At 73.0% G+C, this 55,203-nt stretch carries 52 protein-coding genes, 1 tRNA gene and 1 riboswitch (1 of these 54 only partly in view); of the genes, 23 read left to right on the forward strand and 30 right to left on the reverse strand.

Going from position 1 to position 55,203, the window contains the following annotated elements; translation table 11 throughout:
* Positions 1-475 precede the first annotated feature (475 nt).
* From SYYSPA8_RS22720 to SYYSPA8_RS22730, 3 genes are all read right to left on the reverse strand, one after another.
* Positions 476-1,192, reverse strand: coding sequence for a nucleotidyltransferase family protein (locus SYYSPA8_RS22720; RefSeq protein ID WP_323449128.1), 717 nt, complete (start codon positions 1,190-1,192; stop codon positions 476-478).
* Between the two features lie 38 nt (positions 1,193-1,230).
* On the reverse strand, positions 1,231-1,647 hold the full coding sequence (locus SYYSPA8_RS22725) for a hypothetical protein (protein WP_323449129.1): 417 nt from the start codon (positions 1,645-1,647) through the stop codon (positions 1,231-1,233).
* A gap of 213 nt (positions 1,648-1,860) precedes the next feature.
* Entirely contained in the window at positions 1,861-2,997 is a 1,137-nt protein-coding gene (locus SYYSPA8_RS22730) for an ABC transporter ATP-binding protein (protein WP_323449130.1), read from the reverse strand.
* Positions 2,998-3,251: 254 nt separating this feature from the next.
* Here SYYSPA8_RS22730 and SYYSPA8_RS22735 point away from each other — a divergent pair.
* Positions 3,252-3,324: transfer RNA gene (locus SYYSPA8_RS22735), tRNA-Thr, on the forward strand.
* A gap of 97 nt (positions 3,325-3,421) precedes the next feature.
* The gene (locus SYYSPA8_RS22740) at positions 3,422-5,551 is read left to right on the forward strand and encodes a restriction endonuclease (RefSeq protein ID WP_323449131.1); all 2,130 of its coding nucleotides are present in this window, start codon (positions 3,422-3,424) and stop codon (positions 5,549-5,551) included.
* Between the two features lie 227 nt (positions 5,552-5,778).
* Here SYYSPA8_RS22740 and SYYSPA8_RS22745 read toward each other — a convergent pair whose 3' ends face one another.
* Positions 5,779-7,176, reverse strand: coding sequence for an NAD(P)/FAD-dependent oxidoreductase (locus SYYSPA8_RS22745; RefSeq protein WP_323449132.1), 1,398 nt, complete (start codon positions 7,174-7,176; stop codon positions 5,779-5,781).
* Between the two features lie 102 nt (positions 7,177-7,278).
* Here SYYSPA8_RS22745 and SYYSPA8_RS22750 point away from each other — a divergent pair, with 102 nt between their 5' ends.
* Together SYYSPA8_RS22750 and SYYSPA8_RS22755 are read left to right on the forward strand one after the other, a co-directional pair.
* Positions 7,279-8,184, forward strand: a complete 906-nt coding sequence (locus SYYSPA8_RS22750) for an aminoglycoside phosphotransferase family protein (protein WP_323449133.1) — start codon at positions 7,279-7,281, stop codon at positions 8,182-8,184.
* Between the two features lie 5 nt (positions 8,185-8,189).
* Positions 8,190-8,669 (forward strand): GNAT family N-acetyltransferase, encoded by a 480-nt coding sequence (locus SYYSPA8_RS22755; RefSeq protein ID WP_323449134.1) that lies wholly within the window; start codon positions 8,190-8,192, stop codon positions 8,667-8,669.
* Between the two features lie 141 nt (positions 8,670-8,810).
* Here SYYSPA8_RS22755 and SYYSPA8_RS22760 read toward each other — a convergent pair whose 3' ends face one another.
* The 8 genes from SYYSPA8_RS22760 to thrC form a co-directional block, all read right to left on the reverse strand.
* Positions 8,811-9,806 carry a zinc-binding dehydrogenase gene (locus SYYSPA8_RS22760; RefSeq protein ID WP_323449135.1) on the reverse strand — a complete coding sequence of 332 codons (996 nt, stop codon included), beginning with the start codon at positions 9,804-9,806 and terminating at the stop codon, positions 8,811-8,813.
* Positions 9,807-9,921: 115 nt separating this feature from the next.
* A complete protein-coding gene (locus SYYSPA8_RS22765) occupies positions 9,922-10,419 on the reverse strand; it encodes a hypothetical protein (RefSeq protein ID WP_323449136.1) in 498 nt (165 codons plus the stop codon).
* Between the two features lie 171 nt (positions 10,420-10,590).
* Positions 10,591-12,138, reverse strand: a complete 1,548-nt coding sequence (locus tag SYYSPA8_RS22770) for an alpha/beta hydrolase (RefSeq protein WP_323449407.1) — start codon at positions 12,136-12,138, stop codon at positions 10,591-10,593.
* 292 nt (positions 12,139-12,430) lie between these two features.
* Positions 12,431-13,990 carry an alpha/beta hydrolase gene (locus SYYSPA8_RS22775; RefSeq protein WP_323449137.1) on the reverse strand — a complete coding sequence of 520 codons (1,560 nt, stop codon included), beginning with the start codon at positions 13,988-13,990 and terminating at the stop codon, positions 12,431-12,433.
* A gap of 348 nt (positions 13,991-14,338) precedes the next feature.
* Positions 14,339-15,961: a chaperonin GroEL gene (groL, locus tag SYYSPA8_RS22780; RefSeq protein WP_323449138.1), complete on the reverse strand. Its 1,623-nt coding sequence runs from the start codon at positions 15,959-15,961 to the stop codon at positions 14,339-14,341.
* A 465-nt stretch (positions 15,962-16,426) separates the two neighbouring features.
* Positions 16,427-16,630 carry a cold-shock protein gene (locus SYYSPA8_RS22785; RefSeq protein WP_005315736.1) on the reverse strand — a complete coding sequence of 68 codons (204 nt, stop codon included), beginning with the start codon at positions 16,628-16,630 and terminating at the stop codon, positions 16,427-16,429.
* A 448-nt stretch (positions 16,631-17,078) separates the two neighbouring features.
* Entirely contained in the window at positions 17,079-17,354 is a 276-nt protein-coding gene (locus tag SYYSPA8_RS22790; protein ID WP_323449139.1) for a MoaD/ThiS family protein, read from the reverse strand.
* Positions 17,355-17,413: 59 nt separating this feature from the next.
* On the reverse strand, positions 17,414-18,721 hold the full coding sequence (gene thrC / locus SYYSPA8_RS22795) for a threonine synthase (RefSeq protein WP_323449140.1): 1,308 nt from the start codon (positions 18,719-18,721) through the stop codon (positions 17,414-17,416).
* 17 nt (positions 18,722-18,738) lie between these two features.
* Positions 18,739-18,886, reverse strand: a riboswitch (SAM riboswitch).
* 181 nt (positions 18,887-19,067) lie between these two features.
* Here thrC and SYYSPA8_RS22800 point away from each other — a divergent pair.
* The gene (locus SYYSPA8_RS22800) at positions 19,068-20,006 is read left to right on the forward strand and encodes a glucosyl-3-phosphoglycerate synthase (protein WP_323449141.1); all 939 of its coding nucleotides are present in this window, start codon (positions 19,068-19,070) and stop codon (positions 20,004-20,006) included.
* A 216-nt stretch (positions 20,007-20,222) separates the two neighbouring features.
* Positions 20,223-21,638, forward strand: a complete 1,416-nt coding sequence (locus SYYSPA8_RS22805) for an alpha,alpha-trehalose-phosphate synthase (UDP-forming) (protein WP_323449142.1) — start codon at positions 20,223-20,225, stop codon at positions 21,636-21,638.
* Between the two features lie 72 nt (positions 21,639-21,710).
* Here SYYSPA8_RS22805 and otsB read toward each other — a convergent pair whose 3' ends face one another.
* The 3 genes from otsB to SYYSPA8_RS22820 are packed head-to-tail and all read right to left on the reverse strand — an operon-like array spanning position 21,711 to position 24,197.
* Complete coding sequence (otsB, locus tag SYYSPA8_RS22810) at positions 21,711-22,571, reverse strand: trehalose-phosphatase (protein ID WP_323449143.1); 861 nt, start codon at positions 22,569-22,571, stop codon at positions 21,711-21,713.
* A 10-nt stretch (positions 22,572-22,581) separates the two neighbouring features.
* On the reverse strand, positions 22,582-22,872 hold the full coding sequence (locus SYYSPA8_RS22815; protein ID WP_323449144.1) for a DUF3263 domain-containing protein: 291 nt from the start codon (positions 22,870-22,872) through the stop codon (positions 22,582-22,584).
* Positions 22,873-22,922: 50 nt separating this feature from the next.
* Entirely contained in the window at positions 22,923-24,197 is a 1,275-nt protein-coding gene (locus SYYSPA8_RS22820; RefSeq protein WP_323449145.1) for an extracellular solute-binding protein, read from the reverse strand.
* Positions 24,198-24,468: 271 nt separating this feature from the next.
* Between SYYSPA8_RS22820 and SYYSPA8_RS22825 the strand changes: the two genes are divergently transcribed.
* The 5 genes from SYYSPA8_RS22825 to SYYSPA8_RS22845 all read left to right on the forward strand — a co-directional run bounded on the left by SYYSPA8_RS22825 (position 24,469) and on the right by SYYSPA8_RS22845 (position 30,452).
* Positions 24,469-25,362, forward strand: coding sequence for an SIS domain-containing protein (locus SYYSPA8_RS22825; RefSeq protein WP_323449146.1), 894 nt, complete (start codon positions 24,469-24,471; stop codon positions 25,360-25,362).
* 342 nt (positions 25,363-25,704) lie between these two features.
* Complete coding sequence (locus SYYSPA8_RS22830) at positions 25,705-26,643, forward strand: ROK family protein (protein ID WP_323449147.1); 939 nt, start codon at positions 25,705-25,707, stop codon at positions 26,641-26,643.
* Positions 26,643-27,815 (forward strand): N-acetylglucosamine-6-phosphate deacetylase, encoded by a 1,173-nt coding sequence (gene nagA, locus SYYSPA8_RS22835; protein ID WP_323449148.1) that lies wholly within the window; start codon positions 26,643-26,645, stop codon positions 27,813-27,815. Before SYYSPA8_RS22830 ends, nagA begins: the two co-directional genes overlap by 1 nt.
* Before the next feature lie 690 nt (positions 27,816-28,505).
* Entirely contained in the window at positions 28,506-29,432 is a 927-nt protein-coding gene (locus SYYSPA8_RS22840; RefSeq protein ID WP_323449149.1) for a 1-phosphofructokinase family hexose kinase, read from the forward strand.
* 168 nt (positions 29,433-29,600) lie between these two features.
* A complete protein-coding gene (locus tag SYYSPA8_RS22845; RefSeq protein ID WP_323449150.1) occupies positions 29,601-30,452 on the forward strand; it encodes a class II fructose-bisphosphate aldolase in 852 nt (283 codons plus the stop codon).
* A gap of 18 nt (positions 30,453-30,470) precedes the next feature.
* On the opposite strand, the gene SYYSPA8_RS22850 is transcribed toward SYYSPA8_RS22845, so the two are convergent.
* Both SYYSPA8_RS22850 and cdgB read right to left on the reverse strand, forming a co-directional pair.
* A complete protein-coding gene (locus SYYSPA8_RS22850) occupies positions 30,471-31,466 on the reverse strand; it encodes a carbohydrate-binding protein (RefSeq protein ID WP_323449151.1) in 996 nt (331 codons plus the stop codon).
* Between the two features lie 144 nt (positions 31,467-31,610).
* A complete protein-coding gene (cdgB, locus tag SYYSPA8_RS22855; protein ID WP_323449152.1) occupies positions 31,611-33,251 on the reverse strand; it encodes a diguanylate cyclase CdgB in 1,641 nt (546 codons plus the stop codon).
* Between the two features lie 324 nt (positions 33,252-33,575).
* Here cdgB and SYYSPA8_RS22860 point away from each other — a divergent pair, with 324 nt between their 5' ends.
* Positions 33,576-34,157, forward strand: coding sequence for a flavin reductase family protein (locus tag SYYSPA8_RS22860; protein WP_407706061.1), 582 nt, complete (start codon positions 33,576-33,578; stop codon positions 34,155-34,157).
* A gap of 79 nt (positions 34,158-34,236) precedes the next feature.
* Here the strand turns inward: SYYSPA8_RS22860 and SYYSPA8_RS22865 are convergent, their stop codons facing one another.
* From SYYSPA8_RS22865 to arfB, 4 genes are all read right to left on the reverse strand, one after another.
* On the reverse strand, positions 34,237-34,665 hold the full coding sequence (locus SYYSPA8_RS22865; RefSeq protein ID WP_323449154.1) for a hypothetical protein: 429 nt from the start codon (positions 34,663-34,665) through the stop codon (positions 34,237-34,239).
* Between the two features lie 134 nt (positions 34,666-34,799).
* Positions 34,800-35,054 carry a type II toxin-antitoxin system RelE family toxin gene (locus SYYSPA8_RS22870; protein ID WP_323449155.1) on the reverse strand — a complete coding sequence of 85 codons (255 nt, stop codon included), beginning with the start codon at positions 35,052-35,054 and terminating at the stop codon, positions 34,800-34,802.
* A complete protein-coding gene (locus tag SYYSPA8_RS22875) occupies positions 35,051-35,365 on the reverse strand; it encodes a type II toxin-antitoxin system prevent-host-death family antitoxin (protein ID WP_323449156.1) in 315 nt (104 codons plus the stop codon). Before SYYSPA8_RS22875 ends, SYYSPA8_RS22870 begins: the two co-directional genes overlap by 4 nt.
* Positions 35,366-35,536: 171 nt before the next feature.
* Positions 35,537-35,974: an alternative ribosome rescue aminoacyl-tRNA hydrolase ArfB gene (gene arfB, locus SYYSPA8_RS22880; RefSeq protein ID WP_323449157.1), complete on the reverse strand. Its 438-nt coding sequence runs from the start codon at positions 35,972-35,974 to the stop codon at positions 35,537-35,539.
* Positions 35,975-36,121: 147 nt separating this feature from the next.
* On the opposite strand from arfB, the gene SYYSPA8_RS22885 reads away from it, so the two are divergent.
* Positions 36,122-36,697, forward strand: coding sequence for a TerD family protein (locus SYYSPA8_RS22885; protein WP_323449158.1), 576 nt, complete (start codon positions 36,122-36,124; stop codon positions 36,695-36,697).
* 182 nt (positions 36,698-36,879) lie between these two features.
* On the opposite strand, the gene SYYSPA8_RS22890 is transcribed toward SYYSPA8_RS22885, so the two are convergent.
* Both SYYSPA8_RS22890 and SYYSPA8_RS22895 read right to left on the reverse strand, forming a co-directional pair.
* Positions 36,880-38,241, reverse strand: a complete 1,362-nt coding sequence (locus SYYSPA8_RS22890) for a M1 family metallopeptidase (protein WP_323449408.1) — start codon at positions 38,239-38,241, stop codon at positions 36,880-36,882.
* A 197-nt stretch (positions 38,242-38,438) separates the two neighbouring features.
* A complete protein-coding gene (locus SYYSPA8_RS22895; RefSeq protein WP_323449159.1) occupies positions 38,439-38,996 on the reverse strand; it encodes a GlcG/HbpS family heme-binding protein in 558 nt (185 codons plus the stop codon).
* 400 nt (positions 38,997-39,396) lie between these two features.
* Between SYYSPA8_RS22895 and SYYSPA8_RS22900 the strand changes: the two genes are divergently transcribed.
* From SYYSPA8_RS22900 to SYYSPA8_RS22915, 4 genes are all read left to right on the forward strand, one after another.
* Complete coding sequence (locus SYYSPA8_RS22900; protein WP_407706062.1) at positions 39,397-40,818, forward strand: sensor histidine kinase; 1,422 nt, start codon at positions 39,397-39,399, stop codon at positions 40,816-40,818.
* Positions 40,815-41,438: a response regulator transcription factor gene (locus tag SYYSPA8_RS22905; RefSeq protein ID WP_323449160.1), complete on the forward strand. Its 624-nt coding sequence runs from the start codon at positions 40,815-40,817 to the stop codon at positions 41,436-41,438. Before SYYSPA8_RS22900 ends, SYYSPA8_RS22905 begins: the two co-directional genes overlap by 4 nt.
* A 190-nt stretch (positions 41,439-41,628) precedes the next feature.
* Entirely contained in the window at positions 41,629-41,844 is a 216-nt protein-coding gene (locus SYYSPA8_RS22910) for a hypothetical protein (RefSeq protein ID WP_323449161.1), read from the forward strand.
* Positions 41,845-41,947: 103 nt separating this feature from the next.
* Entirely contained in the window at positions 41,948-42,358 is a 411-nt protein-coding gene (locus SYYSPA8_RS22915; protein WP_323449162.1) for a RidA family protein, read from the forward strand.
* Here the strand turns inward: SYYSPA8_RS22915 and SYYSPA8_RS22920 are convergent.
* On the reverse strand, positions 42,336-43,178 hold the full coding sequence (locus SYYSPA8_RS22920; RefSeq protein ID WP_407706063.1) for a VOC family protein: 843 nt from the start codon (positions 43,176-43,178) through the stop codon (positions 42,336-42,338). The two genes, SYYSPA8_RS22915 and SYYSPA8_RS22920, sit on opposite strands and share 23 nt — an antisense overlap.
* 258 nt (positions 43,179-43,436) lie before the next feature.
* Here SYYSPA8_RS22920 and SYYSPA8_RS22925 point away from each other — a divergent pair, with 258 nt between their 5' ends.
* The 3 genes from SYYSPA8_RS22925 (at position 43,437) to SYYSPA8_RS22935 (ending at position 47,391) form a co-directional block, all read left to right on the forward strand.
* A complete protein-coding gene (locus SYYSPA8_RS22925) occupies positions 43,437-44,720 on the forward strand; it encodes a Clp protease N-terminal domain-containing protein (protein ID WP_323449163.1) in 1,284 nt (427 codons plus the stop codon).
* A 127-nt stretch (positions 44,721-44,847) separates the two neighbouring features.
* Positions 44,848-45,531: a gamma subclass chorismate mutase AroQ gene (gene aroQ / locus SYYSPA8_RS22930; RefSeq protein WP_323449164.1), complete on the forward strand. Its 684-nt coding sequence runs from the start codon at positions 44,848-44,850 to the stop codon at positions 45,529-45,531.
* A gap of 348 nt (positions 45,532-45,879) precedes the next feature.
* Entirely contained in the window at positions 45,880-47,391 is a 1,512-nt protein-coding gene (locus tag SYYSPA8_RS22935) for an aldehyde dehydrogenase family protein (RefSeq protein ID WP_323449165.1), read from the forward strand.
* Here SYYSPA8_RS22935 and SYYSPA8_RS22940 read toward each other — a convergent pair.
* The 3 genes from SYYSPA8_RS22940 to SYYSPA8_RS22950 form a co-directional block, all read right to left on the reverse strand.
* Positions 47,344-49,065, reverse strand: a complete 1,722-nt coding sequence (locus SYYSPA8_RS22940; RefSeq protein ID WP_323449166.1) for a PTS transporter subunit EIIC — start codon at positions 49,063-49,065, stop codon at positions 47,344-47,346. The two genes, SYYSPA8_RS22935 and SYYSPA8_RS22940, sit on opposite strands and share 48 nt — an antisense overlap.
* Positions 49,066-49,093: 28 nt before the next feature.
* Positions 49,094-50,059, reverse strand: coding sequence for an N-acetylmuramic acid 6-phosphate etherase (gene murQ, locus SYYSPA8_RS22945; protein WP_323449167.1), 966 nt, complete (start codon positions 50,057-50,059; stop codon positions 49,094-49,096).
* A 100-nt stretch (positions 50,060-50,159) separates the two neighbouring features.
* Entirely contained in the window at positions 50,160-51,023 is an 864-nt protein-coding gene (locus SYYSPA8_RS22950) for a MurR/RpiR family transcriptional regulator (protein WP_323449411.1), read from the reverse strand.
* Positions 51,024-51,275: 252 nt separating this feature from the next.
* Between SYYSPA8_RS22950 and SYYSPA8_RS22955 the strand changes: the two genes are divergently transcribed.
* Positions 51,276-51,632 carry a hypothetical protein gene (locus SYYSPA8_RS22955; RefSeq protein WP_323449168.1) on the forward strand — a complete coding sequence of 119 codons (357 nt, stop codon included), beginning with the start codon at positions 51,276-51,278 and terminating at the stop codon, positions 51,630-51,632.
* A 37-nt stretch (positions 51,633-51,669) separates the two neighbouring features.
* Positions 51,670-51,936 carry a DUF4031 domain-containing protein gene (locus SYYSPA8_RS22960; RefSeq protein WP_323449169.1) on the forward strand — a complete coding sequence of 89 codons (267 nt, stop codon included), beginning with the start codon at positions 51,670-51,672 and terminating at the stop codon, positions 51,934-51,936.
* A 57-nt stretch (positions 51,937-51,993) separates the two neighbouring features.
* Here the strand turns inward: SYYSPA8_RS22960 and SYYSPA8_RS22965 are convergent, their stop codons facing one another.
* Both SYYSPA8_RS22965 and SYYSPA8_RS22970 read right to left on the reverse strand, forming a co-directional pair.
* Positions 51,994-53,220: a Cmx/CmrA family chloramphenicol efflux MFS transporter gene (locus SYYSPA8_RS22965; RefSeq protein ID WP_323449170.1), complete on the reverse strand. Its 1,227-nt coding sequence runs from the start codon at positions 53,218-53,220 to the stop codon at positions 51,994-51,996.
* 227 nt (positions 53,221-53,447) lie between these two features.
* Positions 53,448-54,164, reverse strand: a complete 717-nt coding sequence (locus SYYSPA8_RS22970) for an HD domain-containing protein (protein WP_323449171.1) — start codon at positions 54,162-54,164, stop codon at positions 53,448-53,450.
* A gap of 164 nt (positions 54,165-54,328) precedes the next feature.
* Between SYYSPA8_RS22970 and SYYSPA8_RS22975 the strand changes: the two genes are divergently transcribed.
* The gene (locus SYYSPA8_RS22975) at positions 54,329-54,649 is read left to right on the forward strand and encodes a DUF6479 family protein (RefSeq protein WP_323449172.1); all 321 of its coding nucleotides are present in this window, start codon (positions 54,329-54,331) and stop codon (positions 54,647-54,649) included.
* 97 nt (positions 54,650-54,746) lie between these two features.
* Here the strand turns inward: SYYSPA8_RS22975 and SYYSPA8_RS22980 are convergent, their stop codons facing one another.
* On the reverse strand, positions 54,747-55,203 hold the final stretch of the coding sequence (locus SYYSPA8_RS22980) for a heavy metal translocating P-type ATPase (protein WP_323449173.1). It continues 1,811 nt past the right edge of the window; only the last 457 of its 2,268 coding nucleotides appear in the window; its start codon lies off the right edge, out of view; it ends in the stop codon at positions 54,747-54,749.

Consider the following 55,203-nt stretch of genomic DNA (forward strand, 5'->3'; position numbering starts at 1 on the left):
GTGGCCGACCCGACCGGCTCTTGTTGCGTACGCTCGCCGCCCCCGAGGCGGTGAGCCCGGAGCCCCCGCGCCTCAAACGCCGGCGAGGCTGGATTTTTCCGGGTGATCGTCGGCGAGGTGGGTTTGTGCGGGTCGACCGCCGCGCGGGTGTGGTGCGGGTTGGTGGGGGCCTCCGGGCTCACCTCCTCGGGGTCGGCGGACCGAGGGCTTACGGTCCACGCAAGCCGGACTTCCCGCCGATCCCCTGCGGGGGCGACCCTGCACCCCCACCCACGCAGCCGACGAAGGCGACCGGTACCCCGAGCCGGGGGGAAGAAGGGGTGCGGGCCACCCCGTCGACACGGGCCAGGCAGCCGGACCCCCGGACGGGAGGCCGAGGCACCCGTACCGACACGGGCCGGCCACCGGAACCCCGGACGAGCGCACCGCACACGTACCGACGTGGGTCGGACAGCGCAAGGGCGCCGCGGCGGGGCTAGCGCTGGGAGAGTTCCTTTGCCGCCTCGGTCAGGTCCTTCGCCGTGTCGATGGCGCGCCAGTACGCCCCCTGCGGCAGCGGAAACCCGGCCAGCCGGCGGTCGCGGGCGAGCCCGGGGAACGTGGTGCGTTCGTGGTCGCCCTGTTCCGGGAGGAGGTCGGTGAAGGCGGGGGAGAAGACGTAGACGCCGGCGTTGATGAGGTACGGCGACGGCGGCGCCTCGATGAAGTCGGTGATGTGGCCGAACGCGTCGGTCTCGACGGCGCCCCACGGGATCCGGGGCCGGGCCAGCGCGAGGGTCGCGGTCGCGTCGCGCTCGGCGTGGAAGGCGGCCATCTCGCGCAGGGAGAAGCGGGTCCAGATGTCGCCGTTGGTGGCGTACCAGGGGAGGTCGGGGCGGGGCAGGCGGGCGGCCGCGTACTTGAGGCCGCCGCCCCGGCCCAGTGGCTCGGGTTCGACGACGGTGGTCACCCGCAGCGGCAGGTCGGCGCCCTCCAGCCACTCCTGGAGCACTTCGGCGAGGTGGCCGCAGGAGACGACCGCGTCGGTCACGCCCTCGGCGGCCAGCCAGGCCAGCTGGTGGCCGATGATCGGGGTCCCGGTCCCCGGGATCTCGACCATCGGCTTGGGGCGGTCGTCGGTGTACGGTCGCAGCCGCGAGCCCTGGCCGCCCGCCAGGACCACGGCCTGCGTCGGATACGTAGGCGTATGCATGCCGTGAACGATATGCGCAGCGGTACGGGACGGGCCCGTCAGCTCCCCCGCGACTCCTGGGCGACCCCGGCGGCGAACGACGTGTCGCAGACGGGCTTGGAGTACGCCTGGGCGCGGGTGGGGCCCAGGCGGTCGACGGCGGCGCGGCCCAGGGAGCGGGCGATCGAGCCGCAGTGGGGGGCGAGCGAGGGCCGGGCCTCGACCTCGCGCTGGAGGCGGGTGAGGGCCGTCCCGGGGCTCTTCTCCCGGAGTACGGTCAGCAGCTCGTCGCGGAGGACGTCCTGCGGCGTGCGCTGCTGCGCGGGCGAGGTCGCGTTCTGCGCGGAGCCGAGGAGTTGCGGCCCGCTGGGTCCGGCCCACGGGATGCTGGCGACCGCGAGGGTTCCGGAGAGCACCAGGACGACGGGCAGAACGAGGGCGAGACTACGGCCGATTCGGCGTGCTGAGTGGGTCACGCGGTGAGCGTAGCGGCCGGTAACGCGATGGCGACATTCAGTCACTCACCCGGGGGATCGTTCGAGGGAATCTTTCGAATGCCGGGTTGACGGCGAATCCCGAAATAGCGGGGCAGAGAGGGGATTTGGCGTCCCGGTGGGGCGGGGTGCCGGGGCGGGGAAAGCGGAACGGCCCCGCGGGAGCCGCGGGGCCGTTCCGTCGTCCTGGGGGCGTCAGCCGGTCAGACGCTCGCCGGTCGAGGTGGAGAAGACGTGGATCTCGTCCGGGCGCGGCACGACGTGCAGCTCGGTGCCCTTGTCCGGCACGGAGCGGCCGCCGACGCGGACGACCAGGTCCTTGTCCTCGCCGCTGACCTTGGAGGAGCCGTACACGAAGCCGTCGGAGCCCAGCTCCTCCACGACGTTGACCAGGACGGCGAGGCCGGCCGGGGCGTCGGAGGAGTCCTTGGTGAGGGCCTTGGCCGCCGCGCCGCCGTGCTCGACCACGTCGAAGTGCTCGGGGCGGATGCCGACGGTGACCGTCTTGTCGCCGCGGTCGGCGGCGGCGCTCAGCGCCTCGCGGGAGACCGGGACGACGCTGTTGCCGAACTTCACGCCGCCGTCGGTGATCGGGACCTCGATCAGGTTCATCGCGGGCGAGCCGATGAAGCCGGCGACGAAGAGGTTGGCCGGGCGGTCGTACATGTTGCGCGGCGAGTCGACCTGCTGGAGCAGACCGTCCTTGAGGACCGCGACGCGGTCGCCCATGGTGAGGGCCTCGGTCTGGTCGTGGGTGACGTAGACCGTGGTGATGCCCAGGCGGCGCTGGAGCGACGCGATCTGGGTACGGGTGGAGACGCGGAGCTTGGCGTCGAGGTTCGACAGCGGCTCGTCCATGAGGAAGACCTGCGGCTCACGCACGATGGCGCGGCCCATGGCCACCCGCTGGCGCTGGCCGCCGGAGAGCGCCTTCGGCTTGCGGTCCAGGTAGGGGGTGAGGTCGAGGATCTTCGCGGCCTCTTCGACCTTCTTGCGGATCTCCGCCTTGTTGACGCCGGCGATCTTGAGCGCGAAGCCCATGTTGTCGGCGACGGTCATGTGGGGGTAGAGCGCGTAGTTCTGGAACACCATGGCGATGTCCCGGTCCTTCGGCGGCAGGTGCGTGACGTCGCGGTCGCCGATGCGGATGGCGCCCCGGTTCACGTCCTCCAGGCCGGCGAGCATGCGCAGCGAGGTGGACTTGCCGCAGCCGGAGGGGCCGACGAGGACGAGGAACTCGCCGTCCGCGATCTCGATCTCCAGCTCGTCGACGGCGGGCTTCTCGGTGCCCGGGTAGATCCGGGTCGCCTTGTCGAACGTAACGGTAGCCATGGCGGGTACATCCCTTCACCGGCAGGAACGTGCCGGACGATCCGAGTAAAGGATTGGTGTAGTCCACTCGGGTGAACTGAGGGTGACGGTACCCGGCCTTTTCCCTTCTGTCAGTAACAGGAAGGGAACGAGATGCGCGGAATGCGGGAGAGGCCCGTCGCCGGGCTTCCTTACCCGATCTTCATGGCCTCCGTAACCCGCCGCTGTGTAGAGTGGTCATCTCCGCGCACGGGTCCGGGCGGGCCCCGCGCGATGCCGCCTTAGCTCAATTGGTAGAGCAGCGATCTTGTAAGTCGCAGGTCGTCGGTTCGATTCCGACAGGCGGCTCGGTCTCAGCAGTGTCCCGGCCCCTTCCGGTCCGGGACACTGGCGTTTTCGGGATGCGGTACGGGCCGGTGGGGCGGCCCGGTGGGGAGGGCGCGGGATGGGTCGGGGCTCGTCGAGCGGTTTGATCGGGGCATGGGCCGAGGCCCAGCGGCGCCAGCAGCGGGAGCGCGAGGCCCAGGCGCGCGCGCTCCAGCGGGAGCGGCGGGAGCGTGAGCGGCAGCAGCGGGCGTACGAGCGGGACATGGCCCGCCACCACCGTGAGCAGCAGGCCGCCTACAAGCGCAGCCGCGAGGCGGACGCGCAGGCCAGGACCGGGGAGATCGAGGCGCGGGTCGCCGAGCTGTCGGGGCTGCTGGCGGCCGGCTGCCGGGGCGGGGTCTTCGGCTCGGCGTCGCTGACCCGGATCGAGTACGTCGAACCGTTCGCGCCGGGGCCGCTGGAGCATCCCGTACCGATGCCGGATCCCGCGTACTACCGTCCCCAGGGCGGCGGTTGGACGGCGCGGGCCCGGGAGCGCGCCGAGTGGGAGGCGCAGGAGCGCTACCGGCACGATCTGGCGCTGGCGCGGCAGGCCGACGGGCAGCGGCTGGCGCAACTCGCCGAGTACCGGCGGCAGTACGACGCCTGGGCGGGGGAGCGGCGCGCCGAGGTCCAGCGGCACAACACGGGCGTGACGCGGCTCCTGGACGGGGTGCGCGGGGGTGAGCCCGACGCGGTCGTGGAGTACTTCTCGGCGGCGCTGTACGCGTCGTCCGAGTGGCCCGAGGCCATGCCCCGGCGGCTGTCGGCGGCCTTCGACCGGGCGGCGGCCCAGCTGGTGCTGAGCTGGGAACTGCCCGGTTTCGACGTGGTGCCGGCCGCGCGCTCGGTGCGGTATGTCGCCACGTCGGACCAGCTCAAGGAGGTCGCCCGGCCGGTGGCGCAGCGCCGGGCGCTCTACCGGGACGTGCTGGCGCAGTCCCTGCTGCTGGTGCTGCGGGATCTGTTCGCCGCCGACGAGTGGGGTGTGCTGGGCTCGGTGGCGCTCAGCGGTTTCGTGGACGACGTGGATCCGGCCACGGGCCGGCATGCCGAGGTCGTCCTCGGCGCGGTGACGGTGGCGCGCGAGGACTTCACCGGGCTGCGGCTGGAGCAGGTGGGTGCGGTGGAGTGTCTGGAGGGGCTGCGCGGCCGGCTGTCGGCGAAGCCGGACGCACGGGCGGCGGTGCGCCCGGACCGGCTGCCGGGGGATGTGGGCGCGGAGGTGTTCTCGCAGGGCGACGGCGATCATCCGGATCTGCTGGTGATGGACCCGGTGGAATTCGAGGGCCTGGTCGCGGAGTTGTTCCGGGCCCGGGGGATGCGGGCGGTGACGACGACGCGGTCCAACGACGGCGGGGTGGACGTCGAGGCGTTCGACCCGGACCCGATCAGCGGTGGCCGGATCATCGTCCAGGTGAAGCGGTACCGGCACACGGTCCCGCCGACGGCGGTGCGCGATCTGTACGGGACGGTGCAGGACGCGGGCGCCAACAAGGGCGTACTGGTGACGACGTCGGGCTTCGGCCCCGGCTCGTACACCTTCGCCCACGGCAAGCCGCTGACGCTGATCTCCGGTACGGATCTCGTGGAGCTGCTGGGGCGGCACGGGCTGCGGGGGCGGCTGGGTCCCGCGCCCGGCGGGCCGGACGCGCGGCCCGTGCCGGGGCCCGGGGAGCCGGAGGCGGCGGACCTCGCCCCGGCGCCCGAGGACGCCGGGGACGGCGGGGCCAATGTGCTGGGGATGGTCTGGGCGGGTCCGGTGGCGCTGGACGTGTGCGCGCTGGTCTGCCGGTACGACCGGGTGCTGAGCGAGGCCCACTTCGTCTTCTTCAACAACGAGTCCACGCCGGACGGTTCGGTGCGCGCGGTGCGGCCGTCGGCGGGGGACCGGGCGGCGATCCGGGTCGACTTCGACGCGCTGCCGGCGCGCGCGGACCGGCTGGTGCTGGTCGCCGCGGTGGACCCGGAGGTGGATCCGTCGGCGGACCTCGCCGGTTTCACGGGGGCGGGGATCGTGCTCCGGGACGCCGGGGGCGCCGAGCTGGACCGGCTGACGGTCTCGGACGGGCGGGCCGGGGAGACCGCGCTGGTGCTGGGCTCGTTCCGGCGCCGGGCGGGTGGCGACTGGGAGTTCGTGGTCGGCGGCAAGGGGTATCCGGGAGGGCTGCCGGTGCTCGTGGGGGAGTACGGCATCGAGGTGGAGTAGCCGGCCCCGTGCCCGGTGGACAGGTGCGCGGGCGGTACGGGTCGGCGCACCGCCGGCAGCTCCACCGTCCCCCGCACCGGGTGCCCCTGGGTGAGCACCGGGTACGCCCGGGGGCCTCCAGGACGAGCCGCCGGGCCCGTCGAACGTCGCTCTGACCCGGCTCCCGCGCCCCGCCCAGGAAGCCTCCGTTCAAGGAGTCCCCGCCCAAGGAGCCCCCGCCCAAGGACTCAGTGCCGGCCCGAGACCCGGTCCGCCAGCCGCGCCACCCGGTCCGTGCGCGCCGAGCGCCCCGCCGACTCCCGCCGGTCCGCGCCCCGGTACGCCGCGTACATCGCCTGCACCCCCAGCCAGCGCAGCGGCTCCGGCTCCCAGCGGCGCACCCGGTGGTTCACCCACGGCAGCGCGGTCAGCTCCGTCGCGCCCGCCTGCCCCGAGTCCCGCTGGACCAGATCGCACAGCGTGCGCCCGGCGAGATGGGCCGTCGCCACCCCGGAGCCCACATAGCCGCCGGCCCAGCCGAGCCCCGTGGACCGGTCCAGGGTGACCGTCGCGCACCAGTCCCGGGGCACCCCCAGCACCCCCGACCAGGCGTGGTCGATCCGTACCCCCGCCGTCGTCGGGAAGAGCCGGACCAGCATGTCCGTGAGCGCCCGGACGGTCGCCTCCTGGGTGCGGCCGTCGTTGTCCGTCCGCGAACCGAAGCGGTACGGGACGCCCCGCCCGCCGAGCGCGATCCGGCCGTCCGCCGTGCGCTGGGCGTAGACGTACGCGTGGGCCATGTCGCCCAGGGTCTCGCGGCCCTCCCAGCCGATGGTCTCCCACACGTCGTCGGGCAGCGGCTCGGTGGCGATCATCGAGGAGTTCATGGGGAGCCAGTCCCGCCGCCGGCCCTTGATCCCGGCGGTGAAGCCCTCGGTGCAGCGCAGGACGTACGGGGCGCGGACGGTGCCGTACGGGGTGACCGCCCGCCGGGGCCGGATCCCGGTCACTGGGGTCGACTCGTGGATCGTGACGCCCAGCCCGGCCACCGCCCCGGCCAGGCCCCGCACCAGCTTCGCCGGGTGCAGCCGGGCCCCGTGCGGCGTCCAGGTCGAGGAGACGGCCCCGGCGACCCGGATCCGTTCGGCGGTCTCCCGGGCCCCGTAGCGGACCCGGTCGCTCTCGCCGAACGCCCGCTCCTGCTCGTGGAAGGCCGCCAGCCGGGCCGCCTGCGCGGGGGAGCGGGCCACCTCCAGCACCCCGCCGTGGTGGATGTCCGCGTCGATGCCCTCCTCGGCGGCGACCCGGATCACGTCCGCGACCGTCCCGTTCATCGCCCGCTGGAGCCGCACGGCCGCCTCCCGGCCGTGCAGCCGGGCGTAGCGGTCCCGCCCCGCGATCCCGTTGTACAGCCAGCCGCCGTTGCGGCCGGAGGCCCCGTAACCGCAGAACGCGGCCTCCAGTACGACGATGTCGAGGGAGGGCGCGGCCTTCTTCAGGTAGTACGCCGTCCACAGGCCGGTGTAGCCGCCGCCGACGATGCAGACGTCCGCCGTGATGTCACCGGGCAGCGGTTCCCGGGGCACGGGCAGCCCGTCCCGCGCGTACCAGAACGCGATGCCGCCGTTGACGGTGTTCCTGACCATGGTGTCCCTGAGGGCTCGGGGGCTGGGTGGGGCCGACTGTACGCAAGGTTCGCCCCGGGGAGAACGGGTCAGCCGGAGCGGTCCGTTCCGTAGGCTCTGGACATGGTGGAGATCCCCGAACTGCTCGCGTTTCGCCAGCTCACGTACGGAGGAGAGGAGGGACGCGCCTTCATCGCCGCGCTCCCCGCACGGACCGCGCGCTTCCTGGCGGAGTGGGACCTGCGGCCCGCCGGCCCGGTCATGCACGGCTGGGCCGCGCTCGTCCTGCCGGTGGAGCGGGCCGACGGCACCCCCGCGATCCTCAAACTCCAGGCCCTCACCGACGAGACCGGGGGCGAACCGGACGCCCTGCGCGCCTGGGACGGCGACGGCGCCGTACGGCTGCTGCGCGCCGACCGGGAGACCGGCACCCTGCTGCTGGAACGGCTGGATCCCGGCCGCACCCTCCTGGACGTGGCGGATGTCCGGGACGCCGTACGGATCATCGCGGAGCTGCTGGCCCGGCTCACCGACCGGCCCGCGCCTCCGGGGATGCGGAACCTCGGCGACATCGCCGCCCGCATGCTGGACGAGGCCCCCCGGGCGCTCGCGCTCCTGACCGACGCCCGGGAGCGGCAGCTGATGCTCGACTGCGCGGCGGCGCTGCGGGAGGTCGCCGGCGAGCCCGGGGACCGGCTGCTGCACTGGGACCTGCACTACGAGAACGTGCTCGGGGCGGACCGCGAACCGTGGCTCGCCATCGACCCCAAACCGCTCGCCGGGGACCCCGGGTTCGAGCTGCTGCCCGCGCTCCGCAACCGCTTCGAACCGGCCGACGTGCTGTGGCGCCTGGACCTGATGACCGAGGTGCTGGGACTCGACCGGGAGCGGGCCGCGGCATGGTCGCTCGGCCGCGTACTCCAGAACACGCTGTGGCACATCCACGACGGCGAACGGCGCCTGGAGGAGGAGCAGGAGGCCATGGCACGGATATTGCTGGCGCGCCGGCCTGCCCTTCGGCGACGCTGAGTGCCATGATCCGCACCGCTGAGCCCCATGACGTCCCCGAGATCCACCGCATGATCCGCGAACTGGCGGAGTACGAGAAGGCCCCGCACGAGGTGCGCGCGAGCCAGGAGCAGCTGCGCGAGGCGCTCTTCGGCGAGCGGCCCGCCGCGTACGCGCACATCGCCGAGAGCGACGACGGCGAGGTGGCCGGATTCGCACTGTGGTTCCTCAACTTCAGCACCTGGCGCGGGACGCACGGGGTGTATCTGGAGGATCTGTATGTCCGTCCCGGGCTGCGCGGCGGCGGCCACGGCAAGGCGCTCCTGACCGAGCTGGCACGGATCTGCGTGGCGCGCGGGTACGAGCGGCTGGAGTGGTCCTGCCTCAAGTGGAACGAGCCGACGATCGCGTTCTACCGCTCGCTGGGCGCCCGCGAGCAGGACGAGTGGTCGGTGTTCCGGCTCACCGACGGGCCGCTGGCGGCGCTGGGGGCCCCGGCGGAGTGAGCAGGGGGGCAGGGAGCCGGGCGTCCCCGGCGCGCCCGGCTCCCTGCCCCCGGTCCCGGCACCCCGGTCCCGGCGCCCCGGTCCCGGCGCCCCGGTCCCGGCGCCCCGGGGCCGTTGCTCCCCGTGGCGCCGGGACACCCCTCACGGCACCAGGACGACCTTGCCGATGGTGCCGCGGTTCTCCAGCGCCCGATGGCTCGCGGCGGCCTGCGCGAGCGGGAAGCGCTGCACCGCCGGGCGCAGCGGCCCGCCGGCGGCCTCCCGCAGGGCCCGCTCCTCCAGGGCGCGCAGCCCGCCGCCGCGCTCCATCATCCGGGGGCCGAGGATCATCTCGGAGGTGACGCCGCGCGCGGCCTGCTCCTCCTCGGTGTACGTGAGGGGCTCGCCGTCGTGCAGCCGCTCCCCGGCCCAGCCGTAGACGACGTGGTGGCCGCCCTGGCCGAGCAGGTCGACGGCGGCGCGGGCGGTGTCTCCGCCGACCGCGTCGAAGACGGTGGTGGCGCCGCGCCCGCCGAGGAAGTCGCGGACCTGCGCCGCCCAGTCGTCCTGCCGGTAGTCGACGGCGAGGCCGGCGCCGTTCGCCCGGACGTGGGCGACCTTGGCCGGGCCGCCCGCGAGGCCGACGACCGTGGCCCCGGCGTGCTTCGCGTACTGGGTGATCAGGGTGCCGAGGCCGCCGGCGGCGGCGGTGACGATCACGATGCCGTCCGGTCCGGGCTCCGCGTAGCCGAGGATCCCCAGGGCGGTACGGCCGGTTCCGATCATGGCGACGGCCTCGTCCGCTCCGAGTCCGTCGGGCAGTTCGTGCAGCCGCTCCGCGGTGGTGACGGCGCGTTCGGCGTAGCCGCCGGGGGCCATTCCGAGGTGGGCGACGACCCGCTTGCCCAGCCAGGACGGGTCGGTGCCCGCGCCGACGGCGTCGACGGTTCCGGCGACCTCGCGGCCGGGGACGGTGGGCAGCGGTACGGGCTCCGGGTACGGGCCCGTACCGCCCTCGCGCAGGGCCGTGTCCAGGACGTGGACGCCGGCGGCGGCGACGGAGATCCGTACCTCGCCGGGGCCTGCCACCGGGTCCGGGACCTCCTCGTAGCGGAGGTTCTCGGCGGGCCCGTAGGCGTGGAGTCGGATGGCGTGCATGGCGGATCCCCCTGAGCGCGGTGGTCTCGGTGACGGACACCAGCCTCCGACCTCGATCAAGGTTGAGGTCAAGCCCTGCCGCTTGCCCAGGCCGGCGGCCGGGGCGGCAGGGGCGTCAGACCCGGGGGAAACGGGCCTGGAGATCCCAGATGACGGGATTGTCGGCCAGGCCCTCGTGCAGATCGGTCAGGTCCGCGATCAGATCGTGCAGGAAGTCCCGGGCCTCCCGGCGCAGCTTCCCGTGGTTGAAGGTGAGCGGCGGCTCGTCCTGGCGCATCCAGTCGGCCTCCACGTCGACCCAGCCGAACCGCCGCTCGAAGAGCATCCGGTCCGCCGACTCCGTGAAGTCCAGCTCCGCCCGCTGGGGCACGGAGGCGCGGCTGCCCCGGGGGTCGGCGTCGATCCGTTCGACGATGTCGCACAGCGCCCACGCGAAGTCGAGCACCGGCACCCATCCCCAGGCTGTGGAGATCTCCCGGTCGGCCTCGGTGTCGGCGAGGTAGACGTCGCCGCAGAAGAGGTCGTGCCGCAGGGTGTGGGTGTCCGCCTCGCGGTAGACGGTCTGCGGCGGGTCGGGGAAGCGGGGGGAGAGGGAGTAACCGATATCCAGCACTCCCCGATGCTCCCATGCCCCGGGGCCGCCGCCCGCCGCCCGCCGCCCGCCGACGGCCGGGGCACACCGTCCGCGTACGGCCGCGTACGGTCGCGGGCAGGCGAGGGCCCGGGGGCCGGTGGGGCCCCCGGGCCGTCGGTGAGCGGTCAGCGGGTGATCAGAAGTGGATGATCAGAAGCGGTGGGGCAGCTGCGGCAGCGGGTTCGGGAGCCTGTCGGCCGGGGCCGACTCCTTGCCCGAGCGCGGCACCGGGGCCGTGCAGGTGGTGTCCTTGGCCGGGAGCTTCCCCGTGAGCAGGTAGTTCGTGGTCAGCTTGTCGGCGCAGGTGCTGCCACCGAAGAGGTAGACGCCGTGGCCCTGGCCGTTCTTCACGGAGACCAGCTTGGAGCCCTTCAGCGCCTTGCGCATGCCGACACCGGCCGCGTACGGGGTGGCCGGGTCCCACTCGTTCTGGAGGATCAGCGACGGCACCCGGTTGTTGATGGTGATCGCGGGCTCGACGGACTTGTCCCAGAACGCGCAGGGCTTGATGTTGGACGTGAAGTCGCCGTACAGCGGGTAGCGGGCCTTGTCGCGGACCGCGTCCTTGCGGTACTGCTCCGTGTCACGCGACCAGGCGGCCGAGTTGTCGGCGCAGACGACGGACCAGAAGGACGCCTCCACGTTGTCCAGCGTCTGCATGGGCCGGAACGACGGCCGCTCCTGCTGCCGCGGGATCGTGACCGATGCCCGCCGGCCGGGCGTGGCCGCGGCCTTCTTCAGCTCGACGACCCTGTCGGCGGCCGCCGTGACGTCGAAGAAGGTCGCGCGCAGGTCGTTGCGGATGTCGTCGCCGTTGTAGGGCTCGCCGTCCACGATGATCGGCTTGCGGTCGGCCTGGGCGATCAGGTCCCACCACGCCTTGGTGACCTGGGCCTCGGTGCTGCCCAGCCCGTAGCGGGCGTCACGGGCGGCGGTCCAGGCGGCCCACCGCTTGAACGCGGGCTCGGTGCCCTCCGCCCAGATCTGGATCATGCCGCGCCAGGTCAGCTTCGGGTCGACGGCGCTGTCCAGCACGAACCGGCCGGTCTTGGCCGGGAAGAGCTGCGAGTAGACGGCCCCGAGGTGCGTCCCGTACGAGTAGCCCACGTAGTTGAGCTTCTTCTCGCCGAGGACGATCCGCAGGATGTCCATGTCGCGGGCGGTGTTGCGGGTGGTGATGTACCGCAGCTTCTCGCCCTGCTTCTTGCGGCACTTGTCCGCCACGCCCTTGGCCCAGGCGACGTCCTTGGCGAACGTCTTCGCCTTGTACGGGCGCGGCCACTGGGCGTCGCTCTCGTTCAGCCCGCAGGCGACGGGCGAGCTGGCGGCGACGCCCCGGGGGTCGAAGCCGATCAGGTCGTACCCGTCGAGCAGCTGCTTCGGCATCAGCTCCTTCATGAACACCGGCATGTCGAGACCCGCGCCGCCGGGGCCGCCCGGGTTGAAGAGCAGCACGCCCTGGCGCTTGCCCTTGACGCTGGTCTTCCACCGGGAGACCGCTATCTCCAGCTTCTTGCCGGCGGGCCGCTTGTAGTCCATCGGGACCTTCAGCATCGCGCACTGGAAGGCGGCGGGAAGATCCGGCGCACACCTCTTCCACGTCGGCTTCTGCTTCTCGTACGAGGCCAGCGGGCCCGGTTTGGGCTGGGGTGCCGCTGTGGGGGCCGCCGTGGCGATACCGGGCGCCAGCGACGCCATCAGGCCGACCGCCAGCAGAGGTACGAGTCGTCGTTGCACGTGGAGTCCTTCCGGACGGATGTTCGGTCAGGGACGACCCTTTCGTTTCGGTCGGGGCGGGGAATCCGCCGGACAGCCGGACTTCCGCTACGTCTCTGGGAGGAGTCGGGAGGGCCGAATCGTCCTTGGGACGTACCAACTCCGCTTTATCCAGCCCTTATCGGGGCCGCCGCACCCCCTTGCCGGTGGCCCCTGCGCCGTGCCCCCTGCGCTGTGAAGGGCACAGGGGGCCGGGCGTCATCCGCTCAGCGGATCAGAAGACCGGCTTCGGGGCCCGGTCGGCCGCCGGTCCGGACCGGCGGGAGGTCTGGTCGTCGACGGCGACACAGGTCACGTTCCGCTTCGGCAGCTCGCCGGTGGCCAGGTAGGTGTTCGCGACCTTCACGGCGCAGGGGTTCGGGGCCCAGTTGTAGATGCCGTGCCCCTCACCGCCCTTGACCGACACCAGCCGCGAGCCCTTGAGGGCCTTGTGCATGTCGAGACCGGTGGAGTACGGGGTCTGGGAGTCCCACTCGTTCTGGAGGATCAGCGACGGCACCCGGTTGTCGACCTCGGTGACGGGCTCCGCCGACTTCCCCCAGAAGGCACAGGGCTTGACGCTGGAGGTGAAGTCCCCGAAGAGCGGGTAGCGGGCCTTGTCCCGGATCGCGTCCGCGCGGTACCGGGCCGTGTCACGCGGCCAGGCCTTGTCGTCGTCCCCGCAGATCACGGACCAGGTGGTCTCGATGCTCCCGGGTGTCTCGGGACCGGTCTCCACGGGCCGCGGCGGACCGGCCGGCAGCCCCAGCGAGGCCCGGCGCAGCTGCGCGATGCGCTCCGCCGCCTCCTTGACGTCGAAGAAGTAGGGCCGCAGCATGCGGATCGCGTCGCCGTCCCACTTCTGGCCGTGCAGCGTGATCGGCTTCCGGTCGGCCGTGCGGACCAGCTCCCAGAAGGTGCGGCGGACCTCCGCCGGGGTGTCGCCGAGGTCGTGGACCGTGCCGCGCCGGGCGGTCCACTCGGACCAGCGGGTGAAGGCCGGCCCGGCCTCCTCCGACCACACCTGCATCATCTTCCGCCACCCGCGCTTCGGGTCGACGGCACTGTCCAGGACGAACCGGTCCGCCCGCCGGGGGAACATCTGGGTGTAGACCGCGCCGAGGTAGGTGCCGTACGAGACCCCCACATAGGAGATCTTCTTCTCGCCGAGCACGGCCCGGACGATGTCCATGTCCCGGGCGGTGTTACGGGTGGTGATGTGCGGAAGGCGGTCGCCCTCCCCGGCCCGGCACTTGTCGGCGATCGAGCGGGTGACGGCGATGTCCCGCTGCTCGGTCTCCGGCTTGTACGGGGAGAGGAAATGCGCCTTCTCCTGACCCGTGAGGCCGCAGTCCAGCGGGGAGCTGCGGCCGAGGCCCCGGGGGTCGAAGCCGATCAGGTCGTACCGCTCCAGCACGGACCGGGGCAGGTCCCGGGCGAACAGGAGGGGTTCGCCCAGGCCGGAGCCGCCGGGGCCGCCCGGGTTGAAGAGCAGCACCCCCCGGCGCTTGTCCGGGACGCTGGTCCGCAGCCGGGAGATCTCGACGTCGATCCGCGGTCCGCCGGGGCGCTTGTAGTCCAGCGGCACCTCGACCGTCGCGCACTGGAAGCGGGCGGGCGTCTCCTCGCCGCACCGCTTCCACTGCGGCTTCTGGCTCTCGTACCGCTTCAGCGGGGCCTCGGCGGTGGAAGCCGAGGCAGTGGTGGTGGCCGGGGCCGGCGCCGCCAGTGCCTGGGGGGCCAGCGGGGCCAGCACCCCCAGGGCGAGCAGGGGTATGAGTCCACGTGAACGCATCCGAACGGATCCTTTCGTGGGGCGGGGGAACACCTCACGAAGACCTTGCCGTGCGGACCGGGGCACTGGCGTCCCTCTGGTGGTGCGACCTTCCTACCTCCCTCGGCTGACGGGCCGGGGAGCGTTCACCGCCCCAGGGTGGAGCTGTTCCCGGGAACCCATGACCCGGGTACTGGCCCCCGGGTCCTCCCCGTAACTCCCCTGGGGTACAAGCCCGTTGGGGTCGATGGGGTACGCACTAGGACAGCGCGGGCCTGCGGGGGCAGCGGGCCCGTGCACGCCGAAGGGCGGCACCCCCCTGCCGGGGAGTGCCGCCCTTGTACGGCTGGTACCGCTGATCCCGGGGGATCAGAAGTCCATGTCACCGCCCGGCATACCGCCCGGAGCGGCCGCGGCGGCCTTCTCCGGCTTGTCGGCGATGACGGCCTCGGTGGTGAGGAAGAGCGCCGCGATGGAGGCGGCGTTCTGCAGCGCGGAACGGGTCACCTTCGCCGGGTCGAGGATGCCCTCGGCGATCATGTCCACGTACTCGCCGGTCGCGGCGTTCAGACCGTGACCCGGGGTCAGGTTGCGCACCTTCTCGACCACGACGCCGCCCTCAAGGCCGCCGTTGACGGCGATCTGCTTGAGCGGGGCCTCCAGGGCCAGACGGACGGCGTTGGCACCGGTGGCCTCGTCGCCCTCCAGCTCCAGCTTCTCGAAGACGGAGGAAGCCTGGAGCAGAGCCACGCCGCCACCGGCGACGATGCCCTCCTCGACGGCCGCCTTCGCGTTGCGCACGGCGTCCTCGATGCGGTGCTTGCGCTCCTTGAGCTCGACCTCGGTGGCGGCACCGGCCTTGATGACGGCCACGCCGCCGGCCAGCTTCGCCAGGCGCTCCTGGAGCTTCTCGCGGTCGTAGTCCGAGTCCGAGTTCTCGATCTCGGCACGGATCTGGTTGACGCGACCGGCGACCTGGTCGCTGTCACCGGCGCCGTCGACGATCGTGGTCTCGTCCTTGGTGATGACGACCTTGCGGGCGCGGCCCAGCAGGTCCAGGCCGGCGTTCTCCAGCTTGAGGCCGACCTCCTCGGAGATGACCGTGCCACCGGTGAGGATGGCGATGTCGTTCAGCATGGCCTTGCGGCGGTCGCCGAAGCCCGGGGCCTTGACGGCGACGGACTTGAAGGTGCCGCGGATCTTGTTCACGACCAGCGTGGACAGGGCCTCGCCCTCGACGTCCTCGGCGATGATCAGCAGCGGCTTGCCCGACTGCATGACCTTCTCCAGCAGCGGAAGGAGGTCCTTCACGTTGCCGACCTTGGAGTTCACGATCAGGATGTACGGGTCGTCCAGGGACGCCTCCATACGCTCCATGTCGGTGGCGAAGTACGCCGAGATGTACCCCTTGTCGAAGCGCATACCCTCGGTGAGCTCCAGCTCCAGACCGAAGGTCTGGGACTCCTCGACGGTGATGACGCCTTCCTTGCCGACCTTGTCCATGGCCTCGGCGATCAGCTCGCCGATCTGGGTGTCGGCGGCGGAGATGGAGGCGGTGGAGGCGATCTGCTCCTTGGTCTCCACGTCCTTCGCCTGCTCCAGCAGGGCGGCGGAGACGGCCTCGACGGCCTTCTCGATGCCGCGCTTCAGGGCCATGGGGTTGGCGCCGGCGGCCACGTTGCGCAGACCCTCGCGGACGAGCGCCTGGGCCAGGACCGTGGCGGTCGTCGTACCGTCACCGGCGACGTCGTCCGTCTTCTTGGCGACTTCCTTGACCAGCTCGGCGCCGATCTTCTCGTACGGGTCCTCCAGCTCGATCTCCTTGGCGATGGAAACACCATCGTTGGTGATCGTGGGCGCGCCCCACTTCTTCTCCAGGACGACGTTCCGTCCCTTGGGACCGAGGGTGACCTTGACGGCGTCGGCGAGCTGGTTCATACCGCGCTCAAGGCCGCGCCGCGCCTCCTCGTCGAACGCGATGATCTTTGCCATGTGAAGTGTCCTCCACGGACTGGTGGGAAGCTCTGGCCGGACCGCGCTGGCGCCCGCGACGGACGGCTCCCGCACCTTTGGTGGTACCTGTCCACCGTGGCCCGGAAACCTCACCGACTCGGTCCTTCTTTGTCACTCTCACTCGGAGAGTGCTAACGCCAATGATTAGCACTCGCCCAGGGAGAGTGCAAGCGCCTGGGAGGGAACCGGACCCTCACGGGGCATGGCGCGGGGGCCCGCGCACCGGCCCCGTGCCGGGGCCGCACCAGTCCCGTGCCGGGGGGCGCGGGCCGGCCCGAAGACCCCGGGAACGCATGTGGGGTCCGCACCCCGTTCCCGGGATGCGGACCCCACATGCGTGCGCGTCGTCGGCCGATCGCGTCGCTGTCCTGCGGCGGTGTGACGGGTGGCGCGGGCGCGGTCCGCCCGGTCCGGCCGGCCGGACCCGTCGGCCGTGAACCCGACTCAGACCGCCAGCTTCACCATGTCGGCCTGCGGGCCCTTCTGACCCTGCGAGATTTCGAACTCGACCCGCTGACCCTCTTCGAGAGTGCGGTACCCGTCCATCTGGATCGCGCTGTAGTGGACGAACACGTCCGCACCACCGTCGACCGCGATGAAGCCGTACCCCTTCTCCGCGTTGAACCATTTGACGGTGCCCTGAGCCATGCCTAACTCCCCTATTACTGGCCCTTGCGCAGGACCGCACTTCGCGGACCCGGGTCAGATCTCACCCACCGCGCCAACTCCGTCTAAGACGGGACGAAGGCCCCATAGGTGTGCGCCGGAACGCGTCGACCGCGGCTGAATGTATCTGCCCAACTGCCCTCTGCAACAGGTCAATCGGACGAGAAATCCGGGCACGACGGAAGGTGCAATTACCAAGAATTCACGAAATTCCAGGGCAAGTCGGGCCCGGCAAAGGAGACTTAAGAGACAAAGTCGATGCGCACATTGGCTGCTTCTCATCGCGTCCGGGCGCATTCTCATAGGGCGTCCGGAGCGGCGGGCCCGGGGGCATTCCCCAACTGTAGCGTGCTCAACCATGCAGAATTGCCCCCTCCGTTTGTCTTACGGAGGGGGCAATCGAAGTGACGTTGCGTAAAGGGGGCGGGGATCAGCCGCCGGCCACCGCCGGGATGATCGAAACGCCCGCGCCGTCCGGGGTCGCCGTCTGGAGACCCTGCTCAAAACGGACGTCGTCGTCGTTCACGTAGACGTTCACGAAGCGGCGCAGCCGCCCCTCGTCGTCCAGGACGCGCGCGGCGATCCCGGCGTGGTTCTTCTCCAGGTCGGCGATGACCTCGGAGAGGTTCGCGCCCTGGGCCGGGACCTCGGCCCTGCCGCCGGTGTAGGTGCGCAGGATGGTCGGGATGCGGACGGTGACGCTCATGGCTGGCTCCAGGATGCTGCGGGGAAGGAAGGGGAGACGGGAGGAGGGGCGGAGCGGGCTCAGCCGGCGAGACCGGCGGCGCGGAACGCCTCCAGGCTCGGGCGGATGGTCGCCGTGGGACGGCTGGTCGGGGCGACCGCGTCCAGCGTCTTGAGGCCGTCGCCGGTGTTGAGCACGACCGTGGTCAGCGACGGGTCCAGCACCCCGGCCTCGATCAGCTTCCGGGTCACGCCCACGGTCACACCGCCCGCCGTCTCGGCGAAGATCCCCTCGGTCCGGGCCAGCAGCTTGATCGCGTCCACGATCTGCTCGTCGGTCACGTCCTCCACCGCGCCGCCGGTGCGGCGGGCGATGTCGAGCACATAGGGGCCGTCGGCCGGGTTGCCGATCGCCAGCGACTTGGCGATGGTGTCCGGCTTCACCGGGCGCACCACGTCGTGCCCGGCCTTGAACGCGGCCGACACCGGGGAGCACCCCTCCGCCTGCGCGCCGAAGATCTTGTACGGCCGGTCCTCGACCAGACCGAGCCTGATCAGCTCCTGGAGCCCCTTGTCGATCTTCGTGAGCTGGGAGCCCGAGGCGATCGGGATGACGATCTGGTCGGGCAGCCGCCAGCCGAGCTGCTCGCAGATCTCGTACGCGAGGGTCTTTGAACCCTCGCCGTAGTACGGCCGCAGATTGACGTTGACGAAGCCCCAGCCCTCGCCGAGCGGGTCGCCGATCAGCTCCGAGCAGAAGCGGTTCACATCGTCGTAGGTGCCCTCGATGCCGACCAGTTCGCCGCCGTACACCGCGGCCATGACGACCTTGCCCTGCTCCAGGTCGTGCGGGATGAAGACGCAGGAGCGGAAGCCGGCGCGGGCCGCCGCGGCGCCGACCGCGCCCGCGAGGTTGCCGGTGGAGGAGCAGGAGAGGGTGGTGAAGCCGAAGGCGCGGGCGGCCTCGACGGCGATGGCGACGACCCGGTCCTTGAAGGAGTGGGTCGGGTTGCCGGAGTCGTCCTTGACGTAGAGACCGCCGGTGACGCCCAGCTCACGGGCGAGGTTGTCGGCCTTGACCAGCTGGGTGAGGCCCGGGTTCAGGCTGGGCTTGCCCGCGACGTCCGCGGGGACGGGCAGCAGCGGGGCGTACCGCCAGATGTTCTGCGGCCCGGCCTCGATCTGCCCGCGCAGCTCCTCGGGGGCGGTGTCGGGCAGGTCGTAGGCGACTTCCAGCGGTCCGAAGCACTCGGCACAGGCGAAGATCGGTCCGAGCGGGAAGCGCTGTCCGCATTCGCGACAGGACAGGGCGGCGGCGGGTCCCAGATCGGGAGCGGCGGCGGGGGTGTCGGTGTCGGCGGTGGTGCTTGCGACGGTCTGCACAGCCATGGAGGCGAGGCCCTTTCTCCTCATCTTTCCCATGGCGCGTTTCGCCATGAGACGGATTTGGCACCTTCCCGAGCCGGGAGCCTCGCTGCGCTGTACGCGACGAGACCGGCTGGAGGGTTGCCGGGGCTTCAACGGGCCGTTTCCCTCTGCCCCTCTGGATGAGCGGTATTCGATTGTTGAACGGTTGAACGGTTGAACGGTTGGACGCGTTCGGCGGAGCGAACGAAGGCGGGCCCGACGTGCGCCGGGCCTTCGCGTTGTTCAAGACTGTAACGGAAGGTCCGGAGGGTTGAGATAGTCGTCCGAACCGCGAGATGCGTCACAGGCAGTGGGGAGATGGGCGAACGTGCTCGATGAAGTGGAGCGCTGGCTGGCCGGGCGTTCCTGGTCGGCGGCCGATCGCCCGCTGTCGAGGATCATGGCCGCGAAGCGCTCGGCCACCGTCAGCGTGGTGCTGCCCGCGCTCAACGAGGAAGCGACGGTCGGCGCGATCGTCACCGTGATCAGACGCGAACTGATGGAACGCGTTCCGCTCGTGGACGAGCTGGTGGTGATCGATTCGGGCTCCACCGACCGCACCGCCGAGGTCGCGGAGGCGGCGGGTGCGCGGGTGGTCCACCGGGACGACGTCCTGCCCCGGATACCGGCGCTGCCCGGCAAGGGGGAGGTGCTCTGGCGGTCACTCATGGTGACCAGCGGGGACATCGTCTGCTTCGTCGACGCCGACCTGGAACGGTTCTCCGCCGACTTCGTCTCGGGGATCGTCGGGCCGCTGCTCACCGACCCGGGGGTGAGCCTGGTGAAGGCCGTCTACGACCGTCCGCTCGCCGGGGCCCCCGGCCAGGGCGGCCGCGTCACCGAGCTGGTGGCCCGCCCGCTGCTCAATCTGCACTGGCCCCTGCTGGCCGGCTTCGTCCAGCCGCTGGGCGGCGAGTACGCGGCCCGGCGCTCGCTCCTGGAGCGGCTGCCCTTCCCGGTCGGGTACGGGGTGGAGCTGGGGCTGCTGGTGGACGCCCTGCACACGGTGGGCCTGGACGCCCTCGCCCAGGTCGACGTGGGTTCGCGGATCCACCGCCACCAGGACGGACAGGCGCTCGGGCGGATGGCGGCGGCGATCTACCGCACCGCCCAGCTGCGGCTGAAGCCCGGCCATCTGGTGCGGCCCGCGCTCACCCAGTTCGAGCGGGGCGCGGACGGCTTTGTCCCCCGTACCCATGCCGTGGACACGGAGGAGCGGCCGCCGATGCGGGAGATCCGGGAGTACGCGGCGCGTCGCGCGGCCTGAACACCGACGGCTCGGTGAATATCCCTTTTATGGGACTTATCAGGGTGTACGGGGCTTATCTCTGGTTCCTCGGCGGTCTCGCGCTCAGCCTGGGCGCGGCCGCCGCCGTGGCCTACACGGCCGCCCGTGGCCGGCGGAGGAACCGCTGCGGCGGGCATCCGCCAACCGAGCCGTACGTACGTTTGAGGCGCCCCGGCACGGGCTAGGTTTCGCGACATGGCCCCCGATCCCGCCCACCGCGCCGCCCGAGGCACCGACGCGACCGTTCTCGTCGCCTCCAACCGCGGCCCCGTCAGCTACAGCCTCGGCGACGACGGCGGGCTGACCTCCCGGCGCGGCGGCGGCGGGCTGGTCTCCGGGCTCTCGGCCATCGGCTCCGGCGCCGACTCCCTCTGGGTCTGCTCCGCCCTCGGCGAGGGCGACCGCGAGGCCGTGCGGCGCGGCGTCGGCGAGCCCGGCGTGCTCATGCTCGACATCGACGAGGAGACCCACGCCGCCGCGTACAACGGCATCGCCAACTCGGTCCTCTGGTTCGTCCACCACCTCCTCTACCAGACCCCGCTGGAGCCCGTCTTCGACGCGGAATTCCGCCGCCAGTGGGAGGCGTACGAGCGCTACAACAGGGCCTTCGCCCGCGCGCTCGCCGACCGGGCCGCCCCGGGCGCCGCCGTGCTCGTGCAGGACTACCACCTGGCGCTGGTGCCGGGGCTCCTGCGGGACCTCCGTTCCGACCTGCGCATCGGGCACTTCTCCCACACCCCCTGGGCGCCCGTCGACTACTTCCGGCTGCTGCCCGACGACATCGCCGCCCAGCTGCTGCGCGGCCTCCTCGGCGCCGACCGCACCTGCTTCCTCACCCGCCGCTGGGCCGACGCCTTCGGCGAGTGCGCGGTCCGCGTGCTCGGGCCGGACGCGCTGGCCGGCACCCGGATCGGGGTCCACGGGCTCGGCGCCGACGCGGAGTTCCTGCGGGAGCGCTCCCACCGGCCCGACGTGACCGAACGCATGGCCGCCCTGCGCGAGCAGATCGGCCCCGGCCGGCGCGCGATCGTCCGCGTCGACCGCACCGAACTCTCCAAGAACATCGTGCGCGGCCTCCTCGCCTACCGCCATCTCCTGCGCACCCGGCCCGAGTGGCGCGAGCGCGTGGTCCATGTCGCCTTCGCCTACCCCTCCCGGCAGGACCTCGCCGTCTACCGCGACTACACGGCCGAGGTCGCCCGGGTCGCCGAGGCGGTCAACGAGGAGTTCGCCACCCCGGGCTGGACCCCCGTCGTCCTCCACGTCCAGGACGACTTCGCCCGCTCGCTCGCCGCCTACCGGCTCGCCGACGTCGCCCTCGTCAACCCCATCCGGGACGGCATGAACCTGGTCGCCAAGGAGATCCCGGTGGTCTCCGACGCGGGCTGCGCGCTGGTGCTCTCCCGGGAGGCGGGGGCCCACGAGGAGCTGGGCGAGTACGCGATCACGGTCAATCCGTACGACGTGACCGGCACCGCCGACGCCCTGCACACCGCGCTGACCCTGCCGGAGAAGGACCGGACCCGGCGCACGGAAGCGCTGGCGCGGGCGGCGACGGCGCTGCCGCCCGCGCGCTGGTTCCTGGACCAGCTGGAGGCACTGCGGGCCTGAGCCGGGCGGGCAGGGCGGCCCCGGAGCCCGGCCGCCCGGCCGCCTGGCGCTCGGGTCCGAGCGGTGGGCGCCCTACGGCCGTCCGGTGAGCCGGTCCGCGAGCGCGGCCAGGAAGCCGACCACGGCGGCCGGCCCCGGCAGCAGCAGGTCCGCCCGGTCGGCCAGCTCGGTCACCTCGGTGCTGCCACTGCACACCAGCAGCCCCGGCACCCCGTCGGAGCGCAGTTTCTCCACGGCGGCGAAGGCGGGCAGATCGCCCAGGTCGTCCCCCGCGTACAGCACGGCCTCCGCGTTGACCTCGCGCACGTACTCGCCGAGGGCGACGCCCTTGTCCATGCCCGGCGGGCGCAGCTCCAGGACCATCCGGCCCGGCTCCAGGACCAGCCCGTGCCGGGCGGCGAGATGGGCGAGCGGGTCGCGCAGGGCCTCGAAGGCGGCCGCGGGGTCGCTGGCCCGGCGGGTGTGGACGGCGACGGCCTGGCCCTTCTCCTCGATCCATGTCCCGCTCCAGGCGCCGATGGAGTCCAGGAATCCGGGGAGTTCGGCGCGGACGGCGGCGACCCCGGGGTGCGGGGCGGGCGTCTGCACGGTGCCGGTGACGGCGTCCCAGCGTTCGGATCCGTAGTGGCCGAGGACCACCAGATGCTCCAGACCCGCCACCCCGGCGAAGCCGCCGTAGCGGACGGCGACCCCGGCCGGGCGGCCGGTGACCACGGCGACCGACGCCACCTCGGGCGCGAGCCGGGCCAGCGCGGGCACGGCCGCCGGGTGGGCGCGGGCCCGCTCCGGGTCGGGCACGATCTCGGCGAGTGTGCCGTCGAAGTCGAGGGCGACGACGGATTGCCGGGGGCGGTCGAGGAGTGCGGCGAGTCCGTCCCGGCCCGCGGGCGTCGACGGCGTCGGCAAGGGATGCGCGTGCGGTGGGCTGCCCATGGCGTCGACCCTATCGGCGCGCGCGCCTCTCGTCCCTGACCCTGCGCAGCCGGTTCACGGTGACCGGATCGTGGGCCAGCGCCCGGGGGTCGTCGAGCAGCGCGTTGAGCAGCTGGTAGTAGCGGACGGGGGAGATCCCGAGCCGTTCGCGGACGGCCCGTTCCTTGGCGCCGGGGCCCGGCCAGGAACGCCGTTCCATCGCGAGGACGGCCCGGTCCCGGTCCTTGAGCCCGTCCGGCGCGGGGGCCGGCGGCTGCTCCGGCGCGGGGGCCGGGTCGGGGCGGGCGGTGTCGTCGGTCATACGTCCAACATAACGGCCCGGCCGCCGCCGGGCCCCGGAGCCGGTGAGGGCTACTCCTCCCGGTTCTCCGCTTCCTCCGCCTTCTGTGCCAGGTCGGCGAGTACGGATTCAGGGGACCGCCCCGGCTCCATCGTGCGGCCGATGTTCTTCTTGATCTCCTCGTTCAGCGGGCCCCAGGAGGTCTTGTTGAGCGGGGGCAGCAGCGAGGTCGGCAGCTCGACCAGGAAGTCCTTGAGCGCCTTGTGCTCGGGGTCCACCTCCATCGCCTCGGACGCGCTCACCGTCGGCGGCAGCAGATCGTTCTGCGAGGCGAACGCCATGACGTTCTTGTCGGTGAAGAGGAAGTTGAAGAACTTCCCGATCTCCTCGCGGTGGCCGTTCTCCTTGAACCCCATGATCCAGTCGGCCACGCCCGCCGTCGTCTTGGGCTTGCCGTCCTTGCCGGGGACCGGCACCTGGCCCAGGTCGATCCCGGCCTCCTCGGCCTTCCGCGCCAGCGAGGGATGGCCGTTGAGCATGCCCACCTCGCCCTTGTTGAACGCCTTGAACGCGTCCTCCCGGTTCAACTCGCCCGGAGCGCCGGGGCCGGTGAGGCCCGGCTCGACCAGATTGCTCTTCACCCACTTCAGGGCGGACTGATTTTCCTTGGAGTTCAGCGCGTACGAACCACCGGGATCCACAAAGCCGTTGCTGCCGCCGCCGAGCATCCACAGCATGGTCTCGATGTGGGCCTCCTCCGGCCCGAGCGGCAGCGCGTAAGGGTACTTGACCCCTGCATCCTTCAACTGTGCGGCTGTGTCGCGCAGTTCGTCCCAGGTGGTCGGGGCCTCCGTGATCCCGGCCTCCGCGAACAGCTCCTTGTTGTAGAAGAGCAGCCGGGTGGAGGCCGCGAACGGCAGCCCGTACTGCACCCGTCGCTGTTCTCCCGCGTCGACGAGCGGGCGCAGGAAGTTCGACTGGACGGGTATGGAGAGGAGTTGATCGGCGCTGTAGAGCTTGTCGTCGTCGGCGTAGTCGGCGTACGTGCCGATCTGCGCGATGTCAGGAGCCTTGCCGTCCTTGACCAGTTGGGCGACCTTCGCATGGATCTCGGTCCACGGGACGATCGTCGCCTCGACCTTGATGTCGTGCTTGGACTCGAACTCCTCGACCAGGTCGGCCCAGTAGGTCTTGGTGCTCTGGGCGCCGTCGACGTTGTACTCCGCCGCGATCAGCTTCAGCGTGACATCGCCGGACGAACCTCCCGACGCCCCGCACCCGGTGAGGGCGATCGTCGTTCCCAGAGCGGCAGCCGCCGCCGTCAGAGTGAGCAAGTGCCGCTGCAAAACGCTTCTCCCACTGTGCAGTTCACTGTTTCCGCGCGGTAAGCCGCCGTTGACGTCCACCGGGATGAGCAGCGATTTTCCACCATGGGGGCGTCAATGGTCCATGCCATGCGGTCTCACTTCTGCAACGTCTGACACGCAGCGTTCCTGCGGAACGACCCGCCGCCGGGCACCATTGCCCGGATGTGTCCCGGCCTGCTAAGCACGTCTCGGCACGAAGAGGTCAGGTGCCGGTCCGAATACACGTGTAGGCGCGAGGAGTGCATACGTCATGTCCCGTACGGCAGAAGAAATAGCCACCCAGCCCGCCTGCTGGCGGCGTGCCGCGCGGGCGGCGGCGGACTTCGGCGGATTCCCCCGGCCCGGGGAGCGGGTCGCGGTCACCGGGTGCGGGACGTCCTGGTTCATGGCGATCGCGTACGCGGCGCTGCGGGAGGCCGCCGGGCAGGGGGAGACGGACGCGTTCGCCTCCTCCGAGTTCCCGGCGGGCCGGGCGTACGACCGGGTGGTCGCGATCACCCGGTCCGGCACCACCACGGAGGTGCTGGAGCTGCTGGAGGGGTTGAAGGGAAAGGTCCCGACGACGGCGCTCACCGCCGACCCGGCGACCCCGGTGATGGCGGCGGCCGACGAGGTGGCGGTGCTGGACTGGGCGGACGAGGAGTCCGTGGTGCAGACCCGGTTCGCGACGACGGCGCTGGCGTTCCTGCGGGCGGGCCTGGGGGAGATCCCCGGGGTGAAGTCCGTCGACGCGGCGGCGGTCGACGCGGAGCTGGCGGTGACGGAGCCGCTGGCGGAGGCGGTCACCGGCGCGGAGCAGTGGACCTTCCTGGGCCGGGGGTGGACCTACGGCCTCGCGCTGGAGGCCGGGCTGAAGATGCGGGAGGCCGCCGGGGCGTGGACGGAGGCGTACCCGGCGATGGAGTACCGGCACGGCCCGATCTCGATCACCGGCCCGAACCGGGTGACCTGGGTCTTCGGTGAGCTGCCGGAGGGCCTGGCGGGGGATGTCGCCCGGGTCGGCGGCCATCTGGTCGCGCACGCGTCGGCCGATCCGCTCGCCGATCTGATCCGCGCCCAGCGGCTCGCGGTCGCCCTGGCGGAGGCCCGGGGCTTTGACCCGGACCGCCCGCGCAACCTGACCCGGAGCGTGATCCTCCCCTGACCCGCCGGCCGGGAAGTCCCCGACCGACCCCGGGTCCCCTGGACTCCTCGGTTCCGGTGCGCCGGGCATGGCGGGGCCCGGCACGGGTTTCCGGCCATCCGTTACGCGGTTTCCGGCCGCGCCGGGCCCCGCCACGCCCGGCGCACCCGCCCCGTACGCATCCGTACGAGCGGCCCCGCGCGGGCCCGCCCCGGCCCGGCCCGCGCCCGGCGTTCCGGCGGAATCCGCCGGTCAGGGCGGGTGTGAGGCTTCCGTAAGGAGGCCGTGGGGGTTTGTACGGTCGGGCAACAATCGCAGCTAGTGGACTAGACCTTTCGGGTGGTCTCGCGCCAGACTGTCCACGTGAGACACGTCATCGCCCTCGATGTGGGCGGCACCGGCATGAAGGCCGCCCTCATCGGGCCGGACGGAGCCCTTCTCCATGAGGCCCGCCGCGCCACCGGGCGCGACCGCGGGGCCGATGCCGTCGTGCAGTCCATCATCGACTTCGCCGCCGACCTTCGCGCGTACGGCCGGGAACACCTCGGTGAGTTCCCCCTCGCCGCCGGAGTGGCCATCCCCGGAATTGTCGACTCCGAGGAAGGCATCGCGATCTACTCGGCCAACCTCGGCTGGAATGACCTGCCGCTGCGGGCCCTGCTCGGCGAGCGGCTCGACGGCCTCCCCGTCGCCCTCGGCCAGGACGTCCGCGCCGGCGGGCTCGCCGAGGGCCGCATCGGCGCCGGCCGGGACGCGGACCGCTTCCTCTTCCTCCCGCTCGGCACCGGCATCGCGGGCGCCATCGGCATCGCCGGCACCATCGAGGCCGGAGCCCACGGCTACGCCGGCGAGATCGGCCATGTCGTCATCCGGCCCGACGGCCCCCTCTGCAGCTGCGGCCAGCGCGGCTGCCTGGAGACCATCGCCTCCGCCTCCGCCGTCTCCCGCGCCTGGGCCGAGGCCAGCGGCGACCCGGACGCCGACGCCGCCGACTGCGCCAAGGCCGTCGTCTCCGGCGACCCCAGGGCCGTCGCCGTCTGGGCCGACGCCGTCGACGGCCTCGCCGCCGGACTGGTCACCGCCCTCACTCTCCTGGACCCCCGCACGATGATCATCGGTGGCGGTCTGGCGGAGGCCGGGGAAACCTTGTTCACACCGCTCAGGGCCGCCGTCACGGAACGCGTCACGTTCCAGAAGGTGCCCTCGATCGTTCCGGCAGCCCTCGGGGACACCGCCGGATGCCTGGGCGCGGGGCTGCTCGCCTGGGACCTGATCTCCACCGACTCGGAGGTAACCGCCTAATGGCCGCTCGCGCCGCACTCGCCGACAGCGCCGCACGCGTCGACAGCACCGTCCTCACCGGAGCCCGGGTGGTCCTGCCGACCGGGACCGTCGAGAACGGCCGGCTGATCGTCGACGGTACGAAGATCGCCGGTGCGGCGCCCGAGGACGCGCCCACCCGCGACCTGACCGGTCACTGGATCGTCCCCGGCTTCGTGGACATCCACAACCACGGCGGCGGCGGAGGCTCCTTCACCGGAGGCGACCCCGAGGCCGTGCTCAAGGGCGTCCGCACCCACCTCGAACACGGCACGACCACCGTGGTCGCGTCCCTGGTCACCGCCGACATGGACCGTCTCGCCCGGCACGCGGGCACCCTCTCCGAACTGGTCGAACAGGGCGACCTCGCGGGCATCCACTTCGAGGGCCCCTTCATCTCCCCCTGTCGCAAGGGCGCCCACAGCGAGGAATTCCTGCGCGACCCCGACCCGGCCGAGGTCCGCAAGCTCCTCGATGCCGCCCGGGGCACCGCCCGCATGGTCACCCTCGCCACCGAGCTGCCCGGCGGCCTCGACTCCGTACGCCTGCTCGCCGAGCACGGAGTGATCGCCGCCATCGGCCACACCGACGCGACCTACGAGCAGACCGTGGCCGCCATCGACGCGGGCGCCACCGTCGCCACCCACCTCTTCAACGCGATGCCGCCACTGGGCCACCGCGCCCCCGGCCCGATCGCCGCCCTCCTGGAGGACGAGCGGGTCACCGTCGAGCTGATCAACGACGGTACGCATCTGCACCCCGCAGCCCTCGAACTCGCCTTCCACCGGGCCGGCGCCCACCGCGTCGCCTTCATCACCGACGCCATGGACGCGGCCGGCTTCGGCGACGGCCAGTACCAGCTCGGCCCCCTCGCCGTCGATGTCGTCGACGGCGTGGCCCGACTGGTCGACGGCGGCTCGATCGCCGGCTCGACCCTCACCCTGGACACCGCCTTCCGCCGGGCCGCCACCGTCGACCGCCTCCCGGTCGAGGACATCGTCCAGGCCATCTCCGCCAACCCCGCCCGGCTCCTCGGCATCGACGACCGCGTCGGCTCACTGGAGCCCGGCAAGGACGCGGACCTCGTCGTCCTGGACGAGGACTTCCGGCTCAAGGGCGTGATGCGGCGAGGCGTTTGGGTGATCGAGCCGTAAATTCTGCAGGCTCGGTTCGCCTCCGGGGCGCTGCTCGGGGGCGGGGCTCCGGTTCGGTGCGGGAGATCCGCGGGTCGGCCACGGGCGGGGGCACCACCACGGGGTGCGGGCGGTTGTCCGGCGCGGGCTCCGCGCGGCCTTTATTTGCAGGCTCGGTTCGCCTCCGGGGCGCTGGTGCGAGTGTCGACGGTCGATCGTGCTCTGGTCCTCGTTCCTCGGACCTTCCGCGCGTTCTCCCTTTCGACACCCGCGGCGCCCCTTCGGCTCACTCGCACGGGGCCCAAGGCGAAGGGGCGGAGGCGGCCGTCCGGTGCGGGTGCGCTCCTGCGGCTCACTCGCACAGGGCCCAAGGCAAAGAGGCGGAGGCGGCCGTCCGATCCGGGTGCGCCACTACGGGCCATGCGCGGCGGGGGGAACCGCCAGGTCGGAGGCGGCCGGCCGGTAGGGGGTAGCCCCTGCGGCTCGCTTGTGCCAGGGCCAACGCCACGAGCGGAGGCGGTCGTCCGATCCGGGAGTCGGCTCATTCCCGCGCGGGGCCCCGTCGCAGGGCGTAAACGGACGTACCGGCCGGGAGGAACCGGCCGAAACGGTAAGGCGGTTGGTCCAGGGTCTGGGCCAACCGCCTTCCGTTTGGCATGATCAGGACGGTACGCGCAGGGAGCGGCCGACCTGGCCGGAAGGGGTGGCACGGTGATCCTGACGGTCACACTCAACACCGCCCTCGACATCACCTACACCGTGCCGGCGCTCGCCCCGCACACCAGCCACCGCGTCGGCGAAGTCGCCGAACGCCCCGGCGGCAAGGGCCTGAACGTCGCCCGGGTGCTCGCCGCCCTCGGTCACGACACCGTCGTCACCGGCTTCGCGGGCGGCCCCGTCGGCGCCGTGCTCCGTGAACTCCTCGCCCCCCTCGGCCCCCGGGACGCACTCGTCCCCATCGCCGGCAACACCCGCCGCACCATCGCCGTCGCCGATCTCGCGTCCGGCGACACCACCCAGCTCAACGAGCCGGGCCCGGTCGTCTCCCCCGGCGAGTGGGCCGCCTTCCTCGACACCTACACCGCCCTCCTCGCCGGGGCGCGGGCCGTCGCCCTCTGCGGCAGCCTGCCGCCCGGCCTCCATGTCGGGGCCTACGCCGACCTCGTCCGCAGGGCCCGTGCCGCCGAGGTGCCCGTCCTCCTCGACACCAGCGGCGAACCCCTGCGCCGGGGCATCGCCGCCCGCCCCGACCTGGTCAAACCCAACGCGGACGAGCTGGCCGGGCTCACCGGGTCCCGCGAGCCGCTGCGGGCCGCGCGCGATGCCCGCCGCCGGGGGGCCACCGGCGTGGTCGCCTCCCTCGGGTCCGACGGCCTCCTCGCGGCCACCCCCGACGGCGTCTGGTGGGCGACCCCGCCCGCCCCCGTACGCGGCAACCCCACCGGAGCGGGCGACTCCGCCGTGGCCGCGCTCCTCGCCGGGGTGGTCGGGGGGCAGCCCTGGCCCCGCACCCTGGCCCACGCGGTCGCCCTCTCCGCCGCCACGGTCCTCGCACCGGCGGCCGGCGAGTTCGACCGGTCCGCGTACGAGGAACTGCTGCCGCGCGTCCGGGTCACCGACCGCGCGGCGGCGGCGTGACGGACCGCGCGGCCCCGGCGTGAGCCCGCGCCCGGCACCCCGGTCCCGCACCCGGCCCTGCTCCCGGAGCCGCATCCGGCCCTGCTCGCGGACCCGGACCGGTCACCCCCCGTACCCCCGGGCCGTACCACGGACCCGGCGCCGTCCGGAAAGTGAGAAGAACGCACCATGCCGCTCGTCAGCACCGCCGAACTCGTCTCCACCGCCACCGCCGAGCACCGCGCCGTAGCCGCCTTCAACGTCATCACCCTGGAACACGCGGAGGCCATCGCCGCCGGAGCCGAGACGGCGGGCGCGCCCGCGATCCTCCAGATCTCCGAGAACGCCGTCCGCTTCCACGGCGGCCGGCTCGCCGCGATAGCCGCCGCCACCGCCGCCGTCGCCCGCGCCTCCACCGCGCCCCTCGCGCTCCACCTCGACCACGTGGTCTCCACCGGCCTCCTCCACGAGGCCGCCGGCGCCGGCTTCGGCTCCGTGATGTTCGACGCGTCGAAACTGCCGTACGAGGAGAACGTCCGCGCCACCGCCGAAGCGGTCCGCTGGGGCCATGGCCACGGCATCTGGATCGAGGCCGAACTCGGCCGGGTCGGCGGCAAGGAGGGCGAGGCTCCGCTCGACGCCCACGCCCCCGGGGTGCGCACCGACCCCGCCGAGGCCGCCGCCTACGCCGCCGCGACCGGCGTCGACGCCCTCGCGGTCGCCGTCGGCTCCGCGCACGCCATGACCGAGCGGACCGCGTCCCTCGATCACGCGCTGATAGCCCGGCTGCGCGAGGCCGTCCCGGTGCCGCTGGTGCTGCACGGCTCCTCCGGCGTGCCGGACGACGAGATCCGCGCGGCGGTGGCGGCCGGCATGGCGAAGATCAATGTGGGGACGGCGCTGAACACGGCGTTCACCGGCTCGGTACGGGAGTTCCTGGCGGGCGACGGCCGCACGGTCGACCCCCGCAGGTACCTGGCCCCGGCGCGTGACGCGATGGCCGGGACGGTCGCCGCCTTCCTGGGGCTGCTGCGCCCGTGATCCCCTCGGGGGCGGGGCTCAGCGGCGCGTGTGCCCCGCCGTCAGCCACACCTGGTCGATCAGGAGGGCGTCGCAGGAGTCTCCCGACTCGCACGAGATCTTGAGATCGTTCTTGCCCTGCGGGAGCTTCATGTAGGAGTAGGTGTAGGTCCACTTGTCCCACTCGCCGTCCCCGGCGCCCGCGAAGTTGTCCATCCGGATCGAGCGCGGGGCCTCGTCGTTGACGGTGAGCGAGGTCTGGGCGTTCTTGCCGGGCACGTTGAAGGTGATGTGCAGGGTGTAGTCGCCGCCCTCCGGGACGTCCAGCGACCAGGCGGCGGAGCTGCCGGTGCCGTTGAACGTCACATAGGCGTTGCCGGTGCCCTTGGCGCCCTTGATCGTGTTCTCCGCGCGGGCCGGGCCGCCGAGCCGCAGCGTGGCCGCGTCCTCCTTGGGCAGTCCGGCGGACTTCGTCGGCGACGGCGGCGGCGACAGCTCGTCCTTGGGCTCGCCGGGTTCGGCGGGCGCGCTGGCGCTGACCTGCGCCGCGGGCTGCTTGTCGCCGTCGGCCTGGTCCTTGTCGCCCCCGGTGTTGTTGATCACGGCGGCGGTGATCCCGGCGACCACGGCCAGGACCACGGCGACCGCCGCGATCATCAGGACCTTGGTGTTGGGGCCGCGGCCTCGGCCGCCGCTCCCGGAGCCGGACTGGGGCGGTACGGGACGGGTCGGCGCTCCGCCGGGGTAGGTCTCGGGCGCGGCGTACTGCGCGTGGGGCTGCCCGTACGGCTGCTGCTGCGGCGCCTGCTGCTGGTGCGGTGCGTGGTGCCCGCCGTAGGTCCGCTCGCCGACCGCGCGCACATGGTTGTAGGAGGTGCGCGGGACTCCGGGCTGGGGCGTGCCGGGGCCCGGGTAGCCGTAACCCCTGCCTCGGCCCGAGGGTGATGTGGCGCCCGCCGCGTTCCCGTCCTCGTACAGATACCCGAACGGATCGTCGTCCTCGGGCGTGCTCGCGCCGTTGTTCCCGGCCGTCATCCCTGGTCCCTCCTCACCTTCGTCAGCCCTACGCCGACCCCGGCGAGCCTACCCGGTTCCGATTAACGGATCGGGTGGTGTCGGCCGCTCTCGGGCGCGATCGTCACAAGAACAGGACATGACAGCGCGGGGGGAACGACGGGGTCAGCCCGCGCGCCGGTGCACCTTGGAACGGGACCGCTTCTCCATGTACATCCGCTGGTCGGCGGATTGCAGCACCTCTTCGACCGACATGCCGCAACTCGCCCAGCTGATACCGAAACTGGCACCGACCCGGACCGGCCGGCCGTCCACCCGGATCGGCAGGATGATGGCGTTCCGCAGTCGTACGGCGAGATCCGCCGCGTCCGCCGTGCCCAGGCCGTCGGCGAGGACGACGAACTCGTCACCGCCGAGGCGGGCGACGGTGTCGCCCTCCCGCACCCCGGTGGTGAGCCGGTGCGCCACCTCGACCAGGACGGCGTCACCGGTCTGGTGTCCGAAACGGTCGTTGATGGACTTGAAGCCGTCGAGGTCGCAGAAGAGGACCGCGAGCCCCTTGGTGCCGTCGTCGACCTCGTCGTCGGGGGCGACGACGTGCACATGATGGTCGTACGGGGTGCCCGCCGGGCCGAAGTCGAAACCCTCGGCGTTGAAGAGCGACCCGGTCTCCGCGTCGTAGCCGGTGTCGCCGATGTCACCGCCGGCGCCCCGGTCCACGGCGGGCCGGTCGCAGAGCCGGGCGCTGAGCCGGGCCCTCAGTTCGGCGCTGTTGGGCAGCCCGGTCAGGGCGTCGTGCGAGGCGCGGTGGGCGAGGGCCAGCTCATGGCGCTTGCGGTCCTCGATGTCCTCGACGTGGGTGAGGAGGAACCGGGGGCCGTCGGCGGTGTCGGCGACGACCGAGTTCCGCAGCGAGACCCAGACATAGCTGCTGTCGCGGCGGCCCAGGCGCAGTTCGGCGCGGCCGCCCTCGGCGGAGGTGCGCAGCAGGGTGCCGATGTCCTCGGGGTGGACGAGGTCGGCGAAGGAGTAGCGGCGCATGGCGGACGCGGGCCGGCCGAGCAGCCGGCACAGGGCGTCGTTGGCCCGGAGCAGCCGGCCGTGCTGGTCGCCGCCCATCTCGGCGATGGCCATGCCGCTGGGCGCGTACTCGAACGCCTGCCGGAAGGACTCCTCGCTGGCGCGCAGCGCCTGCTGCTCGCGCTCCAGGCGCACGAGGGCGCGCTGCATGTTTGCTCGGAGCCGGGCGTTGCTGATCGCAATGGCCGCCTGGGAGGCGTACATCTGGAGCGCTTCCTGTCCCCAGGGGCCGGGGCGGCGCCCGTTGCGGGGCCGGTCGACGGAGATGACGCCGAGGAGTTCGCGGCCGCCGCCGGAGCTGAACATGGGCGCGTAGAGGCGGTCGGCGGGGTGCCACTCGTCCTCGAAGCGGGGTTCGGGGCCCTCGGTGTGCCACTGCGGCACGTCGTCCTCGATGAGCACCCAGCCCTCGGTGTGCGGGATGAACCGCAGCTCGCCCCAGGCCTCGCCCATGGAGAGCCGGCGGTCCCAGGACTCGCGGGGGCCGATCCGTCCGGTCATCAGGGCCTCGGCGGCGGCGCTCCCGGCGAAGGCGGCGACGACGAGATCGCCGTCGGGTCGGACCAGGTTGACGCACGCCAGCTCGTAGCCGAGGCCGGAGACGACACCGTCGGCGACGGTCTGGAGGGTGTCCGCGAGGCTGCGGGCGGTGTTGAGGTCCGCGACCACCTTGTGCAGCTGCCGCAGGGTCGCAAGACGGACGTAGGGCTCCGACTCGGTCTCCATGCTCGCTCTCCCCGAGACCTCGACAGCAGACTCCAGTGGTTCTTCAACGTTGTTCTTGTTGCGGTATCCCGGCCACTGAATCACAGCGAGCTGTCCACCCGGTACACAGGGTCAACAAATAAGGCTCTCTGTGACTCAAGTCACATGGTCGGATCAATCGCCCGGGGATTCGCCCGGTGGGCCGCGGCGTGCGGGACGGTGTATCCGAACGCAAAGCCGCCGGTACGGGGCCTGGGCCGGGCCCGGCGCCGGGCATGGTCCTAGGACCACCCTCGTCCCCTGGCCCGATGCGCGGAGCGGCGCGGCGCGGTTAGCGTTCCCCCTGTGTACCAGACGACCAGCGCCTCTTCGGCCTCCGGCTCTCCGTCCGCGCCCGCGGTCCCTCGCTCCGAGGGGGATCCTGAGGGGGTGAGCAGCGACGAGTTCCGCGCGGCCCTGTCCCGCCTGGCGGCGGGCGTGGTCCTGGTGACCGCGCACGACCCGGACAGCGGCGCCCGGGGCGAGGCCGTCGGCATGACCGCGACGGCGTTCGTCTCGGTCTCCCTGGACCCGCCGCTGGTCATGGTGAGCCTGCGCGAGGGCTCCCGCATGGACGACCTGCTGGCCGAGCAGCCGCAGTGGGCGGTCTCCCTGCTCGCCGAGAGCCAGCGGCACATCGCGGGCCGCTTCGCGATGAAGGGGCGCGTCAGCGACCGCCTCCTCTTCGAGGACGTCCCCCACACGCCCGGCCGGATCACGGGCGCCCCCCTGATCGGCGGCGCCCTGGCCACCCTGGAGTGCCGCACCGAACAGCGCGTCCCGGCGGGCGACCACACCCTGGTCATCGGCCGCGTTCTGGCCGCGACCCTGCCGTCCGACGGCGAGCCGCTGGCGTACTACCGGGGGCGGTACCGGCGGCTGGGGTGAGCCCGGAGCAGGCTCATTTTCAGCGGCTTGTTTCAGCCGCTCATTTCAGCCGCTCATTTCAGCGACTCATTTCAGCGACTCATTTCAGCAGGCGTACGAACACCCGGGCGCCGTTGTGGAAGCGCACGGTGACACCGCTGTGGTCGGCCCGGGTGCCCTCCCGTACCGACCAGCGCTCCAGCCCGCAGACCTCGGGGCACCCGGCCCGTGCGAGCAGCCCGGCGAGCCACGCCTCGGGCCCGTTCGCGTTCCCGCCGGGGTCCTGCGGCTCCACGGGCGGGCCGTGCACCGGCTCGTCGGCGAACCCCTCGTGCTTGGCGCCGTCGGGCAACTGCCCCGTGATCCCGAACCGCCACTCCCCACCGGCTCCGGTGACGCTCACCCCGCACGGTGGCCCGTCCCCGTCCCCGTCCCTGTCCCCGTCGCCGCCCTCTGCCCGTATCTGTCCGACGGCGGGGTCCTGCCCGCCCAGTTCGACGACGTACGCCAGAAATCGCTGGGGCCGCACCCGCGGCTCCTCTCCTCGTCCGGGCCCCGGGGGCGGTGCCACCCCGGGAAGGTGTCCGGAGATCATGCGCGGGAAGCGGGGTACGGGGTGGGCGGGCCGGGGAGGGTTCACCCTCACGGGGGACGGCGGGGGGCCTATTGAATCCGCCCGACCGTCATGACGGTGATGACGATGCTGCCGCCGTCGACGTGGTACTGGCAGCGGTAATGCCCCACGGACAGTCGGCGATGACCGGCGTTTCCTATGGGCCGACTCTCCGGCGGTGCCGGCTCCCTGGCGAGCCTGTTGACCGCCGCAGTCAGTGACTTCGCGCCTTCGCGGTCGTCCTTCAGGAACCGCTGATACGCCGCCCGGGCGGCGTTCTCCCAGGTGATGTTGTAGACGGTCACAGGCTCTCCTGGCCGTCCTCGGTGTCCACCTCGGCAGCGGTACGGCAACCGCAGTCGACGCCCTCCGGCGGCGGTACGGGGCCGAAGCGGCAGCCTTCGAGCCGGTGTCGCGCGTGCTCGAAACCGGCGGCGGCGGACTCCAGCCGCTCGAAGAGGTCCCAGGACAGAACCACGCCCACAGGGGTTCCGTGCTCCGTCAACGCGGTGGGGATCCCGGTCTCCCGGGCACGCCTGAGGATGGTGTCGAGAACGGCGGCGGCGCGGTGCGTGTCGGCTGTCGGCAGGTCGGAGAGCTGGTCGAGCAGTTCCATGCCCGGAACGCTAGGAGCCCGCCTGGCCCGGCGACAAGCGGTCGCGTCGGGAACGAACCCCGGGGGTGAAGCCGTACGTCGGGTTGACGGCGTCGGCGCCCGGGTCGCGAGGGTCCGGGACGACGGGCGGAAAGGCGGCGAGCGTCGCCCCGGCGTGACCTGTTGGGGACGTCAGGACCAGTCGCGGCCCTGGCGGTTCCGTTTGGTCTCCGAGCGCTGCTTCTTCTCCCGCAGCCGGCGTTCGTTCAGCCCCCGCGGGATCCGGGTCGGGCGGCGGGGCCGGGGCGGTGGGGCCGTGGCCTCCGCGAGGAGGGCGGTGAGGCGGACCGCCGCCGTCTCGCGGTTGCGCCACTGGGAGCGGTGCTCCGAGGACCGGACCGCGATCACCCCGTCCACCAGGCGGTTCGCGAGCCGTTCCAGGGCCCGTTCCTTCCACACCTCCGGCAGCGCCGTGGTCCCCGCGAGGTCGAACCGCAGCTCGACCTGGGAGTCGCTGGTGTTCACATGCTGGCCGCCGGGCCCGGACGACCTGGAGAAACGCCAGACCAGCTCGGCTTCCGGGAGACAGACCGAGCCGCGGATGACATAAGGACCGGACATGCCCCCCATCGTCCCGTGTCCGAGATGTTCATGTCATCTCGATTTCGCTGGAACCTTCCAGGAACCCAAAGGTGCCGTTCGCACGTTAAGACGGGTACGGCAGCCGCGGCACCCGTGAGGGAGTCCGCGGACTCGAACCATGAAGGGGACTTCCCAATGGCAGTAAGCCTGACCAAGGGCGGCAATGTCTCACTCACCAAGGAGGCACCGGGGCTGACCGCCGTCACCGTCGGACTCGGCTGGGACGTCCGCACCACCACCGGCACCGACTTCGACCTCGACGCCTCCGCCATCGCGGTGAACACGGCGGGCAAGGTCGTCTCCGACGGCCACTTCGTCTTCTTCAACAACCGCTCCACGCCGGACCAGACCATCGTCCACACCGGCGACAACCGCACCGGCGAGGGCGGCGGCGACGACGAGCAGATCAATGTCGACCTGAGCCGCCTCCCCGCCGACATCGACAAGATCGTCTTCCCGGTCTCCATCTACGACGCGGTCGCCCGTTCGCAGAACTTCGGCCAGGTCCGCAACGCGTACATCCGCGTCGTCAACCAGGCCGGCGGCACCGAGGTCGCCCGCTACGACCTGAGCGAGGACGCCGCCGTCGAGACCGCGATGGTCTTCGGCGAGCTGTACCGCAATGGAGCGGAGTGGAAGTTCCGCGCCGTGGGCCAGGGATACGCCGCCGGTCTGGAGGGCATCGCCCGGGACTTCGGCGTCAACCTCTGAGCCGACGGGCTGCCGGGCCGCTGAGCCACTGAGCCGACGGGCCGACGGGCTGCTGAGCCCCCGGGTCCGTCCCGGCCCGCTCCGAGCTGTCGGGTCCCGGCCCCGGCTTCGGTCCTCTCCTGAGGCCGGAGCCGGGGCCGGGCCGGAGCTGACAGGCGCCGGGAGGGTCGTTCAGCGGCCGCTCACCCCGCCCGGTCCGGCCGCCCGCTCCCGTACAGCCACGGATCCCACACCGCGTCCAGCTTCCGGCCCGCCACCCGCTCCGCGTACGCCGTGAAGTCGTCCGTCGACGCGTTCCCGTGCCGGTGCTCCGCCGCCCAGCCGCGCAGCAGCCGGAAGAAGACGGCGTCCCCCACGGCCCGCCGCAGCCGGTGCAGGACCATCGCGCCGCGCCCGTACACCGGGGGCGCGGAGATCTCCGCGGCCGACGGCGGATCGGCGGGCGGGAAGGCCCAGTTGTCCCGGTCGGCGAAGGCCCTTCGAAAGCTCTCCGCGACCCGCGCGCCCCCGTCCTCCTCGGTCCACAGCCACTCCGCGTAGGTGGCGAAGCCCTCGTTCAGCCAGATGTCCTGCCAGCTCTCGGGGGTGACCGAGTTCCCGAACCACTGGTGGGCGATCTCGTGCGCCAGCGTCCCGGGGGTGAAGTACGCCACCGGGAAGACCGGGCGGGACTGCGTCTCCAGCGCGTAGCCGACCATGCCGTCCGGGACGACGATCGCGCCGCCCGCGGAGAAGGGGTACGGGCCGAACCGCCGCTCCGCCCACGCCAGCACCTCGGGCACGCGCGCCGACAGCCGCCGCGTCCGCTCGCCCCCCGCCCCGGGGGCCACGGCCGTGACCAGCGGCAGCCCGGCCCGGGGCATCGTCGTCGTCCTGGCCACCGTGTACGGACCGATCGCGAGCACCGCGAGATACGAGGCCATCGGCTCCGGCGAGCGCCAGACGGAGGTGGTGCGCCCACCGGCCGTCGTCACCGGCCCCGGGACGCCGTTGGAGATCGCCCGCACCCCGCGCGGCACGGTGATCACCAGGTCGTACGTGGCCTTGTCGCGGGGGTGGTGGTTGCCGGGGAACCACGTCATCGAGCCCGCCGGTTCACCGACCGCGAGCGCGCCCGCGTCGTCGTCCGTGAGCCACCCCTCCCGGGAGCCGTCGGCGTCGGTGAGGGCCCGGGGCATGCCGGAGTAGCGGACGACGGTACGGAAGAGGGCGCCCCCGGCGAGGTCGTCGCGGGGGCGCACGGTCAGCTCGTCGCCCGCCCGGTTGGCGGCGGCGCGGGCTCCGTCGACGGTGACCGCGGAGACGGCCAGCCCGTGCAGATCGAGGTTGAAGGCGCTCAGCCCGCGCGTGGCACGGGCGAGGATCTCGGCGGTGCCGTCGATGCGGCGGCGGGCCGGGTCGTACGCCAGGGTGAGGCTGTAGTGGCGGACGTCGTAGCCGCCGTTGCCGAGCCGGGGGAAGAGCCGGTCACCGAGCCCGGCACCACCGGGGCGGCCGCGCACACCGCCGTCGCCGCCGGTGCACCCGGCGACGAGGACCACCATCAGGGCGGCCGAGAGCGTGTCGCGCACGCGAGGGGCGAGGCGTACCAGAGGGGACCGGCCCACGCCGGTGATCCTAGGCGCTGCACACCGGTTTCCACCGGGTTTCGGGGCCTTTGAGGCCTTTTCGGGGCCTTTAGGGGCCCGTGATCCGGGGGAGGGATCACGGGCCCCTAAAAGGGACAGGGTCCGGGCCGGGGTCAGCGGGCCAGGGCCGCCACGCCCGCCTTCGCGAACTCCTCGTCCTGCGCCCCGCTCGGCGCGCCCGCGACGCCGATGCCCGCGATCGGGGCGCCCTTGACCTGGACCGGCGCGCCGCCACCCAGGAAGAGGGTGCCCGGGATGTCCTTCAGGTTCGGGGTCGACTCCAGCCGCTTGACCAGCTCGGAGGTGGGCGCGTTCCAGGAGACCGCCGTGAACGCCTTCTTCTCGGCGGACTCGTACGACTGCGGGCCGGCGCCGTTGCCGCGCAGCGTCACGATGGTGTTGCCGTTGCGGTCGACCACGGCGACCGACACCCGCTGACCGGCCTTCTCGGCGGCGTCCAGCGTGGCCTGCGCGGCCCGCGAGGCGGCGTCGACGGTGAGGTGGGTGGTCTGCTGGAGGTGGCGGTTGGAGGTGTCGGACGTGACCGCGGCGCGGGACTCGGCGGCCGGGGCCGAGGCGTTCGCGCTGACCGCGCCGAAGGTGCCCGCGCTCAGCGCGACGGCGGCGACGGTGCCGGTGATGACGCGGGTCCGGGTCGACAGCTTCTTCATGATCGTTCACTCCTGGCTGGGGCTGCGGCCGGGACGGCCGGGGGCGGCCGGTCCGACGTGGGGTCGATGACCTTCTGGAACGATCCTCGGGCCGCGCCCGGCCCCGTACGGTCGGCGTACCGGCTGCCCTGAACAGGCATGATGGAGGAGAGCCGGGTCGACCGATCGGTTGATGCGGCCCCGGCCCGCAGGGGTGAGGATCGAGGGACGGCCCGCCCCGGTGCCAGGGGCACGCGAGCCCCAGCGAGATCTGAACGAGAGGCCCCAGGCCCGGCAGGAGCGGAGAGCGATGTCCCACCCCCCTCGGCCCGCCGCCGGAGGCCCGGGCGCGGACCTTCCCGGTTCCGTTTCCCGACCGGATGCCCCAAGCCCTCTGGACCCTCTGGACCCCCTGGACCCGTTGACGGGAGACACCCGGGGCGCCGCCGACCGCGACGACCGCCGGCTCGACGCCGTCATGAACACCGCGTTCATCGCCCTGCTCGCCGGCGCCCTGACCCGCTATCTCACCAACCACTGGGACAGCCCCGCGACCCCCTGGGTGATCGGCCTGAGCGCCACCCTCGCCGTGCTCCAGCTCGCCGGGCAGCACCCCGCCGTACGGGCCCGCCCCGGCGCCGAGCGCGCCCGGTTCGCCCTGGTCGTCGGCTGCTGGGTGGTGGTCGTCGCGATGGCCCCCAGCTTCGCCTGGTGCGCCGTCCCCCTCATCTACACCGGTCTGCGCTCGCTGCCCACCCGGGCCGCCGTCGCGCTGGTCGCCGCCGTCTGCGTCCTCGTGGTGATCGGCGAGTACCGGCTCAGCAGCTCCTTCGACCCGATCCTCTTCCTTCTGCCGCCCGTGGTCGCCGTCCTCGCCACCGCCGTCTTCGTCCATATGCGCCGCCAGGCCGACCGGCTGCGGGCGCTGGTCGACGACCTGATCCGCACCCGGCGGGAGCTGGCCGCCATCGAGCGCCGCGAGGGCACGCTCGCCGAGCGCCAGCGGCTCGCCATGGAGATCCACGACACCCTCGCGCAGAGCCTGTCCAGCCAGCAGATGCTGCTCCAGGCCGCCGAACGGCTCTGGGACGGCGACCCGGACCGGGCCCGGGGCCATGTCCGTACCGCCGAGTCCATCGCCGAGCGCAGCCTCGCCGAGGCCCGGCGCTTCGTCCACGACCTGGCCCCCGCCGACCTGGCGGAGGGCGGCGGGCTCGCGCAGGCGCTGCGCACGCTCGCCGAGCGCGAGACCACCGACACCCTGCGGATCCGGTTCCACCTGGACGGGACGCCGGTGCCGCTGCCCGACCAGGTGCAGTCCGCGCTGCTGCGGATCGCCCAGGGCGCCCTCGCGAACGTACGGGAGCACGCGGGCGCGACGTCCGCCGCGCTGACCCTCAGCCACCTGGACGACCAGGTGGTCCTGGACATCGCGGACGACGGCGCGGGCTTCGCCCCGGCGGCGGTTCCCGCGCCGGGGACGCGTGGCCACGGCCTCGCCGCGATGCGGGCCAGGCTGCGCCAGCTCGGGGGCGCGCTGACCGTCGAGTCCGCGCCCGGCGAGGGCACGGTCGTCTCGGCGGCGGTGCCCCTGGAACGGTCCTCGGACCGCCCGGACCGGGGACTCGGAGCAGCACCGGGCCGGGGATCCGGAGCAGTACCGGACCGGGGACCCGGAGCAGCACCGGGCCGGAGCCAGGACCGGCGTCCGGAAAGAGACCTCGGCGGGAGTCCTGAAAGCGACCCTGGCAGGCGTCCGGAAAAAGACCAGGGCGAGAGTCCGGAAACAGCCCGTCCCGACCATGAACCGGGCCGCCGCCGACGGCCCCAGGAGGACCGATGACCGCCGTACGGATCCTGCTCTGCGACGACCACGCCGTGGTCCGCGCCGGGCTGCTCGCGCTCCTCGGCAGCGAACCCGACATCAAGGTCGTGGGGGAGGCCGGCAGCGGCGAGGAGGCCGTGGCGATGGCGGCCAAGCTCCGGCCCGACGTGGTCCTGATGGATCTCCAGCTCGGCGCGGGCATCGACGGCGTCGAGGCGACCCGCCGCATCGCCTCGCCCGAGGTCCATGTGCTCGTGCTGACCACGTACGACACGGACGCCGACATCACCCGCGCCATCGAGGCGGGCGCGACGGGCTATCTGCTGAAGGCCGAGCGCCCGGAGGAGCTGTTCGCCGCGATCCGGGCCGCCGCCCAGGGGCGCACCGCCCTGTCGGCGCCGGTCGCCAGCCGGGTGATGGACCGGATGCGCGGTACGGGCCGGCCCACCCTGACCGAACGGGAACGGGACATCCTGGGGCAGCTGGCGCACGGCCTCGGGAACCGGGAGATCGCCCGTGCGCTGTTCATCAGCGAGGCGACGGTGAAGACCCATCTGGGCCGGATCTACGCCAAGCTGGGCGTCGACACCCGGGCGGGCGCGGTCTCCGTGGCCAAGGAGCAGCGGCTGCTCTCCTGATTCCGCCCCGGGGCGCCCCGGCTCCCGCGGCTCCTCCTGCCGACCGGCGCAACTGCCGTACCGCGTGCACCGGTCGCACCCCGCGCACCCGGGGAAACTCCCCTCACCCCCCTGTTCAGCGGGCCCGTTCCTGGACACGCTCTGGAGGAGACGGACACCCGGTTACGGAACGGTACGGAATGCGAGGTCCATGGTGGCGGGATCGGCCAAGCGGCTGCGGGAAGCCGAGGAGATCGTCGACGAGCTGCGGAAGGCGCTGGCCGTGATGGGTGTGACGCTGCCGTCGTTGCGGGTGGACCCGGTCTCGCTCGCCACCGACGCCCGCCATCCGCTGATCGACCTCGGCCGGTGCAACCTCGACACGGCGGCCCGCCTCGCCGCCGCGCTCCGGCACGGCCACGGCTGAGCCCGCCGCACGGCCCCGGGGGCGCACCGGCAGCCCCCCGGGGCTCGTTCCCCGCGCCGGAAAACCCGGTGCGACCCCGCCGCCCGGCGGCGAGACTCACCTCATGAACACCAGGATCAGCCGACTCAATCCCGAAGGACTCCACCCCACCCCCGGCTACCACCACATCACCGTCGTGGAAGCCGGCCGTACCGCCTATCTCGCGGGGCAGTGCCCCCTCGACCCCTCCGGCGCCGTCGTCGGCCCGGGCGATCTGGACGCGCAGATCGACCGGGTGGCCGCCAACGCCCTCACCGCGCTCGCCGCCGTCGGGGCCCGCCCCGAGGACGTGATCCGGTCGGTGATCTACGTGGTCAGCGCCGACGCCGAGGTACTCGACGCCGCCTGGCAGCGGCTCAACGACTCGTCCGTCGCCGCGGCGTTCGGCAGCGCCAGCACCCTGCTCGGGGTGGCCCAGCTGGGCTTCCCGGGTCAGCTGGTCGAGGTCGACCTCACGGCCGCGCTGCCCGGGTGACGCCCGTGGCGGGGAGCCCCGCCAGCGGGAAGGCCGTGCCCTCCGGCGCGCGCGACACCCGCCGCGCCGGCCCCCCGTCCGCGGACTCGTCCGAGGGCCCGTCCGGACGCCGGTCCGGACACCCGTCCAGAGGCCGGTCCGCAGGCTCGTCCACCCCGATGACCAGCTCCCAGCCCGGTACGGGTCCCCGGGCGAACCGGTCGCGGGGCAGCGCCACCCCCAGCACCTCGCCGTAGAAGCGCCGGGCCGCTTCCGGGTCGCCGGAGGTGTGGAGCGCCCGCAGGGGGGTACCAGGGGCGCCCGGCGGAAAGGCCCAGCCGCCGAACTCCCGCGCCTGCCAGAGCGAGACCGCCGCGCCGAACGGGTCGACCAGGGTCGCCATCCGGCCCTGGTCGCCCGCGTCGAACGGCGGCACCACCAGCCGCGCGCCCGCCCCGGTCGCGGCGGCGGCCCGCCGGTCGGTGTCGTCGGTCGCGAGGTAGTACGCGATGTGCGGTGGGGTCCCCGGCGGATACACCGGGGCCGACAGATCGCTCACGGACCCGATCCGGTACGGGCCGGACCGGATCACGGTCGCCTGCCGCCAGTCGTCCGGATCCACCGCGAACCGCCAGCCCAGGTCCGTACGGAAGAAATCCGCCGTCCCGGCCGGATCGTGCGTCTTCAGATCCAGCCAGCAGAAACCGTCCACCGGGCGCGGAGTGCGTTCCGACTCCGACTCCTGCCCGTGTTCCCGCTCCTGCTCCCGCTCCTGCTCCCGCTCCCGCTCCTGCTCCCGCTCCCGCTCCTGCTCCCGCTCCTGCTCGTGTTCCTGCTTCACGGCGTCCTCAGCGCTCCTCTTCCGCGTACGGCACGTAGGGCGTGCTCGTGCTCAGCGACCGTCGTACCCGGCTGTACGGAGAGGTGACAAAGGCTTTTCGGCCGGACGGCAGCGACTTTCGATGACACCCGAGCCGCCCGCAGCCTGCCGTAGGGAGCGGATCGAGCGGATTGTTCCCCTTTGGGGGTACGAAGGGAGGACCGCGGCAGCGACGTCGGACGGACGCGGGCGCCCGCCCCCGTCGGCGAGGCTGATCCCATGATCCGTGAGGCGGAGGAGACGGCGATGGGGGCGGCTGCGGTGGAAGCGAACGGGACCGTGGTGGGGATTCTGGGCGCCGCCTGGGGAGCCGTACCCGACGCGTGCGACATCATCGGCACCGAGAGCCTGCTCGCGGCGGTCGCCGGCGCCGGGGGCCCGGCCGGGAAGGCGCTCGACGGATCGGGCGCCACCAAGGCCGCCCAACTGGCCGTGATCCGCGAACGCGTGGAGCACGACCACGACTGCGGGGCCGTGTGCGAGTCGGGCTGGCGCAGCGGCGACGACCGTGACGCGAGCGTGGACTCGGCCGAGGCCCTGGGCGACGAGGACGGGCATCCGGGCCGCAGGCTCTCCGGCGCCGCGGCGCGCGCCTTCACCGCGGCGGCGGAGTCCGCCCGGCGGGAGAAGCGGGCCGCGTACACCGCCGAGGATCTGCTGCGGGCGCTGCTCTCCGACGACGGCAACCGTGCCGTGGAGACGCTGCGGACCTGCGGCATCACCCCTGAACGCGTCCGGGCCCGGCTCGACGGGGGTGAGCCGGGCCCGGACGGCGGCGGGCTGGACGCGGCGCTGTGGCCGACCCGGGACGCGCTGCTCGGCCGGCCCCTGCCGCGCACCCGGTTCTGGCGGCGGCTGATGGTCGGACTGGCGCAGGAGGGCAATCTGGCGACCCTGCCGGTGCTCTGGGCCACCTGGGACAGCCGGGAGCAGGCCCGCGCGCTCGGGCAGACGGAGGGCACCGAGCACATCGTGCTCGCGCTGCTCGCCACGTACGAAGTGGTCCTGGCCCACCCGCACATGGCGCGCGAGGGCGGCGCGGACCCGGAGCGGCGGTTCGCGGGCGGCGCCCGGCTCGCGCAGCAGGGGATCGACTACGCGACCGTGCGCCGCGCCCTGGCCGACGGGCCCGATCTGGGCCGGGAGGAGCGGGACGCGGACCACTACCTGGACGCCGCCGAGGCCGACGACGACCACGGCACCGGCCGGCTGCTGGAGGCCCTGCTGCGGGACGACACGCGCGGCCGACGACTGCTGGAGTCGCTGAGTGACGACGACGACAACGACATCGAGGACGGGGACGAGAAGCTCGAAAGCGGAAACGAAGGCGGGAGCGGCGGCGGGAGCGGAAGCGGGGATCGCCGTGGCTCCCGTGAGTCGTCCGACGCCGAATCCACCGACAGCGGTGGGTGGACGGAGGCAACCTCATCGGTGGTCGATCTCATCTTGGTGGGCGGCGCCCATGTCGGACGGTTCGTGAAGTCCCTGGGCAACGCGCTCTGAGCGGTACGGGGTACACGCCGGGACCGCCCGGCCGCAGGGGCGCCCGGCTGTACGGCTGACCGACCGTACAGCCGGTACGGACCGACCGATCGACCGATCGGCCGAAGCCAACGCTGGGGGAACCACCGTGAACCGCCGCACCGCCTCCGCCCGTCTCTCCGCCCGCCTCCCCGCCCGGCTCTCCGCGCTCGCGGCCGCCGCGGGCACCGCGCTCGTCGCCGGGGCGGCCCCCGCGCTCGCCGCGCCCACCCAGGCACCTGACCAGGCGCCCGCCCCGGCCGTGGCCCACGGAGCGGCCCACTCCGGGTCCTTCGCCAGGCTGCACGCGATCGCGGCGCTCTCCGCCGAGCGCCTGGCCACGGCCGACCTGGTCGCCGCGTCCAAGTGGGGCACGGACCGGCCGATCGACGATCCGGCGCGCGAGCAGGTCGTGCTGGAGTCGGTCCGGGCCCAGGCCGTGGAGCTGGGCGCGGACCCGGAGGCGACCGTACGGATCTTCCGCGACCAGATCGAGGCCAACAAGCTGGTCCAGCGCGGTCTGTACCGGCTGTGGACCGCCGACCCGGCCAAGGCCCCCGTCGAGCGGCCGGACCTCGCGAAGGTCCGCGAGGAGATCAACCGCATCAACACGGCGCTGGTCCGGGCGATCGCGGACTCCGAGCGCGCCCGCTCGGCGGAGTACTGCCGGGCCGTGCTCGCGGTCGCCGCCTTCCAGGTCCGCCACGAGAAGGGGCTCGACCGGCTGCACAGCCAGGGCCTGGTGCGGGCGGTGCCGTCGGTCTGCGCGGCCGGGGACCGCACGGGCGACTGAGTTCTCCACAGCTCCCCGGCGGATCCCCCTGCCGGGCGGGAATTTCGGGGCGATGGTCCGGCCCGGGGCCCCGTCCGGCTGATCCGCCGGGGCACGGTCCGGGTGCCGGGACCGCTCACCGGCCCCCGGACCTCCTGTTTTTCCGTCTCCACAGTTGTCAATTCGGGTTATCCACAGGGAAGTCGGGTCTCTTGACCGGGCAAATCGGCGCCTGAATCATCGGGATGAACGCGCCGGGCCTGCGGGTCGCGGCGGATGGTCAGGTGTGCCGATGGTTCCACGGGGACCACATGCGCACCCGGTCCGGGTGGGTGGTGCGGGCCGGTACGGACAGGAGGAGCGCGTCCCATGACAGATCCGACGATCCCGACAGCCCCTACGAGCCCTACGGGCCTTCCGGGCGGTGTGGGCGGTGTGGGCCCGCGCCCCGGGCATCAGCCGCTGTTCCTCGGCGGCGAGTACGCCCACGGCACGGGACCCGAGAGGTACGAGGTCATCAGCCCCGCGACCGGGGAGCCGGTCGGATCGCTGACCCTGCCGTCCGCCGCCGACCTCGACCGGGCCGTGGCCGCCGCGCACACGGCCCAGCGCGCCTGGGCGGGGGTCAATGTGTGGGAGCGGGCAGCCGTCTGCCACCGCATAGCCGACGAGCTGGACCGGCGGCGGGAGGAGCTGGTGCTGCTCCAGACGCTGGAGCAGGGCAAACCGCTCGCCGAGTCCACGGCGGACGTGACGGAGGCGGCCCAGCTCTTCCGGCTGCACGCGGAGGACGCCGTCCGGCTCACCGGCGAGACCCTGCTCTCCCGGGACAACACGAAGAGGATGTTCACCTTCCACCGGCCGGTGGGCACCTGGGGTGTCATCACTCCGTGGAACTTCCCGCTGCTGATGTTCGCCGAGTTCGCCGCCCCCGGTCTCGCCACGGGGAACGCCCTGGTGGTCAAGCCCTCGGCGCACACCCCCCTCACCGTGCTGCGGGCGATGGAGGCGCTGACGGCCGCCGGGCTGCCGAAGGGGCTGGTCAGCGTCCTCCCGGGAGCGGGCGACTTCGGCGAGGCCCTGGTGCGCCACCCGGGGATCCACGCGATCGGCTTCATCGGCTCCTCGGCGACCGGGGCGAGGATCCAGGCGGCGGCAGGCCTGAAGCGCACCCTGATGGAGTGCTCGGGCAACGGGCCGCTGGTGGTCCTCGCCGACGCCGACGTGGCGGCGGCCGCGAAGGCCGCCGTGGCCGGCGCCTACCCCTGTGCCGGCCAGGTCTGCTGCGCCACCGAGCGGGTCGTCGTCCACGCCGATGTGCACGACGAGTTCGTGGCGGCCGTGCTGGGCGAGGCGGAGCGGGTGGTGCTCGGCGACCCGCTGGACGCGAAGACCCTGCTCGGCCCGCTCAACAACGAGGCGGTGGCCCGGAAGATGGACCGCCATGTCGCCGACGCCCGCGAGCGCGGTGCGCGGGTGCTGCTGGGCGGCCGCCGCCGCGCCGGGATGCCCACCGATCTCTACTACGAGTTCACCGTGGTCGACGCGGTCCCCGAGGACAGCCTGCTCGCGAAGGAGGAGTCCTTCGGCCCCGTCGTCCCGGTGATCACCGGCCGGGACGAGGACGATCTGCTCCGCATCGCCAACGACGACGCCCTCGGTCTCCAGGGCGCGGTCTTCACCCGCAGCATGACGTCCGCGTACCGCTTCATGGAGGAGATGGCCGTCGGTCAGGTCATCGTGAACGAGACCAACAACTGGTGGGACATCAACATGCCGTTCGGCGGCGCCGGAGGCCGTGCCACCGGCTGGGGCCGTATAGGCGGCAAGAACTCACTGCTGGACATGACCGATCTCCGGACGGGGGTGATCAGCCTGTAGGGCGGGTGCCTCGCGTTCCGCCGGCCGTCGGGGTGTCCCGTCCGGGCCGATGCCGCGCAGTCCGAAGCAGTAGGTGACGAGGAAGCCGGCCGCGTAGCCGGTGAGCAGCCCGCCGGCGTAGACGGCGACCGCCGCGAGCGGTGACCGGCCGCCGTGGAGCAGCGGGAAGAGGGCCCAGCCGGAGGGGCCGATCGCGGTGGCGCCCACCGGTTGGCCCAGGGTGTGGAAGAGACCGATGAAGGCGCCGCCGAAGGCTCCGCCGACGCAGGCCGTGGCGAAGGGGCGGCCGAGGGGAAGGGAGACACCGTAGATCAGCGGCTCGCCGACGCCCAGCAGCCCGGCGGGGAGGGCCGAGCGGATGGTGGCCCGCAGCCGCCGGTCCTGCGGCAGCCGCAGATAGACCGCGACCGCCGCACCGACCTGGCCCGCGCCCGCCATCGCCAGGATCGGCAGCAGTGCGGTGTGGCCGTACTGCTCGATCAGGGTGGCGTGGATCGGGATGAGGGCCTGATGGAGCCCCAGCATCACCAGGGGCAGGAAGAGTCCGCCGAGGACGAAGCCCGCGACGGCGCCGCCGCCGGAGAGCAGCGCGTTCGCGAGGTCGCCGATGGCTCCGGCGACCGCGCCCGCCGCGAACATCAGCCCGTAGACGGTGGCGAGCCCGGCGACCAGCACGGTCAGCGCCGGGGTCACGAGGACGTCGAGGACGTCCGGCAGCCGGCGGCGGCACGCCTTCTCGACGTACACGGCGAGCACCGCCGCCGCCAGGGCGCCGAGGACACCGCCCTGGCCGGGGGAGAGCCGCTGGCCGAAGACCTCGATCCGTTCCACGCCGGGGAAGACGACGATCGAGCCGACCACCCCGCCCAGTACCGGGGTGCCGCCGAACTCACGGGCGGCGCTCCAGCCGACGAACACCGGAAGGAGGGTCATGAAGCCGCCGGACAGAGCCGTGAGGACAGGGGTGAGACCGGGCAGGACGCCCAGATTGAGGAGGATGCCGTTGAGTCCGGCGAGGATGCCGCAGCCGATGAGTGCCGGGATCAGCGGGACGAAGACGCCCGCGATCCGCCGGAGCAGCAGCTTCACCGGGGTGGCGTTACGGGCCCGTTGGGCCGCCTTCAGCCGGGCGCCGGGCGCCCCGGCCGGCTCGGACGGTCCCGTGCCGGACGGACCGGTGGTGCCGGAGGGATCCGTGCCGGACGATCCCGTCCCGGGCCGTCCCGGACCGCCCGGTGTGTCGGCCCCGCCCGGCCGGGAGCCGACGGGGGCCGGCTCCTGTTCCCTTTCCCTTTCCCCGTCCTGGCCCGCGTTCCGGTCTCGGCTCCGGTCCTGGTCCCGGCCCTGGTCGTGGCTCTGGCCCCGGGTCCGGTCTTGGCTCTGGTCCGGGGGCGGGTCCGGGTCGGGGTCGGTGGCCTGGGTGAGCAGGGTGGTGAACTCCGCCGCCACCCTGGTCACCCGTCCCGGCCCCAGGACGATCTGGTACGCGTCGCCCTCGACCACTCCCAGCACACCGGGCAGCGCCCGCAGCTCACCGTCCCGGACGACGGACCGGTCGCGCAGCTCCAGCCGGAGCCGGGTCATGCAGTGGGCGACGGAGGAGACGTTGGCCGGGCCGCCGACGAGCGGCAGGATCGCGGCGGCGACGGCGTGGTCGGACGGTGGTGGGGCCATGGGTGGTGCCTCGCTGTGCTGGGAGTGGTCAGCCCCGGGGAGTCCCGGGCTCGGGTCTGGCCCCGGCCGCTTCGAGGGCGGCGCGCAGCCGGCCGCCGCTCTCCCTCAGCAGCCGGGCGGCGGTGGCCGCGTCGACGTCGGCGAGCAGGGTGAGGATCGCGTACTTCACCTCGCCGTCGGTGGCGGTGAGCGCCCGCTCGATCCGGTCGTCGTCCGCGCCGGTGGCGAGGGAGACGATCCGCCGGGAGCGGGCGCGCAGCTTCTCGTTGGAGGCCCGCAGATCGACCATGAGGTTCCCGTAGGTCTTGCCGAGCCGGATCATGGTGATCGTCGAGATCATGTTGAGCACCAGCTTCTGGGCGGTGCCCGCCTTCAGCCGGGTGGACGCGGTGAGCAGTTCGGGCCCGGTGACGACCTCGATGCCGTGGTCGGCGGCGGCCGCGAGCGGGCTGCCGGCGTTGCAGGAGAGCCCCACGGTCAGCGCGCCCAGGGAGCGGGCGTGGGCGACGGCGCCGACCGCGTACGGGGTCCGCCCGGAGGCCGAGACGCCCACGACGGTGTCGTCGGGGGTCAGGCCCAGCGCGTCCAAGTCGCCGGTGGCGAGCCGTTCGCTGTCCTCCGCGCCCTCGGCCGCGTTGACCACCGCCCCGGGGCCGCCCGCGATCAGCCCCACCACATCGGTGGGCGCGGTGTTGAAGGTCGGTGGGCACTCGCTGGCGTCCAGTACTCCGAGCCGTCCCGCCGTCCCCGCGCCCGCGTAGATCAGCCGTCCGCCGCGTGCCATCCGTTCGGCGATGGCGTCGATCGCGGCCGTGATCCGGGGCAGTTGGGCCGCGACCGCGTCGGGCACGGTCCGGTCCTCCGCGTTCATCAGCCGGGCGATGTCGAGCGTCGGCAGCCGGTCGATGCCGGACAGCTCCGGCCGGAACGCCTCGGTGGTGAGGGTGTCGAGGTGGGCGCGGAGTTCGCCGTACGAGTGCGAGGTGGAGGTCATCGGGCACGCTTTCTCTGAGGTCGGCCACGGGTCGGCCACGGTCGGCGGCGGCCGTCGCGGGACCGGTCACGGTCCGGCTGCGACCGGCTGCGACCGGCGGTCAGCGGGTGTGCCGCGGACTGTGCCGGTGGGCGAGGGCTTCGTAGGAGGCGGCGAGCGCGGGAGCGGCCGTTTCGTAGGTCCGCTGGGCCACGCCTATGAACAGGCAGTCCACGATGAGCAGCTGCCCGGTACGGGACGACATGGCGGCGGGCCGCAGCTCGCTCTCGCGCGCGGTCGAGGTGGTCAGGACGTGGTCGGCGTACTGCGTCACCGGGCCGTCCGGGCGGCCCGTGATCGCCACGGTGGTGGCGCCGCGCTCGAAGGCGGTCCGCAGGGGTTCGATGACGTCGCCGGTGGAGCCGGAGTGGGTGATGGCGACGGCGACATCGCCGGACCGCAGCTGGACGGCGTTGGTGACGGCGAGATGGGGGTCGGTGTGGGCGTGGGCGACCAGCCCGATCCGCAGCAGCTTCTGTGCCAGGTCCATGCCGACGAGGGAGGAGGCGCCCACCCCGTAGATGTCGATACGGCGGGCGGTGGCGGCCGCGTTGACGGCGGCGGCGAGCTGCGCGGTGTCCAGGGCGGCGGCGGTGTCGGCGAGGGTCTGCTGCTCGTCGCGGGCCAGTTTGGCGACAACGTCGGTCAGCGGGTCGTCGACGGAGATGTCGGCGGTGACGCTGGGGGCACGGCCGGACTGCTGATGGGCGGCGAGCCCGGCGAGCGCGAGGCGTAGATCGCGGTAGCCGGGGTAGCCCAGGATCCGGGCGGTGCGCACCACGGTCGCCTCGCTGGTGCCGGTCAGTTCGGCGAGGCGGGTGACGGTGAGCGTCGCGCACCCGGCGGGGTCGTCGGCGACGGCCTCGGCCACCCGCTGCATGGAGCGGGTCATGGAGGGGGCGAGCGTCCGGACCTTGGAGGCCAGGGCGGCGGGTGCGGGCGGGGCCTCGGTCCTGGGCGGTCCGGGGGTGCTTCCCCCGCCGCCGCCCGGTGTACGGCGGCCCCGGACCCGGGCCGCGGCGCCGGTCCGCGCGCCCGTGCCGGCGGCCGGCGCCCCCGTGTTGAAAATTTCCTTCACAGATTCGGTCACGCACTGGAAGCTATTTTCAGCATGGGGTGAGGTCAACCCCCACTGCTGCGGACGGGCGTCCCCCGGACAGGGGGCGACAATGGCTGCATGGACGACACCAACCCACTTGAGCAGGCGCTTCACACGGCCCGAGCCCTGGTTCTGGCGGATCTGGCCGCTCGCGATGTGGCCGACGCGGAGGTGGTGTCCCTGGTCGAGGAGTCGGTCACCCACCGGCGCTGGTGGGCCGAGCAGTGGCCGGAGGGCCGGGAGTATCTGACCGGGCTGGTCGCGCAGGACGTCCAGGACGCCCTGCTGGAGCGGTACGGGCGGTGGCCGCTCTGTCCGGTCTGCGACGCGGGCGACCCGCACGCCCTGGAGATCGAACCGGAGCTGGGGCCCGACCCCCGCTGGGTCTGTCACCGCGCGGGCGTGGTGGTCGCCCCCGTGGGCACCCTCGGATGACCGGGCGGCCGGGGGAGCGAGCGGCCGGGGCCGGCCGATGACGCTCTATGTCGACCCGCCGACCTGGCCCGGCCATGGACGGATGTGGTCGCACCTGATCAGCGATGTGTCCTTCGCGGAGCTGCACGCGTTCGCGGCGTCCATCGGCTGTCCGCCCCGGGCCTTCGACGGCGACCACTACGACCTGCCGTCCCACCGGTACCCGGACGCGGTGGCGGCGGGGGCGGTCGAGGTCTCCAGCCGGGAGGTGGTCAGGCTCCTGGTGGGCGCGGGCCTGCGCCGCCCGAAGGGCCGCCCGCACTGACCCCGGCCCTGTCCCGGGGCACACACGGGACGGGGCCGGGGCCGGGGCCGGCGTGGCTCAGCCGGTGGCGCACTCCGCCGCGGGACGCCCGGTGGCGGGCACCTCGGCGGGAGCCCCGGCGGACCGGGCCACCACCCGGGACGTGCTGTGCAGCCGCAGCGAGACCGCCACCAGGGCCAGCGCCACCAGGGTCATGCCCGCGCCGGCCCACGCCGTCGCCGTGAAGCCGAAGTCCGCGTCGATCACCGTGCCGCCCAGCCAGGGGCCGCCTGTGTTGCCCAGGTTGAAGGCCGCCGTCGTGGTGGCGCCCGCCAGCGTCGGGGCCGCGCCCGCCACGTTGAACATCCGGGCGTTGAGCGCGGGGGCGGTGTAGAAGGCCGAGACCCCGAGCAGGAACGCGATCGTCATGGCCGCCGCCGGGAACCCGCCGAACAGCGCCAGCGCGGTCAGCAGCACCGTGGAGGCGGCGATACCGCTCAGCAGCACCCCGAAGAGGTGCGCGTCGGCGACCCGGCCGCCCACCGCCGTACCGATCAGCGCGCCGAGTCCGAAGAGCCCCAGCACCCACGGCACCCAGCTCTTGTCCATCCCGGCGACGTCGGTCAGCAGCGGCGCGAGATAGGAGAAGGCGCAGAACACGCCGCCGGCCGCGAGGGCGGTGATGGCCACGGACAGCCACACCTGCCGGTCGCGGTAGATCGCCAGCTCCTTGCCGAGCTGCGGGCGCTCCTCGGGCAGCGGGATCCGCGGGATCAGGGTCACCACGCCCACCAGCGCGATCACGGACGCGATCGCGACCGCCCAGAAGGCGGACCGCCAGCCGAACTGGTCACCGAGGAAGGCCCCGGCCGGCACACCGAGCACATTGGCGATGGAGAGCCCGCCGATCATCACGGCCATGGCCCGCGCCCGCGCGTTCACCGGGACCATCGCGATGGCGACGGCCGCGCCGAGCGCCCAGAAACCGGCGCACGCGAGCGCGCTCACCACGCGGGACGCGAACAGGATCTCGTACGTCGGAGCCAGCGCCCCGGCGATCTGCCCCAGGCCGAAGACGCTGATCAGCGCGATCAGGGTGGTCTTGCGGGGCAGCCGCAGGGTGGCCACCGCGAGCAGCGGGGCGCCGACGACCATGCCGATCGCGAAGGCGGATATGAGCAGCCCGGCCTGGGGGATGGAGACGTTCATGTCGTCCGCGATGGGCGGCAGCAGCCCGGAGAGCATGAACTCGCTCGTGCCGAGCGCGAAGACGGAGAGGCCGAGGATGTAGACGGCGAGGGGCATGCGGGGGCGGGCGGGAGAGGGGGAGGAGGAAGAGGGGGAAGGGGAGGCGGAAGGGGAGGCGGAAGGGGACGCGGCGGATTCGGGCATGACAGGGGCAACCATGCCCTTGACCTCGCACATTCCCCGCAGGGCAAGTGTTTACGGGGTGTTCACAGGGGACGGGCCCGCCGGACCTGCGATTCGGAGCCGCGGGCCCGGGCCCGGCGTCGGGGCTGCGAGGCGGGCGTTCAGGCCGGCAGCCGGGTCAGCTCCGCCGTCATGTTGGCCCGGGCGGCGGCCTCCCACTCCAGCCGTCCGTAGGGGGTGCGGAACAGCTCCGGCAGGGCGAGCAGCTGGCGCAGCACCGCCGCGCGTCCCGTACGGAAGGCGTCGTCGGGGACGAAGCCGTACTCCTCCCGTACGGCCGCCGTGTACGCCGCGTACCGCTCGGGGTCCGCCGCCAGGATCGCGAGGTCCGCGTCGCACAGCACCTCGCCGTTGCGGTCGCCCTCCTCGGGAGCGTGGGTGACGGTCAGCCGCACCAGCCGGGCCACCTCCCGTACGGCGTCGGCGGCGAGCCCGGCCTCGGTCAGGGCCCGTTCCGCGAGCCTCGCCGAGCGTTCCTCGTTCTCGGAACGTTCCGGCAGGTAGACGGCGTCGTGGAACCAGGCCGCGAGCCGCACCAGGTCGGGGTCGTCGGCGTACGGGGCGAGGACGTCGATCTGGTCGAGTACGGCGGTGAGGTGCGCGGTGGTGTGGTACCGCCGCTGGGGTTCGGCCCACCGGGCGAGCAGATTCCCGGCGTACGGGAGCGGATCCGGCGCATGGCCGGTCGGCGCCTGGCCGGTCGGCGGGTGGCCGGTCGTCCCGCCGTCGGATTCGGATACGGATTCGGATCCGGAGGCTCCACGGGCGTACGCGGCGAGCAGGGCCTCGGCCCAGCGTTCGCGGAGTTCGGGGCTCATGCCCCGACTCTAGGTCGTCTCGTCACAGCCCCGTCCGCCCGGACCTGGCACCGCTCGGTTGAGCGGCCCCCTCCCCAACCTTGTAAACCATCCCAAAATTAGAGAAATGGGGTGACACTGGGGGCAGGGAGACGTGCGCCATCCCTGTACGGAGGGTCGGCACCATGGTCACAGTCATCGTCGTCATCGGGATCGCCATCGTGTTCCTGCTCGTCGGGTCCATGTGGTGGGACTCGATCCGCAGGGAGAAGTACGTGCCGCCGCGCCCCGACGAGCAGCCGGAGAAGCCGGACCACCGGGAGCATTTCGAGGAGCTTCGGGAGCCTGACGAGGACAGCTTCCCGGCCAAGGGCGAGGACCGGCTGATGCCGTACAACCTCAAGGCCCACACCACCCACAGCACCGGAAAGGGCCGGGAGTCCCGGCCCGACCACGGTCCGAACGTGGGCGGCGGCGCCTTCGGCAGCGGCGGCCTGGGCGGCTGAACCGTCCCACCCCGTACACCGCACGACGGAGCGGGGCCCGGGCTGCCCGCCCGGACCCCGCTCATCCGCTCATCCGCCCTGCCTGTCGGCCACCCCTTTACGCGGCGGCCTTGAAGCGGCGGAGCCGGAGGCTGTTGCCGACCACGAAGACCGAGGAGAAGGCCATCGCCGCACCCGCGATCATCGGGCTGAGCAGCCCCAGGGCCGCGAGCGGCAGGGCGGCCACGTTGTAGGCGAAGGCCCAGAACAGGTTGCCCTTGATGGTGCCGAGCGTCCGGCGCGCCAGCCGGATGGCGTCGGCGGCGGCCCGCAGGTCACCGCGGACCAGGGTCAGGTCGCCGGCCTCGATCGCGGCGTCGGTGCCGGTGCCCATCGCCAGCCCCAGGTCGGCCTGGGCGAGCGCGGCGGCGTCGTTGACGCCGTCGCCGACCATCGCGACGCTCCGGCCCTCGTCCTGGAGCCGCTTGACGACGTCGACCTTGTCCTCGGGCATGACCTCGGCGATGACCTCGTCGATGCCGACCTCGGCGGCGACGGCCTCGGCCACGGCCTTG

It is taken from the genome of Streptomyces yaizuensis (assembly GCF_034961445.1).
Lineage (GTDB): Bacteria > Actinomycetota > Actinomycetes > Streptomycetales > Streptomycetaceae > Streptomyces > Streptomyces yaizuensis.

Excerpts from the sequence above, each read along its gene's own strand:
- SYYSPA8_RS22720 (WP_323449128.1), bottom strand. The coding sequence starts at position 1,192 with ATGCATACGCCTACGTATCCGACGCAGGCCGTGGTCCTGGCGGGCGGC.
- SYYSPA8_RS22730 (WP_323449130.1), bottom strand. The coding sequence starts at position 2,997 with ATGGCTACCGTTACGTTCGACAAGGCGACCCGGATCTACCCGGGCACC.
- SYYSPA8_RS22740 (WP_323449131.1), top strand. The coding sequence starts at position 3,422 with ATGGGTCGGGGCTCGTCGAGCGGTTTGATCGGGGCATGGGCCGAGGCC.
- SYYSPA8_RS22745 (WP_323449132.1), bottom strand. The coding sequence starts at position 7,176 with ATGGTCAGGAACACCGTCAACGGCGGCATCGCGTTCTGGTACGCGCGG.
- SYYSPA8_RS22750 (WP_323449133.1), top strand. The coding sequence starts at position 7,279 with ATGGTGGAGATCCCCGAACTGCTCGCGTTTCGCCAGCTCACGTACGGA.
- SYYSPA8_RS22755 (WP_323449134.1), top strand. The coding sequence starts at position 8,190 with ATGATCCGCACCGCTGAGCCCCATGACGTCCCCGAGATCCACCGCATG.
- SYYSPA8_RS22760 (WP_323449135.1), bottom strand. The coding sequence starts at position 9,806 with ATGCACGCCATCCGACTCCACGCCTACGGGCCCGCCGAGAACCTCCGC.
- SYYSPA8_RS22770 (WP_323449407.1), bottom strand. The coding sequence starts at position 12,138 with ATGGCGTCGCTGGCGCCCGGTATCGCCACGGCGGCCCCCACAGCGGCA.
- SYYSPA8_RS22775 (WP_323449137.1), bottom strand. The coding sequence starts at position 13,990 with ATGCGTTCACGTGGACTCATACCCCTGCTCGCCCTGGGGGTGCTGGCC.
- groL (WP_323449138.1), bottom strand. The coding sequence starts at position 15,961 with ATGGCAAAGATCATCGCGTTCGACGAGGAGGCGCGGCGCGGCCTTGAG.
- SYYSPA8_RS22785 (WP_005315736.1), bottom strand. The coding sequence starts at position 16,630 with ATGGCTCAGGGCACCGTCAAATGGTTCAACGCGGAGAAGGGGTACGGC.
- SYYSPA8_RS22790 (WP_323449139.1), bottom strand. The coding sequence starts at position 17,354 with ATGAGCGTCACCGTCCGCATCCCGACCATCCTGCGCACCTACACCGGC.
- thrC (WP_323449140.1), bottom strand. The coding sequence starts at position 18,721 with ATGGCTGTGCAGACCGTCGCAAGCACCACCGCCGACACCGACACCCCC.
- SYYSPA8_RS22805 (WP_323449142.1), top strand. The coding sequence starts at position 20,223 with ATGGCCCCCGATCCCGCCCACCGCGCCGCCCGAGGCACCGACGCGACC.
- otsB (WP_323449143.1), bottom strand. The coding sequence starts at position 22,571 with ATGGGCAGCCCACCGCACGCGCATCCCTTGCCGACGCCGTCGACGCCC.
- SYYSPA8_RS22815 (WP_323449144.1), bottom strand. The coding sequence starts at position 22,872 with ATGACCGACGACACCGCCCGCCCCGACCCGGCCCCCGCGCCGGAGCAG.
- SYYSPA8_RS22825 (WP_323449146.1), top strand. The coding sequence starts at position 24,469 with ATGTCCCGTACGGCAGAAGAAATAGCCACCCAGCCCGCCTGCTGGCGG.
- nagA (WP_323449148.1), top strand. The coding sequence starts at position 26,643 with ATGGCCGCTCGCGCCGCACTCGCCGACAGCGCCGCACGCGTCGACAGC.
- SYYSPA8_RS22845 (WP_323449150.1), top strand. The coding sequence starts at position 29,601 with ATGCCGCTCGTCAGCACCGCCGAACTCGTCTCCACCGCCACCGCCGAG.
- SYYSPA8_RS22850 (WP_323449151.1), bottom strand. The coding sequence starts at position 31,466 with ATGACGGCCGGGAACAACGGCGCGAGCACGCCCGAGGACGACGATCCG.
- cdgB (WP_323449152.1), bottom strand. The coding sequence starts at position 33,251 with ATGGAGACCGAGTCGGAGCCCTACGTCCGTCTTGCGACCCTGCGGCAG.
- SYYSPA8_RS22875 (WP_323449156.1), bottom strand. The coding sequence starts at position 35,365 with ATGGAACTGCTCGACCAGCTCTCCGACCTGCCGACAGCCGACACGCAC.
- arfB (WP_323449157.1), bottom strand. The coding sequence starts at position 35,974 with ATGGGGGGCATGTCCGGTCCTTATGTCATCCGCGGCTCGGTCTGTCTC.
- SYYSPA8_RS22885 (WP_323449158.1), top strand. The coding sequence starts at position 36,122 with ATGGCAGTAAGCCTGACCAAGGGCGGCAATGTCTCACTCACCAAGGAG.
- SYYSPA8_RS22890 (WP_323449408.1), bottom strand. The coding sequence starts at position 38,241 with ATGGTGGTCCTCGTCGCCGGGTGCACCGGCGGCGACGGCGGTGTGCGC.
- SYYSPA8_RS22895 (WP_323449159.1), bottom strand. The coding sequence starts at position 38,996 with ATGAAGAAGCTGTCGACCCGGACCCGCGTCATCACCGGCACCGTCGCC.
- SYYSPA8_RS22905 (WP_323449160.1), top strand. The coding sequence starts at position 40,815 with ATGACCGCCGTACGGATCCTGCTCTGCGACGACCACGCCGTGGTCCGC.
- SYYSPA8_RS22910 (WP_323449161.1), top strand. The coding sequence starts at position 41,629 with ATGGTGGCGGGATCGGCCAAGCGGCTGCGGGAAGCCGAGGAGATCGTC.
- SYYSPA8_RS22915 (WP_323449162.1), top strand. The coding sequence starts at position 41,948 with ATGAACACCAGGATCAGCCGACTCAATCCCGAAGGACTCCACCCCACC.
- SYYSPA8_RS22925 (WP_323449163.1), top strand. The coding sequence starts at position 43,437 with ATGATCCGTGAGGCGGAGGAGACGGCGATGGGGGCGGCTGCGGTGGAA.
- SYYSPA8_RS22935 (WP_323449165.1), top strand. The coding sequence starts at position 45,880 with ATGACAGATCCGACGATCCCGACAGCCCCTACGAGCCCTACGGGCCTT.
- SYYSPA8_RS22940 (WP_323449166.1), bottom strand. The coding sequence starts at position 49,065 with ATGGCCCCACCACCGTCCGACCACGCCGTCGCCGCCGCGATCCTGCCG.
- murQ (WP_323449167.1), bottom strand. The coding sequence starts at position 50,059 with ATGACCTCCACCTCGCACTCGTACGGCGAACTCCGCGCCCACCTCGAC.
- SYYSPA8_RS22955 (WP_323449168.1), top strand. The coding sequence starts at position 51,276 with ATGGACGACACCAACCCACTTGAGCAGGCGCTTCACACGGCCCGAGCC.
- SYYSPA8_RS22960 (WP_323449169.1), top strand. The coding sequence starts at position 51,670 with ATGACGCTCTATGTCGACCCGCCGACCTGGCCCGGCCATGGACGGATG.
- SYYSPA8_RS22965 (WP_323449170.1), bottom strand. The coding sequence starts at position 53,220 with ATGCCCCTCGCCGTCTACATCCTCGGCCTCTCCGTCTTCGCGCTCGGC.
- SYYSPA8_RS22970 (WP_323449171.1), bottom strand. The coding sequence starts at position 54,164 with ATGAGCCCCGAACTCCGCGAACGCTGGGCCGAGGCCCTGCTCGCCGCG.
- SYYSPA8_RS22975 (WP_323449172.1), top strand. The coding sequence starts at position 54,329 with ATGGTCACAGTCATCGTCGTCATCGGGATCGCCATCGTGTTCCTGCTC.